At 58.5% G+C, this 56,166-nt stretch carries 59 protein-coding genes and 1 pseudogene (2 of these 60 running past the window's edge); 33 read left to right on the forward strand and 27 right to left on the reverse strand.

What is annotated here, in order from left to right:
• Both G6L01_RS15305 and G6L01_RS15310 read left to right on the forward strand, forming a co-directional pair.
• Positions 1–187 carry the 3' portion of a YggT family protein gene (locus G6L01_RS15305; RefSeq protein ID WP_015917418.1) on the forward strand. It extends 104 nt beyond the left edge of the window, so only the last 187 of its 291 coding nucleotides appear in the window; its start codon lies beyond the left edge, outside the window; it ends in the stop codon at positions 185–187.
• On the forward strand, positions 184–498 hold the full coding sequence (locus G6L01_RS15310; RefSeq protein WP_070164300.1) for a DUF167 domain-containing protein: 315 nt from the start codon (positions 184–186) through the stop codon (positions 496–498). Before G6L01_RS15305 ends, G6L01_RS15310 begins: the two co-directional genes overlap by 4 nt.
• Before the next feature lie 6 nt (positions 499–504).
• On the opposite strand, the gene ppa is transcribed toward G6L01_RS15310, so the two are convergent.
• The 5 genes from ppa to G6L01_RS15335 form a co-directional block, all read right to left on the reverse strand.
• On the reverse strand, positions 505–1,038 hold the full coding sequence (gene ppa, locus G6L01_RS15315) for an inorganic diphosphatase (RefSeq protein ID WP_070164299.1): 534 nt from the start codon (positions 1,036–1,038) through the stop codon (positions 505–507).
• A 135-nt stretch (positions 1,039–1,173) separates the two neighbouring features.
• Positions 1,174–1,680 (reverse strand): GNAT family N-acetyltransferase, encoded by a 507-nt coding sequence (locus G6L01_RS15320; protein WP_015917421.1) that lies wholly within the window; start codon positions 1,678–1,680, stop codon positions 1,174–1,176.
• A 247-nt stretch (positions 1,681–1,927) separates the two neighbouring features.
• Positions 1,928–3,757 carry a translational GTPase TypA gene (gene typA, locus G6L01_RS15325; RefSeq protein WP_070153226.1) on the reverse strand — a complete coding sequence of 610 codons (1,830 nt, stop codon included), beginning with the start codon at positions 3,755–3,757 and terminating at the stop codon, positions 1,928–1,930.
• 159 nt (positions 3,758–3,916) lie between these two features.
• The gene (locus tag G6L01_RS15330) at positions 3,917–5,497 is read right to left on the reverse strand and encodes an alkaline phosphatase D family protein (protein ID WP_070164298.1); all 1,581 of its coding nucleotides are present in this window, start codon (positions 5,495–5,497) and stop codon (positions 3,917–3,919) included.
• 128 nt (positions 5,498–5,625) lie between these two features.
• A complete protein-coding gene (locus tag G6L01_RS15335; protein ID WP_071206143.1) occupies positions 5,626–7,710 on the reverse strand; it encodes a M3 family metallopeptidase in 2,085 nt (694 codons plus the stop codon).
• 237 nt (positions 7,711–7,947) lie between these two features.
• Here G6L01_RS15335 and G6L01_RS15340 point away from each other — a divergent pair, with 237 nt between their 5' ends.
• Complete coding sequence (locus G6L01_RS15340) at positions 7,948–9,126, forward strand: multidrug effflux MFS transporter (RefSeq protein WP_070164415.1); 1,179 nt, start codon at positions 7,948–7,950, stop codon at positions 9,124–9,126.
• Between the two features lie 52 nt (positions 9,127–9,178).
• On the opposite strand, the gene G6L01_RS15345 is transcribed toward G6L01_RS15340, so the two are convergent.
• The gene (locus tag G6L01_RS15345; RefSeq protein WP_070164297.1) at positions 9,179–10,402 is read right to left on the reverse strand and encodes an argininosuccinate synthase; all 1,224 of its coding nucleotides are present in this window, start codon (positions 10,400–10,402) and stop codon (positions 9,179–9,181) included.
• Between G6L01_RS15345 and G6L01_RS15350 the strand changes: the two genes are divergently transcribed.
• From G6L01_RS15350 to G6L01_RS15365, 4 genes are all read left to right on the forward strand, one after another.
• A complete protein-coding gene (locus G6L01_RS15350; protein WP_156612796.1) occupies positions 10,401–10,568 on the forward strand; it encodes a hypothetical protein in 168 nt (55 codons plus the stop codon). The two genes, G6L01_RS15345 and G6L01_RS15350, sit on opposite strands and share 2 nt — an antisense overlap.
• 170 nt (positions 10,569–10,738) lie before the next feature.
• Complete coding sequence (locus G6L01_RS15355) at positions 10,739–11,593, forward strand: SDR family NAD(P)-dependent oxidoreductase (protein ID WP_070164296.1); 855 nt, start codon at positions 10,739–10,741, stop codon at positions 11,591–11,593.
• 142 nt (positions 11,594–11,735) lie between these two features.
• Positions 11,736–12,551 carry a hypothetical protein gene (locus tag G6L01_RS15360; protein WP_156584325.1) on the forward strand — a complete coding sequence of 272 codons (816 nt, stop codon included), beginning with the start codon at positions 11,736–11,738 and terminating at the stop codon, positions 12,549–12,551.
• 81 nt (positions 12,552–12,632) lie between these two features.
• A complete protein-coding gene (locus tag G6L01_RS15365; RefSeq protein ID WP_060718696.1) occupies positions 12,633–13,274 on the forward strand; it encodes a LysE family translocator in 642 nt (213 codons plus the stop codon).
• A 63-nt stretch (positions 13,275–13,337) separates the two neighbouring features.
• Here the strand turns inward: G6L01_RS15365 and G6L01_RS15370 are convergent, their stop codons facing one another.
• The 8 genes from G6L01_RS15370 to G6L01_RS15405 form a co-directional block, all read right to left on the reverse strand.
• Positions 13,338–13,466 (reverse strand): hypothetical protein, encoded by a 129-nt coding sequence (locus tag G6L01_RS15370; protein ID WP_267889528.1) that lies wholly within the window; start codon positions 13,464–13,466, stop codon positions 13,338–13,340.
• Positions 13,463–13,687: a hypothetical protein gene (locus tag G6L01_RS15375; protein WP_015917430.1), complete on the reverse strand. Its 225-nt coding sequence runs from the start codon at positions 13,685–13,687 to the stop codon at positions 13,463–13,465. The genes G6L01_RS15370 and G6L01_RS15375 overlap by 4 nt, the downstream gene beginning before the upstream one ends.
• Positions 13,688–13,701: 14 nt before the next feature.
• Entirely contained in the window at positions 13,702–14,880 is a 1,179-nt protein-coding gene (gene rlmN / locus G6L01_RS15380) for a dual-specificity RNA methyltransferase RlmN (RefSeq protein WP_409049890.1), read from the reverse strand.
• 314 nt (positions 14,881–15,194) lie between these two features.
• A complete protein-coding gene (locus tag G6L01_RS15385) occupies positions 15,195–15,704 on the reverse strand; it encodes an invasion associated locus B family protein (RefSeq protein WP_015917432.1) in 510 nt (169 codons plus the stop codon).
• 281 nt (positions 15,705–15,985) lie between these two features.
• A complete protein-coding gene (locus tag G6L01_RS15390) occupies positions 15,986–16,411 on the reverse strand; it encodes a YkvA family protein (protein WP_070164414.1) in 426 nt (141 codons plus the stop codon).
• A gap of 119 nt (positions 16,412–16,530) precedes the next feature.
• Positions 16,531–16,833: a 4a-hydroxytetrahydrobiopterin dehydratase gene (locus G6L01_RS15395; RefSeq protein WP_070164413.1), complete on the reverse strand. Its 303-nt coding sequence runs from the start codon at positions 16,831–16,833 to the stop codon at positions 16,531–16,533.
• Between the two features lie 136 nt (positions 16,834–16,969).
• Positions 16,970–17,557, reverse strand: a complete 588-nt coding sequence (thpR, locus tag G6L01_RS15400) for an RNA 2',3'-cyclic phosphodiesterase (protein ID WP_070164293.1) — start codon at positions 17,555–17,557, stop codon at positions 16,970–16,972.
• Positions 17,558–17,623: 66 nt separating this feature from the next.
• Positions 17,624–18,232 (reverse strand): arylesterase, encoded by a 609-nt coding sequence (locus tag G6L01_RS15405; protein ID WP_070164412.1) that lies wholly within the window; start codon positions 18,230–18,232, stop codon positions 17,624–17,626.
• Positions 18,233–18,486: 254 nt separating this feature from the next.
• Here G6L01_RS15405 and G6L01_RS15410 point away from each other — a divergent pair, with 254 nt between their 5' ends.
• The 4 genes from G6L01_RS15410 to G6L01_RS15425 all read left to right on the forward strand — a co-directional run bounded on the left by G6L01_RS15410 (position 18,487) and on the right by G6L01_RS15425 (position 23,393).
• On the forward strand, positions 18,487–19,203 hold the full coding sequence (locus G6L01_RS15410; RefSeq protein WP_070164292.1) for an ABC transporter ATP-binding protein: 717 nt from the start codon (positions 18,487–18,489) through the stop codon (positions 19,201–19,203).
• Positions 19,200–21,746, forward strand: a complete 2,547-nt coding sequence (locus tag G6L01_RS15415) for an ABC transporter permease (protein ID WP_070164291.1) — start codon at positions 19,200–19,202, stop codon at positions 21,744–21,746. The genes G6L01_RS15410 and G6L01_RS15415 overlap by 4 nt, the downstream gene beginning before the upstream one ends.
• 188 nt (positions 21,747–21,934) lie before the next feature.
• A complete protein-coding gene (locus tag G6L01_RS15420) occupies positions 21,935–22,705 on the forward strand; it encodes a Bax inhibitor-1/YccA family protein (protein WP_070164290.1) in 771 nt (256 codons plus the stop codon).
• 130 nt (positions 22,706–22,835) lie between these two features.
• Positions 22,836–23,393, forward strand: a complete 558-nt coding sequence (locus tag G6L01_RS15425; protein ID WP_070164289.1) for a GNAT family N-acetyltransferase — start codon at positions 22,836–22,838, stop codon at positions 23,391–23,393.
• A gap of 7 nt (positions 23,394–23,400) precedes the next feature.
• Here the strand turns inward: G6L01_RS15425 and G6L01_RS15430 are convergent, their stop codons facing one another.
• The 3 genes from G6L01_RS15430 to acnA all read right to left on the reverse strand — a co-directional run bounded on the left by G6L01_RS15430 (position 23,401) and on the right by acnA (position 28,038).
• Entirely contained in the window at positions 23,401–23,820 is a 420-nt protein-coding gene (locus tag G6L01_RS15430) for a DUF2794 domain-containing protein (RefSeq protein WP_070164288.1), read from the reverse strand.
• A gap of 329 nt (positions 23,821–24,149) precedes the next feature.
• The gene (locus tag G6L01_RS15435; protein ID WP_139190202.1) at positions 24,150–24,902 is read right to left on the reverse strand and encodes a DUF1223 domain-containing protein; all 753 of its coding nucleotides are present in this window, start codon (positions 24,900–24,902) and stop codon (positions 24,150–24,152) included.
• Positions 24,903–25,344: 442 nt separating this feature from the next.
• Complete coding sequence (gene acnA / locus G6L01_RS15440) at positions 25,345–28,038, reverse strand: aconitate hydratase AcnA (RefSeq protein WP_070164285.1); 2,694 nt, start codon at positions 28,036–28,038, stop codon at positions 25,345–25,347.
• Between the two features lie 251 nt (positions 28,039–28,289).
• On the opposite strand from acnA, the gene ccmA reads away from it, so the two are divergent.
• The 5 genes from ccmA to G6L01_RS15465 all read left to right on the forward strand — a co-directional run bounded on the left by ccmA (position 28,290) and on the right by G6L01_RS15465 (position 31,255).
• Positions 28,290–28,955, forward strand: coding sequence for a heme ABC exporter ATP-binding protein CcmA (ccmA, locus tag G6L01_RS15445; protein WP_174089277.1), 666 nt, complete (start codon positions 28,290–28,292; stop codon positions 28,953–28,955).
• Positions 28,952–29,611: a heme exporter protein CcmB gene (gene ccmB / locus G6L01_RS15450; RefSeq protein WP_060718704.1), complete on the forward strand. Its 660-nt coding sequence runs from the start codon at positions 28,952–28,954 to the stop codon at positions 29,609–29,611. The genes ccmA and ccmB overlap by 4 nt, the downstream gene beginning before the upstream one ends.
• Positions 29,612–29,679: 68 nt before the next feature.
• Positions 29,680–30,462 (forward strand): heme ABC transporter permease, encoded by a 783-nt coding sequence (locus G6L01_RS15455; RefSeq protein WP_070164410.1) that lies wholly within the window; start codon positions 29,680–29,682, stop codon positions 30,460–30,462.
• Positions 30,459–30,629 (forward strand): heme exporter protein CcmD, encoded by a 171-nt coding sequence (gene ccmD, locus G6L01_RS15460; protein ID WP_070164284.1) that lies wholly within the window; start codon positions 30,459–30,461, stop codon positions 30,627–30,629. Before G6L01_RS15455 ends, ccmD begins: the two co-directional genes overlap by 4 nt.
• Entirely contained in the window at positions 30,629–31,255 is a 627-nt protein-coding gene (locus tag G6L01_RS15465; RefSeq protein WP_070164283.1) for a DsbE family thiol:disulfide interchange protein, read from the forward strand. Before ccmD ends, G6L01_RS15465 begins: the two co-directional genes overlap by 1 nt.
• Here the strand turns inward: G6L01_RS15465 and G6L01_RS15470 are convergent.
• The 6 genes from G6L01_RS15470 to G6L01_RS15495 all read right to left on the reverse strand — a co-directional run bounded on the left by G6L01_RS15470 (position 31,230) and on the right by G6L01_RS15495 (position 37,176).
• Positions 31,230–31,820, reverse strand: coding sequence for a DUF2585 domain-containing protein (locus G6L01_RS15470; protein WP_139190188.1), 591 nt, complete (start codon positions 31,818–31,820; stop codon positions 31,230–31,232). The genes G6L01_RS15465 and G6L01_RS15470 overlap by 26 nt on opposite strands.
• Positions 31,817–32,467 (reverse strand): septation protein A, encoded by a 651-nt coding sequence (locus G6L01_RS15475; protein WP_070164282.1) that lies wholly within the window; start codon positions 32,465–32,467, stop codon positions 31,817–31,819. Before G6L01_RS15475 ends, G6L01_RS15470 begins: the two co-directional genes overlap by 4 nt.
• A 72-nt stretch (positions 32,468–32,539) precedes the next feature.
• The gene (ftsY, locus tag G6L01_RS15480) at positions 32,540–33,904 is read right to left on the reverse strand and encodes a signal recognition particle-docking protein FtsY (RefSeq protein ID WP_070164281.1); all 1,365 of its coding nucleotides are present in this window, start codon (positions 33,902–33,904) and stop codon (positions 32,540–32,542) included.
• 22 nt (positions 33,905–33,926) lie between these two features.
• Positions 33,927–35,201 (reverse strand): tRNA (N(6)-L-threonylcarbamoyladenosine(37)-C(2))-methylthiotransferase MtaB, encoded by a 1,275-nt coding sequence (gene mtaB, locus G6L01_RS15485; protein ID WP_071206112.1) that lies wholly within the window; start codon positions 35,199–35,201, stop codon positions 33,927–33,929.
• Complete coding sequence (gene dapF, locus G6L01_RS15490; protein ID WP_070164279.1) at positions 35,198–36,109, reverse strand: diaminopimelate epimerase; 912 nt, start codon at positions 36,107–36,109, stop codon at positions 35,198–35,200. The genes mtaB and dapF overlap by 4 nt, the downstream gene beginning before the upstream one ends.
• Positions 36,110–36,180: 71 nt before the next feature.
• Positions 36,181–37,176 (reverse strand): MBL fold metallo-hydrolase, encoded by a 996-nt coding sequence (locus G6L01_RS15495; protein WP_070164278.1) that lies wholly within the window; start codon positions 37,174–37,176, stop codon positions 36,181–36,183.
• A gap of 92 nt (positions 37,177–37,268) precedes the next feature.
• Here G6L01_RS15495 and G6L01_RS15500 point away from each other — a divergent pair, with 92 nt between their 5' ends.
• The 6 genes and pseudogenes from G6L01_RS15500 to trmD all read left to right on the forward strand — a co-directional run bounded on the left by G6L01_RS15500 (position 37,269) and on the right by trmD (position 41,922).
• Positions 37,269–37,862 (forward strand): hypothetical protein, encoded by a 594-nt coding sequence (locus G6L01_RS15500; protein ID WP_070164277.1) that lies wholly within the window; start codon positions 37,269–37,271, stop codon positions 37,860–37,862.
• Between the two features lie 255 nt (positions 37,863–38,117).
• Positions 38,118–39,708, forward strand: a pseudogene (gene ffh / locus G6L01_RS15505) (signal recognition particle protein).
• Positions 39,709–39,720: 12 nt separating this feature from the next.
• A complete protein-coding gene (locus tag G6L01_RS15510; RefSeq protein WP_156548045.1) occupies positions 39,721–40,053 on the forward strand; it encodes a chorismate mutase in 333 nt (110 codons plus the stop codon).
• A 64-nt stretch (positions 40,054–40,117) separates the two neighbouring features.
• Complete coding sequence (rpsP, locus tag G6L01_RS15515) at positions 40,118–40,489, forward strand: 30S ribosomal protein S16 (protein WP_015917458.1); 372 nt, start codon at positions 40,118–40,120, stop codon at positions 40,487–40,489.
• 124 nt (positions 40,490–40,613) lie between these two features.
• Entirely contained in the window at positions 40,614–41,186 is a 573-nt protein-coding gene (rimM, locus tag G6L01_RS15520) for a ribosome maturation factor RimM (RefSeq protein WP_070152795.1), read from the forward strand.
• A gap of 1 nt (position 41,187) precedes the next feature.
• A complete protein-coding gene (gene trmD / locus G6L01_RS15525) occupies positions 41,188–41,922 on the forward strand; it encodes a tRNA (guanosine(37)-N1)-methyltransferase TrmD (RefSeq protein WP_070166335.1) in 735 nt (244 codons plus the stop codon).
• Here trmD and G6L01_RS15530 read toward each other — a convergent pair.
• Positions 41,904–42,647 (reverse strand): sulfite exporter TauE/SafE family protein, encoded by a 744-nt coding sequence (locus G6L01_RS15530; RefSeq protein WP_070166334.1) that lies wholly within the window; start codon positions 42,645–42,647, stop codon positions 41,904–41,906. The genes trmD and G6L01_RS15530 overlap by 19 nt on opposite strands.
• A 273-nt stretch (positions 42,648–42,920) precedes the next feature.
• Here G6L01_RS15530 and rplS point away from each other — a divergent pair, with 273 nt between their 5' ends.
• From rplS to G6L01_RS15565, 7 genes are all read left to right on the forward strand, one after another.
• Positions 42,921–43,463, forward strand: a complete 543-nt coding sequence (gene rplS / locus G6L01_RS15535; RefSeq protein WP_070153199.1) for a 50S ribosomal protein L19 — start codon at positions 42,921–42,923, stop codon at positions 43,461–43,463.
• Between the two features lie 241 nt (positions 43,464–43,704).
• The gene (locus G6L01_RS15540) at positions 43,705–44,082 is read left to right on the forward strand and encodes a hypothetical protein (protein WP_234891963.1); all 378 of its coding nucleotides are present in this window, start codon (positions 43,705–43,707) and stop codon (positions 44,080–44,082) included.
• Positions 44,083–44,319: 237 nt separating this feature from the next.
• Positions 44,320–45,732, forward strand: coding sequence for a PepSY-associated TM helix domain-containing protein (locus G6L01_RS15545; RefSeq protein WP_070166350.1), 1,413 nt, complete (start codon positions 44,320–44,322; stop codon positions 45,730–45,732).
• Between the two features lie 65 nt (positions 45,733–45,797).
• The gene (copC, locus tag G6L01_RS15550) at positions 45,798–46,175 is read left to right on the forward strand and encodes a copper homeostasis periplasmic binding protein CopC (protein WP_081344148.1); all 378 of its coding nucleotides are present in this window, start codon (positions 45,798–45,800) and stop codon (positions 46,173–46,175) included.
• The gene (gene copD, locus G6L01_RS15555) at positions 46,172–47,053 is read left to right on the forward strand and encodes a copper homeostasis membrane protein CopD (RefSeq protein WP_070166332.1); all 882 of its coding nucleotides are present in this window, start codon (positions 46,172–46,174) and stop codon (positions 47,051–47,053) included. The genes copC and copD overlap by 4 nt, the downstream gene beginning before the upstream one ends.
• 85 nt (positions 47,054–47,138) lie before the next feature.
• Positions 47,139–47,936 (forward strand): transporter substrate-binding domain-containing protein, encoded by a 798-nt coding sequence (locus tag G6L01_RS15560; RefSeq protein WP_070166331.1) that lies wholly within the window; start codon positions 47,139–47,141, stop codon positions 47,934–47,936.
• 17 nt (positions 47,937–47,953) lie between these two features.
• Positions 47,954–48,778: an amino acid ABC transporter permease gene (locus tag G6L01_RS15565; protein ID WP_071207225.1), complete on the forward strand. Its 825-nt coding sequence runs from the start codon at positions 47,954–47,956 to the stop codon at positions 48,776–48,778.
• On the opposite strand, the gene G6L01_RS15570 is transcribed toward G6L01_RS15565, so the two are convergent.
• Complete coding sequence (locus G6L01_RS15570; RefSeq protein ID WP_070166330.1) at positions 48,775–49,794, reverse strand: glycosyltransferase family protein; 1,020 nt, start codon at positions 49,792–49,794, stop codon at positions 48,775–48,777. The two genes, G6L01_RS15565 and G6L01_RS15570, sit on opposite strands and share 4 nt — an antisense overlap.
• 240 nt (positions 49,795–50,034) lie before the next feature.
• On the opposite strand from G6L01_RS15570, the gene G6L01_RS15575 reads away from it, so the two are divergent.
• Positions 50,035–51,702 carry an O-linked N-acetylglucosamine transferase family protein gene (locus G6L01_RS15575; protein WP_070166329.1) on the forward strand — a complete coding sequence of 556 codons (1,668 nt, stop codon included), beginning with the start codon at positions 50,035–50,037 and terminating at the stop codon, positions 51,700–51,702.
• Positions 51,703–52,035: 333 nt separating this feature from the next.
• A complete protein-coding gene (leuC, locus tag G6L01_RS15580) occupies positions 52,036–53,445 on the forward strand; it encodes a 3-isopropylmalate dehydratase large subunit (protein ID WP_070166328.1) in 1,410 nt (469 codons plus the stop codon).
• Positions 53,446–53,521: 76 nt separating this feature from the next.
• On the opposite strand, the gene G6L01_RS15585 is transcribed toward leuC, so the two are convergent.
• Positions 53,522–54,352 carry an aldo/keto reductase gene (locus G6L01_RS15585; protein WP_070166327.1) on the reverse strand — a complete coding sequence of 277 codons (831 nt, stop codon included), beginning with the start codon at positions 54,350–54,352 and terminating at the stop codon, positions 53,522–53,524.
• A 191-nt stretch (positions 54,353–54,543) separates the two neighbouring features.
• Positions 54,544–55,104: a L,D-transpeptidase family protein gene (locus tag G6L01_RS15590; RefSeq protein ID WP_070166326.1), complete on the reverse strand. Its 561-nt coding sequence runs from the start codon at positions 55,102–55,104 to the stop codon at positions 54,544–54,546.
• A gap of 119 nt (positions 55,105–55,223) precedes the next feature.
• On the opposite strand from G6L01_RS15590, the gene G6L01_RS15595 reads away from it, so the two are divergent.
• Positions 55,224–55,907 (forward strand): response regulator transcription factor, encoded by a 684-nt coding sequence (locus G6L01_RS15595; RefSeq protein ID WP_015917473.1) that lies wholly within the window; start codon positions 55,224–55,226, stop codon positions 55,905–55,907.
• A gap of 37 nt (positions 55,908–55,944) precedes the next feature.
• On the forward strand, positions 55,945–56,166 hold the 5' portion of the coding sequence (locus tag G6L01_RS15600) for a cyclic nucleotide-binding domain-containing protein (protein ID WP_070166325.1). It continues 234 nt past the right edge of the window; 222 of the gene's 456 nt are visible here — the first part of the coding sequence; its start codon is at positions 55,945–55,947; its stop codon lies off the right edge, out of view.

Consider the following 56,166-nt stretch of genomic DNA (forward strand, 5'->3'; position numbering starts at 1 on the left):
TTCCAGCAACCGATTCGTCAACCAGATCGGCCTGTTTCTGTTCAACGTCACCGAACCGGCGCTGCGTCCCATCCGCCGCATCATGCCCAATCTTGGCGGCATCGACATTTCGCCGATCATCCTGCTGCTGATCATCTTCTTCATCCGCTCGCTGATGTGGAACACGATTGCCCCCATGCTGCTGTGAGCCATTGCTATCGGCGTTTCGATGATCACATCCGCCTTGCCGTCCGGCTGACGCCGAATGGCGGACGTGATGGGATTGATGGTGTCGACGTCAATGCGAATGGTGAAGCCCACTTGAAAGTGCGGGTCAGCGACGTGCCGGAAAAGGGCCGGGCCAACAAGGCATTGATCGTCCTTCTGGCCAAGCGGCTCGGCATCGCCAAATCCGCCGTCAGCCTGATCTCCGGCGATACCGCGAGACAAAAAATCCTCCGGATCGATGGCGACCCGGAGGATTTGATTGGTAGGCTGGAAGCGATCATTGCCGCGTGAGGCAAATCAGGCTTCTTTCTTGGCGCGCTCGATCGATTCGAGGATCAGCTTCTTGGCCACATTGACATCGCCCCAATCGCCGATCTTCACCCATTTGCCGGGTTCCAGATCCTTGTAATGCTCGAAGAAATGCTTGATCTGAGCGAGCGTGATTTCCGGCAGGTCAGTGTAATTCTGCACCTTGTCATAGCGACGGGTCAGCTTGGGAACCGGCACGGCCAGGATCTTTTCGTCCATGCCGCCATCGTCTTCCATCATCATCACGCCGATCGGGCGGACATTGATGACGCAGCCGGGCACCAACGGGCGGGTATTGCAGATCAGCACGTCCAGCGGGTCACCGTCCAGGCACAGCGTATGCGGCACGAAGCCGTAATTACCGGGATAATGCATCGGCGTATAGAGAAAGCGGTCAACGATCAGCGTACCGGCTTCCTTGTCCATCTCATACTTGATCGGCTGGCCACCGACCGGCACCTCAACGATGACGTTGATATCTTCCGGCGGATTCTTGCCGATCGCAATCGCATCAATACGCATGTCTAACCCCATGGGATGGTTGAAATCCCCGGTGTCGTAAAGGGTTTCTTAAACCAAAGCAACCATTTGCAACAGGCGGCCCCAATAAAGGACGCAATCAAGGTAAAGAGTTGCAGGGCCGCGTACCAGAACCAATCAGGCCCAAACGAACCCCAGCTTTTTCAGGCTGACGGCGTCGAAATCCTCCATGCCCTCCACGCTGTCCGTACCGCCATTCGAGCGGAAGAAATTGACGGCGCCGGCGCAGTCCTCCAGACACCAGACCACCAATCCCCGGCAACCCAGCGATTTAAGCAGGCGGCGGCATTCGGTAAACAGCGTGAAACCCAGACCAACGCCCTGGTATGCCGGCCGCATATAGATCTCGTAGATCTCGCCATCATAGGGAAGGCCCCTGGCCCGGTTGAGGCCGAGCGTCGCATAACCGGCAATCACCCCGCCGATATCGACCACCAGTACTGTCGCCGGACCATTGGTGGCCTTGCGCCACCATGTCTCGCCACGGCGTTCCATCATCCTGATCAAAGCCTGATGCGGGATAAGACCGCTATAGGTGGACTGCCAGGCTTCCCGATGCGCCTCGGAAAGCGCTCTCCCATCATCCGGCGCAGCCGGACGTACATCAATCGATAACGTCTTCATAACGTCACTCTCATCCGACTGGGGTAATGACAATCAGTGCGGGATCATTCCCGCTGGCAAGTCCGCCCCCTCCTCGTGCTTGCCCCATAACCACGCCCCAGATTAACGCTTTCTTAAACAATCAAGCAAGAGTGGTCGTTGTAAAATTCCGAGGATCAGAATCGTCTTAAAGGCCTATGCACAAAAAAACCCCGGCCAACAGGCCGGGGTTGATGATCTCTCAGAAACGAAAAAGCAGAAACGGCAATCAAGCCTGGGCGACGCGGGCCTTGCCGAAGCGCTTGCGATCGTTGGCGTCCAGGTAGAACTTGCGCAGACGGATGGACTTCGGCGTCACTTCCATCAGCTCGTCGTCCTGAATCCAGGAAAGCGCGCGGTCCAGCGTCATGCGGATCGGCGGAGTCAGCTTGACAGCTTCGTCCTTGCCAGCAGAGCGGATGTTGGTCAGCTGCTTGCCCTTGAGAACGTTGACTTCCAGATCGTTGTCGCGCGAGTGAATGCCGACGATCATGCCTGCATAAACCTTTTCGCCTGGCTCGATAATCATCGGGCCGCGATCTTCCAGGTTGAACATGGCATAGGCCACGGCTTCCCCGGACTGGTTGGACAACAGAACGCCATTGTTACGGCCAGAGATTTCGCCCTTGAACGGCTGATAGTTGTGGAACAGGCGGTTCATGATCGCCGTACCACGGGTATCCGTCAGCAATTCCGACTGGTAGCCGATCAGGCCACGGGTGGGCGCATAGAACACCAGACGAACGCGATTGCCGCCGGAAGGCCGCAGCTCAGTCATTTCTGCCTTGCGCTCAGACATTTTCTGCACGACGACGCCGGAATGCTCTTCATCGACGTCGATGACGACTTCTTCGATCGGCTCCATCAGGGTGCCGTTCTCGTCCTTGTGCATCACGACGCGCGGACGCGACACAGCCAGCTCGAAGCCTTCGCGGCGCATGGTTTCGATCAGAACAGCCAGCTGCAATTCGCCGCGGCCAGACACGAAGAACGAATCCTTGCCTTCCGATTCTTCAATCTTCAGGGCAACATTGCCTTCGGCTTCCTTGAACAGGCGGTCGCGGATGACGCGGCTCGTGACCTTGTCGCCTTCGGTGCCAGCCAGCGGGCTGTCATTGACCAGGAAGGACATGGTGACGGTTGGCGGATCGATCGGCTGGGCTTCCAGCGCTTCGGTGACGGACGGATCACAGAATGTATCGGCAACCGTGCCCTTGGACAGACCGGCAATCGCCACGATGTCACCGGCATGAGCTTCTTCAATGGCGGTGCGCTCGATGCCGCGGAACGCGAGGATCTTGGAAATACGGCCGGTTTCGATGACCTTGCCGTCCTGGCTCAGAACCTTGACGGACTGGTTCGGCTTGATCGAGCCGGAATGGATACGACCGGTGATGACGCGGCCAAGGAAGGGGTTGGCTTCCAGCAGCGTGCCGATCATGCGGAACGCGCCGTCTTCGTCGCCAACGCTCGGCTCAGGAACGTGCTGCAATACCAGGTCCAGCAACGGGGCCAGGCCCTGATCCTTCGGGCCTTCAGGCGCGATATTCATCCAGCCATCACGACCGGAACCGTAGAGGATCGGGAAATCGAGCTGCTCGTCGGTGGCGTCGAGGCTGGCGAACAGGTCGAACACTTCGTTGATGACTTCTTCATGGCGGCCATCGGGACGGTCGATCTTGTTGATCGCAACGATTGGGCGAAGACCAACCTTGAGTGCCTTGCCGACCACGAATTTGGTCTGCGGCATCGGGCCTTCCGAGGAGTCGACGAGAACGATAGCGCCGTCCACCATCGACAGGATACGCTCGACTTCGCCGCCGAAGTCGGCGTGGCCGGGGGTGTCGACGATGTTGACGCGAACGCCCTTCCACTCAACCGAGGTTGCCTTGGCGAGAATGGTGATGCCGCGCTCTTTTTCCAGATCGTTGCTGTCCATGACGCGCTCTGCAACGCGCTGGTTTTCGCGGAACGAACCGGACTGTTTCAGAAGTTCGTCAACAAGGGTGGTTTTCCCATGGTCAACGTGCGCGATGATCGCGATATTGCGAATCTTCATGATTAGGATCTCTGATGGCTCTGGCGCGAAGTCCATGCCGGTGCCGATGATGAAACCAAAGACCGCGCCTGTTACTTTGGGGCGCTCATACCCTGTTTTTTGCATTTGCGAAAGAGGCAAAGCGTCTTGATGACGCTCTGCCGCATTTTCACCGCAGAATCAGGCGCTGCGCACCGGATCAAGCACGACCTTATAGAGCTCGTTGTCATCCCGGTCCATCAGTCGCACGGAGAGCTGTTCGCTCTGGCCATCGACATCGACGATGCCGAAGAACTGAAGACCCGCAGACGGCGGCAGGTTCTGGCCCTGCTCGGCGGTCGGCGCCTTGACGAACTTCAACTCTGGCCCGAAGGTCATGTCGAGATCGCTCGGTCCGAAAGTCCCTGCATGCAAGGGACCGGAGACGAACTCCCAGAACGGGTCAAAATCCTGAAAAGCCGCCTTGTCGGGATTGTAATAATGGGCGGCGGTGTAATGCACATCCGCCGTCAGCCAGACTGTATTGCGGATGCCTGTCGTCTTCATATGCCGCAGCAGTTCGGCAATCTCCAGCTCGCGGCCACGCGGCTCGCCATTATGGCCTTGCGCCACGGCTTCCGTGCCTTTCTTGTTGAGAAAGTCGTCCCAGACGACCAAGCCCAACGGCATATCGGCGGCGATGATCTTCCAGGTCGCCTTGGAATTGGTCAGTTCCCGCTTCAGCCAGGCCACCTGCTCGGCCCCCAGGATGCGCGATTCCGGCGTCTGGACCGTTTCCATGCCATCGTGATTGGAACCTCGATAGCTGCGCATGTCGAGGAAAAACACATCGACCAGCGGACCATGAGAAATCTTGCGGTAAACCCGGCCCGGCTCGGCAGGCGTATAGCGGATTGGCGTCATTTCATGGAAGGCGCGGGCAGCACGCGCCGACAGCAGAGCGATAGATTTTTCAGTGTAGCGATTGTCGGCGGTCAAATCCTTGCCCGACGACCAGTTGTTCAGCACTTCATGGTCGTCCCACTGGTAATGGGTTGGACAGATTGCCGACAGTTCCAGCACGTTCTTGTCCATCATATTGTATTTCCACTGGCCGCGATATTCGTCCAGGGTCTCGGCCACCTTGCGCTTTTCATCGGTGACGATGACATTCTTCCACTTGGCACCGTTCTTCAGATCAACCTCTTCCTTGAGGGGACCGTCCGCATAAATGGTATCGCCGGAATGCAGGAAGAAATCAGGCTGATGCTTGGCCATGGTGGCATAGGTCTTCATGCCGGTTTCATCGATGCCCCAGCCCTGGCCCACCGTGTCACCCGACCAGACAAAGCGGACATCGCGCCTGGAGGCGGGTGCAGTGCGGAACCGACCGGTGATTGGCTCGGAAACACTGTTGATATGAGACAGATCAGCTGCCGTGAACCGATAGAAAATCTCCTGGTCGGCAGGCATGTCGGCCAAAAGCCGCTTCACGGCATAGTCACTGTCCGGCAGCGCATTGAGGGCGGGCAAACGCACAGGATTGGCAAAGCTTTCGGTGGTCGAATATTCCATCATGATCCGCGAAGGGCGGTCTACCCGTGTCCAGATCATCCCGGAATTCAGATCGACATCTCCGGATTGGACGCCGTGGGTGAAAACGGGCCGATCCGCCGCCCGGGCATAAAACGGCAGCGCCAGACCGGACCCGGCAGCAAGCCCGGCAGCACTGGTGCCGAGAAGAAACGAACGGCGGCTCAGCGCCTTGAAGGATGTGGACATCAAACCTCTCCTTGAAAAACGACGCCGGTTCAACAGAACCGACGTCGGAGCCAAACAGAGAGACATGTCAGGCGCTTAACCGCAGCGTGACAGTTTCATTAAATTTCCTGTCGCAGCAGCCGAACAGCTTATGCCGCAAGCCCACGCTTCTTCAACATCGCTTCCGGGCTCGGCAACCGGCCACGGAAAGCCTTGTAGGTTTCTTCCGGGTCCACCGCCCCGCCGATAGCGTAGATATTGTCCTTCAAACGTGCAGCCATATCAGCATTGAAGGCATTGCCGGTTTCCTCGAAAGCCTCGAAAGCATCGGCATCCAGCACTTCCGACCACATGTAGGAATAATAGCCAGCCGAATAGCCATCGCCGGAAAACACATGCTGGAAATGCGGCGTGGCATGGCGCATGACGATGGAAGCCGGCATGCCAATGTTTTGGAGAATCTCGGCCTGCACCGCCATCGGATCGCCCACCTGATCTTCCCGCGTGTGAAACGCCATATCGACCAGCGCCGATGAGGTGAATTCGACCGTATCGAACCCGGCATTGAAGGTCTGGGCTGCCAGAACCTTGTCGAGCAAGGCCTGCGGCATGGCCTCGCCGGTCTGGTAGTGCACGGCATAGGTTTTCAGGATATCCGGCACCGTCAACCAATGTTCATAGAGCTGCGAGGGCAGTTCCACAAAGTCACGCGACACCGCCGTGCCTGATACCGACGGGTAAGTGACGTCAGACAGCATCCCATGCAGGGCATGGCCGAATTCATGAAACAGCGTGCGGGCATCGTCCAGGGACAGCAGCGCTGGCTTGCCTTCGGCAGGCTTGGCGAAATTGCAGACATTGTAGATGATGGGCAATTCGCCGTGCATGCCGTTCTTCAAGGCCAGTTTGTGCTGCGACTGGAAAGAACTCATCCAGGCGCCGGAGCGCTTCGAGGACCGGGCGAAATAATCGCCAAGGAACAGCGCCTTCAGCGTGCCATCCGCCTGGCGGATTTCAAACACCCGCACATCGGGGTGATAGCCCTTCACATCGTTCAGCGGCACGGCCGTGATGCCGAACAGCTTTTGCGCCACGGCAAAGCAGGCTTCGATGATTTTTTCCAGTTGCAGATAGGGCTTCAGTTCAGCTTCCGAAAAATTGAACCGTTCAGAGCGCAGCTTCTCGGCATAAAAACGCCAATCCCAGGGCGCAACCTCATGATTCTTGCCATCCTTGGCAATCAGGTCCGCCAATTCCTGCTCTTCGATGGCCGCCTGGGCGACAGCGCGTTCCCAAACCTGCATCAGCAAGCCGTTGACCGCTTCCGGGGTCTTGGCCATGGTATTGTCGAGCTTCAGGGCGGCAAAATTCTTGTAGCCCAACAGCTTGGCCTTTTCCGCCCGAAGCGCCAGGGTTTCGGTCACAATGGCGCGGTTGTCACGCTCACCGCCATTTTCACCCCGCGCCACCCAGGCCTTGAAGGCGACCTCCCGCAGATCCCGCCGCTCGGAAAAGGTCAGGAACGGCACGATAACCGAGCGCGACAGCGTCACGGCATAGGCTTCGCCCTTGCCACGGGCTTGCGCGGCAGAGGCCATCGCGTCCTTCAGAAAATCGGGAATGCCCGCCAACTCGTCATCGCTGGTCAGCGGCAATGCCCAATCGGTCTCATCGCCCAGCACGTTCTGGCCGAAATTGGCGCCAAGGCTGGCCAGCCGCTCATTGATCGCTGCCAACCGCTCCTGTTCGGGTTTGGCGAGCTTGGCTCCAGCCTTGACGAAGCCTTTCCAGTGCCGTTCCAGCACCCGGGTCTGCTCCAGCGTCAGGCCCAGGCTGTCGCGCTTTTCCCACAAGGCATCGACGCGGGCAAACAGCGCGGCATTCATGCTGATCTTTGAATAGTGGCGCGACATTTTCGGCGCGATCTCGCGCTCCAGCGCCTGGATGACCTGGTTGGTATCGGCACCGGCCTTGTTCCAGAACAATGCCGAGACCCGCGACAGGCCGTCTCCGGCTATCTCCAGCGCAACGATAGTGTTGTCGAATGTCGGCTCCGACGGATAGTTGGCGATGGTGTCGATGTCTGCGTCGTGCTCGGCCAGCGCCATGTCAAAAGCCGGGGCGAAATCCTCATCGCCGATGGCGGTGAAATTCGGCAGGCCATGCGGCCCATTCCAGTCGGTGACGGTGGCAAAGGCGCCGTTGGGGCCAAGATTACGGTCTGGAGATGTCATCACGAAGCAATCCTTCTCATCAATGACAAAGATATAGGCGATCACTCCCGTCATTGTCACCCCTGCGTCCCCCCTCTGTTGCGCGGGAGGGGGCATCAGTGGGATCTCCGATAGCAATGACCGGCGACCGCCCGAAGGATTTTCCATTTCAATTGCCCGCCCGCTGGCTTACCAGTGATCCATGCACGTTGAATATGCCTCCGCCCCATGACGAAATCCGCCACGCCGCCGTCCCGGATGAGCGAGAACCGCACCTCCCTGCTTGGCGCACTGCTGACCATGATCGGTCCGCTGTCCATGGCGATTTACACCCCCGCCATGCCGCAATTGGTCCATGCCTTTTCCACCACGGATGCGGCGATCAAGCTTAGCCTGTCACTGTATTTCGCGGGTTTTGCCTGCGCACAATTGCTGTCCGGCCCGTGTTCCGATGCGTTTGGACGGCGCAATGCAACGCTGGGCTTTCTTGGCATATACCTCTTAGGCAGTCTCGCCGCCGCCTTTGCGCCAACGGTGGAATTGCTGCTGGCCGGGCGCATCATTCAGGGCATCGGCGCATCCGTCGGGGTCACGGTGTCGCGCGCCATGGTCCGCGACCAGTTCGTCGGGGAGCAGGCCTCTCGGATCATCAATATGATCGGCATTATGCTGGCCATCGGACCGGCCATGGGGCCGACCGTCGGTGGGCTGGCGCTTGTCGCCTTCGGTTGGCAATCGGTGTTTCTGCTGATGGTCGGATTCGGCGTGGTCAGCATTATCACGGTCGCCATTCTGATGGCGGAAACCGCGGTGCCGGACCGGCAGATGATCCGTCCGGCCCGGCTAATCGCCTCTTACGCGACCTTGATGGCCGACCGGCGGGTCTTATGCTCGGCCCTGGTTCTGGGCGGCTGTGTCGGCGCGCTTTATGCGCAATCCACCATGCTACCTTTCGTTTTGATCAACAAGGTCGGGCTGTCGCCAGCGCAATTCGGCCTTGGCATGCTGATGCAGACCGGCTCCTATTTCGCCGGTTCGGTGGCGCTGCGGCTGGTATCGAAGCATTTGCGAGCCGGTCAGGCGCTACGCTTCGGGCTGGCGCTGGCTGGATGCGGTGGATTGCTGATCTTTTTGTCCACCCATCTGTTGACGCCAACCTATCTCTCCATCATGGCACCGGTCGCCGTCTGCGCCTTCGGCATGGCCTTCGTCATTCCCGACATCTCCACCGCAGGCCTGTTGCCGCATCCTAAGCTGGCGGGCTCGGCGGCCGCCCTGATGGGCTTCGTGCAGATGAGCTGCGGTTTTCTGGGCGGGCTTGCCGCCTCCTGGCTTGGCGATCCGCTGACCGCCTTCGGCACCATCATTCCCCTGATGGAATTGATGGCGATCATAGCCTATCTCGGCTTCCTTCGCGCCTTGAAACAGATCCAGTAAAAAACCGCCGCCAGTGTCCCGGCGGCGGTTTCAACTCTTTCAAATCCTATGATTACTTGCCGAGATTGCGCTTGGCCAGCGTGCGCAGACGAAGTGCATTGAGCTTGATGAAGCCTGCCGCATCCTTCTGGTCATAGGCGCCCTGATCGTCTTCAAAAGTGACGAGCTGGTCGGAATAAAGCGACTTTGGCGATTCGCGGCCGATGACCATGACATTGCCCTTGTAGAGCTTCAGCGTCACTTCGCCTTCGACATGTTCCTGGCTCTTATCGATCATCGCCTGCAACATTTCACGCTCCGGCGAGAACCAGAAACCGTAATAGATCAGCTCGGCATAGCGCGGCATCAGCTCATCCTTGAGATGAGCAGCGCCACGATCCAGCGTGATCGATTCGATGGCGCGGTGGGCGGTCAACAGGATGGTACCGCCGGGGGTCTCGTAAACGCCACGGCTCTTCATGCCGACGAAGCGGTTTTCAACCAGATCCAGACGGCCAATGCCGTTGTCACGGCCATAGGTGTTGAGTTCCGCCAACAGCGTCGCCGGGCTCATCCGCACGCCGTTGATCGACACGGCATCGCCCTTTTCAAAGCCGACCTTGATGACGGTCGCCTTATCGGGAGCGGCTTCCGGCGAAATCGTGCGCATATGCACATATTCCGGTGCTTCCTGGGAAGGATCTTCCAGAACCTTGCCCTCGGAAGAGGAATGCAACAGGTTGGCATCGACGGAGAACGGCGCTTCGCCCTTCTTGTCCTTGGCGACCGGGATCTGGTTCTGCTCGGCAAAGGCCAGCAAATCGGTGCGGCTCTTGAAAGCCCAGTCACGCCAGGGCGCGATGATCTTGATATCAGGGTTCAACGCATAGGCCGAAAGCTCGAAGCGAACCTGGTCATTGCCCTTGCCGGTCGCGCCGTGAGCGATAGCATCGGCACCGGTCTTCTTGGCAATCTCGATCAGGTGCTTGGAAATCAGCGGCCGGGCAATCGAGGTGCCGAGCAGGTAGACGCCTTCATAGACGGCATTGGCGCGGAACATCGGGAAGACGAAATCGCGGACGAATTCCTCGCGGACATCCTCGATGAAGATTTCCTTGATGCCCAGCATTTCCGCCTTCTTGCGGGCCGGTTCCAGCTCTTCGCCCTGACCGAGATCGGCGGTAAAGGTCACGACTTCAGCGCCGAGTTCGGTCTGGAGCCATTTCAGGATGATCGAGGTATCGAGACCGCCGGAATAGGCGAGAACGACCTTTTTGACGTCTTTCGGAAGTACCATGAGTGCGAAGTCCGTGTGTCTGGGCGAGGCCACTGAACCGGGCCTCCTCGGGTTGGAGGCACTTTTAGCCGGATTGGCGCGTCATGCAAGGGTGAAGCCCTCCGACAATGGCACAAGGCGAGCCCGGACAGGCAAAGCCGGTCTGAAAACACCGACCCGGATTTGACTTGAAATTTGACTTGGACGCTGCAAGTCCCATATGCCGATGGTCAGCATTGCGACAATTCCACGGGTAATATCAAGTATTTCAGCCAGGAATTGCATAGAAACGGTAGAATTGGAGCGGTTCGTTATCCTCAATCAAGAACCGCTTTCAAACGATCAAAGGAGCAAGACATGACCGACATTCAATCGGTAATTGCCAAGGGCAAGGTCGCGGTCGTCACCGGGGCAGCCTCAGGCATCGGCCTTGCCGCCGCCAAGGCTTTCGCCAGCCAGGGCATGTGCGTCGTGCTCGCCGATCTCGGCGGAGACGCGCTTGCCAATGCACGCAGCGAAGTCGCCACTTTCTCTGAAAATCCGGAGAGCGATATCGTCCCCATCGAGACAGATGTCAGCAAGCTGGATGAGCTGGAAGCACTGGAGCGCGCCGTGCTTCAACGCTTCGGGCGTGTCCACCTGTTGATGAACAACGCCGGCATCCAGCCAGGCAGCAGCCTGTTCGGACCGATGGTCAACTGGGACAACGTGTTTGCCGTCAATCTGATGGGCGTTATCCATGGCACGAGGGTGTTCGGGCCTGATATGATCGCCCACAAAGACCCGGCCATCATCATCAATACCGGCTCCAAGCAGGGCATCACCACACCGCCCGGCGACCCCGCCTATAATGTTGCCAAAGCCGGCGTCAAAGCTTTCACCGAGGCTTTGCAACATGAACTGCGCAACACGCCGGACTGCAATGTCAGTGCCCATCTGCTGATTCCCGGCTTCGTCTTCACCGGTCTGACAGCCGGTGAACGGACGACAAAGCCCGACGCGGCCTGGACCCCGGAGCAGACGGTGGATTTCATGCTGGACAGCCTCAAACGCGGCGATTTCTACATTCTCTGCCCTGATAACGATGTCAACCGGGCGACAGATGAGAAGCGTATTGCCTGGGCGGCTGGCGACATCATCGAAAACCGTCCGCCGCTGTCGCGCTGGCACCCTGACTACGCAGAGGCCTTCAAGGCGCATTTGCAAGGCTGAGTGGCCTTTTTGTCTTAAACGTCAGGCCGTGACAGGTGGCTCCCGACATCTGTTACGGTCCTGCTAAATTTACGAGAATTCTATTTAAATTTTCGCGCTATGAGTGTATCGATATCTTCATTATTGTTATGGAGATGTTTCAATGACTGTTTTTTACGCCTGGGTTAATCCCGCATTTTTTGAAGGCAATCCTCTCGATCACACCTGGGTCACGACCTATAACAACAGGGTTGCCACCTATGCGACAATCGATGCGGTGACACAGGCCGGGCAAACCTATTGGTATTGCTGGGGTGATTTTCACGCCACCGGCTCCACGGATGATTATCCAACCGGCCTGCTTGCCCAGCAGGACGGCAACACCGCCGTCGCCAGCTGCCTTGTCGAACCCAATGTCGAGGGATCGCTTTCCAATTCACCGCCGAACGGAACCATTCTGGTCTATGGTGTGAATGGCGTGTGCCATCAGATTGCCAACCAAGTGCTATATGCGACGAAAACGGCAACCACAGCACCTTTGACCGTCAAGGGCGCAGCCGGATATGCCTTGAGTACCTTTCTCTATGGTACCTATGGCACCCGCAAGGCAGCATGGGCAAAGAATATCACCACCTGCACAGCGGGAGAGACCAGCGGAGCGATCCGGGAAGAGGATGCGATGAGCGACCTGCCAGACGATTTTCTCGACCATGCCCGCCAGACACTGGGCGACCAGCCCGAAAAGCTGCAAAAACTGCTGGACTTGCGAGAGGCTGTTGCATCCTACATGGCAATGGACCTGCCAGGCACGGCAGCGCCTTCCATAGACCTTATCAACGCGCGTAACCAGCACATGCTGGATCAGGCCGCGGACCTTCTCGGGGCAGCCGATTTTGAAAAGGTCTTCGGCATTCATCCCCAAAAACGGGTGAAACTGGTCCATCCGTCACAGTTGGAAACCACCAGAGAGCAAAAATAAGCCTCGCATCGGCTTGCTGAAAAGGGATCGCGGATCGTAACATGGCCCGCGAACCTTCTTCATATGCCATGCGAGATAGTCATGACCTTCATACCGGGCCTGCCGACCCTACTAGCCTTTACCGCCGCCTGCCTGTTGCTGGCGGCCACACCCGGGCCGGACATGACACTCTCCATCAGCCGTGCATTGCGCGATGGCAAGGCGGCGGGTCTTGCCGTGCTGATCGGCACCAATCTCGGGATTGCGGTCCACACGATGCTGGTGGCTTTCGGGGTCTCCGCCCTGATCGTCGCTTCGCCGACCGCCTTTCTGATCCTGAAAAGCGGTGGGGCTGCCTATCTGGCCTGGCTCGCCTTCCAGGCAATTCGCCACGGTTCGAAATTTGTCGCCACGCCTGAAGCGGGCGCAAAGGGCAGCGTGAAGGCGGCGTTTCTCAACGGGATCTGGGTCAATCTGCTCAACCCGAAGGTCATCATTTTCTTCATGACCTTCCTGCCGCAATTCGTCACCGCCCATGACCCTGATGTCACGGGCAAGCTGCTGTTCCTCGGCTTTTGGTTCATGCTGGTGTCACTCCCCATCACGGTCGCCATCGTGCTGGCCGCCGATAAGCTGGCTGGCTGGCTGCAACAAAATCCGAAAGTGCTGAGGGGAATGGATTACACCTTTGCAGGTGTGTTTTCAGTCTTTGCCGCCAAGATCCTGATGACCCAAGCGCGATAACCCAGGCACGATGACAGAGGCGGTGCTTACAGGGCCGCGATGAAACAAGCCCGATACCGCAGATCAATGAACGTGTTTGCGCGATTTCTCAGCGTCAATGCGGTCCTTGCGGGTGATGAAGAGCATGAAAAAGCCAATCATCAATCCGCCGACAGGCATGATCAACATTGTCAGAAATTGCTCTGTGCTCATGGCTTCAGACCTTTCAATATCTTCCGCGCTAACAAATGTAATGCCACAGACGCTAAAATGCAAATGGAACACACAAGAGCAAGATTTCCGTTCGGACCATGGCCACTATTGACCGTGGAAATCACCGGCGCGAAACCTCCAACGGCAAAAATCGCGATAGCAACGCCATTGATATAGGTTGCCGTCAGCTTGGTTCGTTCATTGCGAACGGCAATTTCCATCAATCGTCCTCGCTCTAATCATCCTCACCATGACCGACGATCATCATCGCCTCATAAGCCAGACGCTCGGTCTTGCGCATCCGTTCCGATTCCGACTTCAACTGCCCGCAAGCGGCCAGAATATCGCGGCCGCGCGGCGTGCGGATCGGTGAGGCATAGCCTGCCGAATTGATGAAATCGGCAAATTTCATGATCTGGTCCCAGTCGGAACACTGGTAATTGGTGCCCGGCCAAGGATTGAAGGGAATGAGATTAATCTTGGACGGAATGCCCTTCAACAGCTGGATCAGGCCCTTGGCATCCTCGAGACTGTCGTTCACATCCTTCAGCATCACATATTCGAAGGTAATGCGCCGGGCGTTGGACAGGCCCGGATAATTGCGACAGGCCTCGATCAGGTCCTTCAGCGGATATTTCTTGTTGATCGGCACCAGCAGGTCGCGCAATTCGTCACGCACCGCATGCAGCGATATCGCCAGCATCACGCCGATTTCATCGCCGGTGCGGTAGATTTCCGGCACCACGCCGGAGGTGGAAAGCGTAATGCGGCGCTTGGAAAGCGAAAGGCCATCGCCGTCGGAGGCGATCAGCAGCGCCTTCTTCACTTCCTCGAAATTATAGAGCGGCTCGCCCATGCCCATCATCACCATATTGGTGATCTTGCGGCCCTCATTGGGCACCATCGCGCCGACAGGCGCATCACGGTCGGGAAAATCACCCAGCCGGTCGCGGGCCAGCAACAGCTGCGACAGCACTTCTTCCGCCGTCAGATTGCGCACCAGCTTTTGCGTGCCGGTGTGACAGAAGGTGCAGGTCAGCGTGCAGCCCACCTGGCTGGAGACGCAGAGCGTTCCCCGGCCTTCTTCCGGAATATAGACGCATTCCACTTCGACCGGACGCCCGGCGCCGCGCGGCGGATAGCGCAGCAACCACTTGCGGGTGCCATCATTGGACACCTGTTCCTCGACGATTTCAGGCCGGGCAATGGTGAAATGCGCCTTGAGCTTCTCGCGCATGTCCTTGGCGACATTGGTCATCTGGTCGAAATCGGAGACGCCGCGCACATAGATCCAGTTCCACAGCTGGGCAACGCGCATCCGCACCTGCTTGTCGGCTACGCCGATCTCGCGCAGCATGTCGCCCATTTCCTCGCGGGTCTGGCCGATCAGGGTCGGCTTGGTAGCGCCAGCCATAGCAGCGGGCCGCGCCTGGGGCGTCCGCTCGATAATAATTTCCGTGGCAGCCATCACTTAACCTCATCAAAACCGAGTGATCGACAGCCTCGCAGCCATAGAATGACGCGGGCCTTCGCACTCTATTTTTCAACTTTGCTGTGTGCAAGAAATCGATAACGCCCCATCATCAGCAGACAACGGCATCAGCAGACAACGGCGCGGCGGCCTTCAAGACCGCATTCGCCGGGCCCTTATCATCAAAATGCCGCGACGTCATCCCAAAACGCAAAAAGGCCGGGAAACCCGGCCTTCGTCGCATCACGAAGCAAATGTTATTTGCACTTTTCAATGCGTTTCAAGGCATCGGAAATACCCTGGAGCGAATAGGCGTAATTGGTTGGCGTGCCACGACCCGAAACAGCCTGGACGCTCATGGTCTTGCCGACCTTCATCGCTGCCACCAAAGCCGGCTCTTCGGCGGCGTTTTCCACCCAGGCGGCGCTATCCTTGGTAAACATCGTAAAGCTCTTGGCGTCGATTTTCACCGTCACCTTGGAACCGGTCTTCAGCGTATAGCCCATCATCGCCTGCGGCTCGTAGGAAATGTTCTGGCCGGGACGCTGCGAGACGATGAAGAAAATATCGCCGTGATTGACGGAAGGCGGTTCCTTCGTGGTCGGCACCGACAGCACATAGCAGACCGTGCTGTTGCCGGACTTGTAGGAATAAGCACCCCAAGCCTTGAACTGCTCGATCCGCGTCGGGCTTGGCGATTGCGCCGCAGCCACATCTGCGAATGCCAGCATGATTGCGACTGCGGTTGCGATTCTTTTTACAAACATTTTCTTCCTGCCGCTTTTTCGTCGGACGCCAAGACAAACAGTCTCGTGTCCAGCCTCGAAACCTCATTCAATTTGACTTAATTTTGGTTACCAAACCGTCAACGAGGCACGAAATGCACAGCTTATAGCCGACAAATCCATGCTTCCAGTCAGTCCTTTTCCGAAAATGGTACAGATTGAAGGCACCGGCAGATCAACCGGCCCTCTGGTAGAACACAAGGAATCAGGCAGGAATTGGACTATGGCACAAGAGACTGGCGCCAGAGTTGAAAATGTCACATTCAGACCCTTTCAGCCCGCCCTTGTGGTGCGCTTTTTTCTTCGCCTTGCACCGGATCGCCATCATCGGCCAAGACGGCATCGGCTGCATCATAGTGACGTTCCTTGATATGGCCGTTGATCATCGCCAGCGCAGTCGTCAGGACGGCAATGTCGTCGGTAAAGCCGACAAAGGCCAGCATGTCTGGAATGGCATCAAAGGGCAGGACGAAATAGCCAAGCGCCGCCAACAATATACCACGCACCCGAAGCGGGGTCTGCCGATCCGTCGCGCAGTAGAAAGCGGCAATCACATCCCGGCTAAACGGGATGTGGCGAATGGCCTTCTTCATCTTCGGCCAGAAGGTGCGGGAGAGCTTTTGCTCCTGCTTTTGCTGTTCGGCTTCATCGCCCGGCAGAAGAATTTCACCGATCTTCACATCGTCCAGTTTTGCCTCGACCATGACCGTCCTCTTTCTCACTCTCCAACCTATGCATCATCCGGAAAATCGGTTGCCAATTTTCTGAAGCGCAATGAACTCCGATATGGGAATGGTGAGTGCTGCTGTCAAACCCGACGTCTGGCGACCTGATCCATGGCGGCTGCCAGCTTCAGATCATGCCCGGTCAATCCGCCGACATCATGGGTTGTTAACTTTACGTCGACACGCCGGTAGACATTGAACCATTCTGGATGATGCCCCATCTTTTCAGCGATGATGGCGCATTCCGTCATGAAGCCGAAAGCCTGGGCAAAATCATCGAAGGAAAATTCCTTGGTGATAGCACCCCGATCCTCAGAAAGGGTCCACCCATCCACGTCCCGCAAAGCCCCCGGGATCGCATCCGGCGCAAGTCGTTCATATCGCATGATCACTCCCAATCTGGCTGTCAAGCCATCCACCGACCTGCTATCCACCGGCATAGCAGACAGCACTCAGGTAGCGGCTGGAAGACAAGCCATCCGAGCGCAAAAAGTTCCTTCGAAATCTGTGCCAGACCCGGCTTTATCCGTTCAGCGAATGCTCGGCATGGTCTGAAAAACTCATCTCCGACCGCTCTTCATAGAGGGGGAAGATTTCTTCCTTCAGATAAGGGCCACCCCCCACCGATTCCTTGGAGGACATCAGCACGAATCTTGGAACGAAAAAGGGCGCGGTCTGGAAGTTACCGCGCCCTGACAGATAATGTACAACGTCATCCAGTCTTGATGACTTCAGCCGCGCCAGCGTCACATGCGGCGTGAACTTTCGGGGGTCGGGCGGCAGCCCCACTCTCTGGCAGATCCGCTCGATTTCGCCCTGGAGCGCCGTCATTTGCGGATGTGGCGTGACACCTGCCCAGATGGAATGCGGTTTCTTCGACCCGAAGGAACCGATGCCGTTCAGACTGAGCTGGAATTCCGGCCGGTCGATTCGATCCAGCCTATCGACGATCTCATCGGCGGTTCGCCCATCGATATCGCCTATGAAGCGCAATGTGATGTGATAATTTTCCACATCGATCCATCGGGCTCCCGGAAGCCCGCCGCGCAGCAAAGACAGGCTCAAGGCCACGTTGCGCGGAATTTCGAGGGCAGTGAACAATCTCGGCATGGAGAGCTCCCCGAATCTTTTGCAGATGCTAACAACGAATCATGCTTGCAAAGGGTAAGCAAGTCGTTAATTCACCTTATCCTCCAAACCTTTTGCGAAACTCTGGACGGCGGGCAGCATATGCTCGACCATCACCCCTACGCCTTTGGCATTGGGATGCATGCCATCGCCCAGTTTCAACGTGGCATCGGTCACGACGCCATCGAGGATAAAAGGATAGAGCGGAATTTTATATTTCTCAGCCAGCCGCTGATAGATCGGATTGAACCTTTTGGCGTAATCGGCACCCATATTGGGCGGCGCGATCATACCCACCAAGAACACCCCGATCTTGCGGGCCTGCAATTTTTCAATGATCGCAGATAAGTTCTTTTCGCTCTCTTCCGGCGCGATACCGCGCAGCGCATCGTTGGCGCCAAGCTCCAGGATAACGCCCTGCGTACCGTCAGGCACCGACCAGTCAACCCGCGCCAGCCCGCCTTCCGTGGTATCGCCGGATACGCCGGCATTGCCGATGCTGACATTCATGCCCTTGTCATGCAGGGCTTTTTCCAGCTGGCTCGGCAGGGCCTCATCGCCCTGAAGCTGATAGCCAGCCATCAGGCTGTCACCGAGCCCAATCAATTGCACTTGCGCTTCCGCCACCGGTGTATCCCCCGTCACATCTTCCGGCATGGACTGGTCAGTTGAAGGTTGGTCAGGCATGGACTGTTCCGCTGGCTGGCCTTGCGGAGCCTGTTCCTGCGCCAGACTGGTTACGGCAAAAGAGCCAGTTGTCAGCAGACCAACCAGCCCTATGACGGCGAATTGAAGGGGGACAGGTTTAAAACCCATGATGGCTTTCCTAAATTCGCGTAGACGATCATGATGCCCGACCGGACATCGCCAAGGCGTTAAAGACCTTGAACCTCATATAGGACGAAAACCGCGTGAGACAAACCATCATTCAGCTCAGAAAAGCCGATCTCACCCTTGGCAATGCCGCAGCCTCGGTCCATGTCCTCAAGGGTATGGACCTGGATATTTCAGAAGGCGAATCAATCGGCATTGTCGGCCCCTCCGGTTCGGGAAAATCGACGCTGCTGATGGTGCTGGCCGGGCTGGAACGGCTGGATAGCGGTGAAATCCACATCAACGGCACCGCCTTGCATGGCTTGAGCGAAGATGCGCTCGCCGATTTTCGCGGTCGCAATATCGGCATCGTCTTTCAGTCTTTCCACCTGATCGCCAATATGACGGCGCTGGAAAATGTCGCCGTGCCGCTGGAACTGGCCAATGTCAAAAATCCTTTCGACATTGCCACCCGCGAGTTGCGCGCCGTCGGCCTTGGTGAGCGGCTCAGCCATTATCCCGGCCAATTGTCTGGCGGAGAGCAGCAACGGGTCGCCATTGCCCGCGCCCTTGCCCCCTCGCCCGCCGTGGTGATTGCCGATGAGCCGACCGGCAATCTGGATGGCGCGACCGGACGCCAGATTGCCGATCTGCTGTTTGCCAAACAGGCCGAGCGCAAGACCACGCTGGTTCTGGTTACCCACGACACGGCCTTGGCCGGTCGCTGCTCAAGACAGGTCCGCGTCCGCTCAGGCCAGATCGAGCCGGGCGATGAAGCGGGCAAGACGCTTGCCGACGAGACCGTTTCGGCATGAGCGGATTTTTGCAACGTCTCAGAACCGCCTTGCGTCTCAGCGCCCGCGAAATGCGCGGCGGTTTTGGCGGATTTTATATTTTCCTGGCCTGCATCGCGCTTGGCACGGCGGCGATTGCCGCTGTCAATTCCGTCTCCACTTCAATTACCCGGTCCATCGCCAGCCAGGGGCAGTCGCTCTTGGGCGGCGACATCCGGTTCGAGTTGAACAACCGGGAAGCCAATGCGGCGGAGAGTGCCTTCCTCCAAGGGCTCGGCACCGTCTCGGCCTCCACCGGCCTGCGCTCCATGGCCCGGTTGCCGGATGGCTCCGATCAATCTCTGGCCGAGATCAAGGCGGTCGATAGCGTCTATCCGCTCTATGGCACATTCGTCGCCACGCCGGACCAGCCGTTGGCTGACCTATTGACAAAAACCGGCGACGCTTATGGTGCGGTCGCAGCCCCTTTGCTGCTCGACCGCCTGGGGATAAAGATCGGCGATAGCCTGCTGGTCGGCTCCCTCCGGTTGGTCATCACCGGCACCATCACCACCGAGCCCGATGCCATTTCGGAAGGCTTCGGCTTTGCGCCGCGTGTCATTACCAGCGGCGAAGCGCTCGCCGCCTCCGGCCTGATCCAGACCGGCAGCCTGGTCGAACATGTCTACAAAGTCAGGCTGAAACCCGGCAGCCCCTCGCTGCCTGTCATTCAGGATCAGGCAAAGCAACAATTTCCCGATGCGGGCTGGTCAATCCGTACCAGCGACCGGGCAGCACCCAACCTGACCGAAAATATCACCCGGTTTTCGCAATTCCTGACACTTGTCGGGCTGACGGCGTTGATTGTCGGCGGTGTCGGCGTCGCCAATGCGGTGCGCGCCTTTCTCGACAGCAAGCGTAGCGTCATCGCCACGCTGAAATGCCTTGGCGCACCGGCTAGCGTCGTCGTCATGGTCTATCTGTTCCAGATCCTGATGGTCGCCAGCATCGGTATTGCGCTGGGGCTTGCCATCGGTGCCATCGCGCCATGGATCGCCAGCTATTATCTGGCGCAATTCCTGCCGATCCAGGCGGATTTCGCCATTTACCCACGCTCCCTGCTGCTGGCGCTGCTGTTTGGCGGGCTGACCACCCTGGCCTTCGCGGTCATGCCGCTCGGCCACGCGCGGCAAGTGCCGGCCACGGCGCTGTTTCGCGAACAGGGTTTCGAGACCCGCCGCCTGCCCTCCTGGCCATATGTACTGGTGGCGGGGCTGGCCATCCTCGCCCTTGCCGCATTGGCGATCCTGACCGCCTATGATCGACGGCTGGCGATATTCTTCCTGATTGCCATGGCCGCCAGCTTCGTTGTGCTGCGGCTGGTCGCTTATGGCGTTTCAGCGCTTGCCCGGAAAAGTCCTCGGCTTCCTTCCCCTGCGCTGCGTCTGGCGGTCGGCAATATCCATCGGCCTGGCGCGCTGACGCCCTCGGTCATTCTGTCGCTTGGCCTTGGCCTTGCACTTTTGGTGACGCTGTCGATGATCGACGGCAATCTGCGGCGCAATCTCACTGGAACGCTGTCTGAAAAAGCCCCGAATTTCTTTTTCGTCGATATCCAGCGCGACCAGCTCGATGATTTCCGTCAGATCATCGCCCGTGAGGCGCCGCAGGGGCAGGTCGTTGAAGTGCCGATGTTGCGTGGACGAATCACCGCCTTCAATGGCCAGGACGTGGCCAAGATGAACGTGCCGCCGCAGGGCCGTTGGGTCCTGCGCGGCGACCGGGGCATTACCTATGCCACCGACCTGCCGAAAAATGCCACGGTGACCGAGGGCCAATGGTGGACACCAGATTACAAGGGAGAACCGCTGGTGTCGTTCTCAGCCCAGGAAGCAGGCGAACTGGGCCTGAAACTGGGCGATACGGTAACCGTCAATGTGCTTGGCCGCACCATCACCGCGAAAATCGCCAATTTCCGTAAGGTGGATTGGCAATCCCTGTCGATCAATTTCGTCATGGTATTTTCGCCCAATACCTTTGCTGGCGCACCCCATGCCTGGATCGCCACCCTGACCGAACCATCCGCCACTCCGCAGCAGGAGGCAAGCATCCTGCGTGCCGTCACCAAGGCCTATCCCACCATTACCAGCGTGCGGGTCAAGGATGCGCTGGATATGGTGAATTCGCTGGTCGGCCAGTTGGCCGTTGCCATCCGGGCCGCAGCCGCCATCGCCCTCATTTCCTCCGTTCTGGTGCTGTCGGGTGCGCTTGCAGCAGGCAATCGGGGCCGTACCCATGATGCGGTGGTGCTGAAGACGCTGGGAGCAACACGGCCAATGCTGATCCGCGCCTTTACCTACGAATATCTGCTGCTTGGCCTTGCCACGGCGATTTTCGCGCTGCTGGCCGGAAGCGTTGCCGGTTGGTATGTGGTCAGCCAGATCATGAAACTGCCAGCCAGCTTCCTGCCCGGGGTCGCCGTTTCCACCGTCGCGCTGGCGCTGGTGACGACAATCGGCATCGGCCTTGCCGGAACATGGCGGGTGCTGGGGCAGAAAGCCGCGCCGGTTCTGCGGGAACTCTGACAGGGATATGGCTTTAGCCGTTAACCGAACTGGATGACCATGGGCTACATTACCGAGGTTTAACGCAAAAGCCCTTGTTCTATAGCGTTATTGCTCCCATATTGACGCTACGCATGCTGGAGCCCCGCAGCGGCGCTTGGGACACTGTCCCGCACCGTGAACAATCCGGGGCTTAATGAGAGGAAACCATGTCTGATTTTCGCAATTATCAGGCGCGTACTGGGGTAGGTTCGGCCGAGATGATCGACCAGGGCCTGCGCAGCTACATGCTGAAGGTCTATAACCTGATGGGTCTTGGACTGGCGATTACCGGCGTTGCGGCTTACGTGATCGCCATGCTTGCCACCACGACCGACCCATCGCAGGCCGTCGGACAGTTCGGCAACGGCATTTTGCTCACCAGCCTTGGAGCTGCCATTTACGGTAGCCCGCTGAAGTGGGTGATCATGCTGGCTCCTATCGGTCTGGTATTTTTCCTGAGCTTCAAGATCCAGTCGATGAGCGTATCGGCGGCCCGCACCACCTTCCTGGTCTATGCCGGTCTGGTCGGCCTGTCGCTGTCGTCTATCCTGCTGATCTATACCGGCCAGAGCGTGGTGCAGACCTTCTTCGTCACGGCTGCATCATTCGGTGCCTTGTCGCTGTATGGCTACACCACCAAGCGTAGCCTGAGCGCGATGGGTTCGTTCCTGATCATGGGCCTGTTCGGTCTGATCATCGCATCGCTGGTCAACATCTTCCTGCAGTCTTCGGCACTCGCCTTTGCTGTTTCGGCCATCGGCGTCGTCATCTTCGCAGGCCTGACCGCCTACGACACGCAGAAGATCAAGGAAATGTATTTCGAGCAGGACGGCGCCGATACGGCTGGCCGCAAGGCTATCCTGGGTGCGCTGACCCTTTACCTCGACTTCATCAACCTGTTCCTGTTCATGCTGCGCTTCATGGGCGACCGTCGCTAACCCGGCGGAGACCAGCAACAGGATCACATCAGGGCGGCCTTCGGGTCGCCCTTTTTCATGCGCCGTCTTGCCGTAAGCGTCTGGCTATGCAAGACGGAAATCTACACTGTTTCTCAGCGTAGAAAGTCCCATGCCCGTGCAAATTCGCGCCGCCACCTCAGCCGACATCCCCCGCATCACCAAGATTTACAGGCATGCCATTCTGACCGGAAAGGCAAGCTATGAAATCACGCCACCCGACGAGGCTGAGATGGCGCACCGGATGGAAACGATTACCTCTCAATCCTATCCCTATATCGTCGCGGAGGATGGTGATGGCAGTCTGCTCGGCTATGCCTATGCCTCGGCCTTTCGCACTCGACCCGCCTATCGCTTTCTGGTGGAGGATTCGATTTATCTGGCAGAGGCAGCCCAGGGCAAAGGGATCGGCAAGGCACTGCTGGCCGATCTTGTGGCGCAATGCACATCACTGGGTTTCCGGCAGATGATCGCCGTGATCGGAGGCGCTAATCCCGCCTCGATCGGCGTCCACCGCAGTCTGGGATTTTACCATGCCGGAGGTATCGATGGCTCCGGCTTCAAACACGGAACCTGGCTCGACACCGTTTTCATGCAACGCGCGCTTGGCGAGGGCAAGCAAACCCTGCCCGACGAAAAAACCTATCCCGGCAGCCTGTTTAAAGGGTGAGGACGCTCTACTCGACCAGTTTCAAAACTTTGTCGAACACTTTCAGCACCTGACGCAGGTCATGCCCACGTTTCAAAATCATTCCGTGGGTATTGACCACCGAAAAAGCCCCCTGCTTTGCCGCAAGCTTCGGATTTTTCTCGATTCGATACAGGGGCATTTCACCAGAGCGCTTGAAAACGGAAAACACCGCCTTGTCTTTCAGATGGTCGAGCGCGTAATCGCGCCACTCGCCTTCCCCGACCATTCGGCCATAGACCCATAAGATCGCATCCAATTCCGTACGATGAAAAGTGACCGGCAGCGGATCGAGATTCTGCTTGTAATCCCTAAGATCCACCACGGGAGAAGGTCTGTTGCCAGGGCGCTGGCCAGTTTCAGGAGTGACGGGCGGGACTTCACGAGGTAAATCCGGCTGATCGGTCATTGGGGCTCCTTCGTGCTTTTCATGACAAGCCGGTGACAGTTTGCCTGACAGGCATCAAATTGCAAGAGCGTAACTGCGTAAGCCGTTTGCGCCAAAAAGCTCAACCTGCTCCATTTCGGAAGGTTTTTTTCCTTCGCCGTATTTCGGTCAAAACAGCGCCCCAATTGCAGACGAGATTGCACCGTCTTCAGTTGACGCGTCAGCGTCAAGGGTCCGGTCTGGCGCATTGACCCCTTACCCCCAGCCCCCCAATGTTCCCGGCCGGACCCGCTGAAGCCACAGGAGTGCATGTGACACATGTGATCCTATGCGTGCGGATTGTCTGCCGATCATGGATTGAGCTGCTTAGTACTCTCATTTCCTGCGGATTGAGCCATTACCATCGCTGCGCCGACGATACGGCCGGGCTCTCCATTTTGCGTCGAAGACTGAAGCAAGACTGCAAATCCATCACAATCATTGCTGCGCAGAACCTTGGATGGCAGGGTCAGTTTCAAACTATCGCCATGCCACATGCCAACAGATTGGATGTCGCTAACGCTGTTCCAATAGGTCATGCGCTGACCCTTGTTTTCACCCTTTAGAACCTCGACATCTTTTCGACGCTTGAAATAGACGACGACCACATCGGCGCGGCCTTGCCCACTCCCGATCGACACCGACAGTGCGTCGCCTTGGATGGCTGCATCGACCTTGACCGACAGGCCATTGCCACTGGCCCGCAGCCCATCCAGTTTTCCCGAAAGCGTCGTCGCATCGGTGCCCTTCATCTGCATCGTGCCATTGACCACAGCCTGGGGCGTATAGACACCGCTCCTACCAAAGCTTCGTGCATAAGCATATTGGCGGGCGGTATTGCCAGGGGACCCGAGCGTATCGGTCCAACCGCGGTAGTTCCAGTAATCGACATGGTAGGCCAATGCGATCACGTCAGGCTGTTTGGCGAGCGCTTCAAAAGCACGGTCGGCGGGTGGGCAGGACACGCAGCCCTGCGACGTAAAAAGCTCGACAACCCCCTTTGGCAAACGCGCGTCCTCAGCCTTGACGGTTGAGGCCCCTGCCAGGCACATCATCAGGCCCATAAGGAGGCCTTTTCCAGGGATTGCCGTAACCTTCATCGAAACCACCGATCCTGCCCCATTTTTCAACCCTCCCCTTTATTCAACTCTTAAAGCCCGGCCACAATAGCACGGCATCGTGCCGATGATCGCAGTCCAAGCGTCTCGAGCCGCTAACCCGATGCTGCTCGGTTCCGCCGCCCCTTTGCAGCAAGTCCTTGCAGCCAGCCCGGCTTACGCTGTCCATACTGCATGAACATGTCAAAGCAGTTTAAACCGGTCACATGAACCTGGTCTTAAGCATCGCCACACCGCTGATCTGTCTGCTCATGGATTGAGAGGATAAACAGGACCTACTTCAACACCAAGTCACGTTGGGGTGAGAGCAACCTTGAAGCGAAGAGAAAACAAAAAAGCCGCCGGCATTTGCGCCGGCGGCTGCTATTTTCAATAGGAATCGACCGGATTAAGCGGCCAGATCGCGCAGAACGGTCTGCAAGATGCCACCGTTGTTCACATAGGTCACTTCGTCCAGCGTATCGATGCGGCAGATCAGCGGCAGATCCTTCACTGTGCCATCGGCATAGGTGATCTTGGCGATCTTCTTCTCGCGTGGCTTGATCTCGCCTTCGAGGCCTTCGATCGTAACAGACTCGTCGCCCTTCAGGTTGAGGCTGGCCCAGGTGGTGCCGTCCTCGAAGCAGAAAGGTACGATACCCATGCCGACCAGGTTGGAGCGGTGGATACGCTCGAACGACTGGGCGATCACGGCGCGAACGCCGAGCAGGTTGGTGCCCTTGGCAGCCCAGTCACGCGATGAACCGTTGCCGTATTCGACGCCTGCAAAGATCACCAGCGGAACGCCCTCGGCCTTGTACTGCATGGCCGCATCGTAAATCGACATCTCTTCCTTGGACGGATAATGGATGGTGTAGCCACCTTCCTTGCCGTTCGGACCGAGCATGTGGTTGCGAATACGGATGTTGGCGAAGGTGCCGCGCATCATCACTTCGTGATTGCCGCGACGGGTGCCGTACTGGTTGAAGTCCGCCACGCCAACGCCATGGTCCAGCAGATAGGCGCCAGCCGGCGACGCCGCCTTGATGGAGCCAGCCGGCGAGATATGGTCGGTGGTGATCTTGTCGCCAAACAGACCAAGGACGCGCGCATTGGTGATGTTCTTGAGACCAGAGCCGCTCTTGCCCATACCCACGAAGTAAGGCGGGTTCTGCACATAGGTCGAGTTGTCGTCCCAGGCATAGGTCTGGCCAGCAGGGATCTGCACGGCCTGCCAGTTTTCATCACCCTTGAACACGTCCGCATACTTGCTTTCATACAGCTCGCGCGTGACGTATTTCAGGATGAATTCCTGGATTTCCTTGGAGGTTGGCCAGATATCCCGAAGGAACACTGGATTGCCGTCCTGATCTTCGCCCAGAGGCTCGGTGGTCAGGTCCTTCTGAACCGAACCGGCCAGCGCGTAAGCAACAACCAGCGGCGGAGATGCCAGATAGTTGGCCTGAACGTCCGGCGAGATACGGCCTTCAAAGTTACGATTGCCCGACAATACGCCAGCGGTGATCAGGCCCTTGTCATTGATGGTCTTGGAGATCGGCGCTGGCAGCGGGCCAGAGTTACCGATGCAGGTGGTGCAGCCGAAACCAACGAGGTTGAAGCCGAGCGCATCCAGAGAAACCTGCAAGCCGGACTTGGACAGGTATTCACCAACAACCTGGCTTCCAGGTGCCAGCGAGGTCTTGACCCAAGGCTTGGACTTCAGACCCTTGGCAACAGCATTGCGGGCCAGAAGGCCAGCCGCAATCAACACGCTCGGGTTGGAGGTATTGGTGCAGGAGGTGATAGCGGCAATCGCCACATCGCCATGACCGAGGTCGAAGTCAGTGCCTTCAACAGCATAGCGGTTGGAAAGCTGGCCGGGCTTCTTGTAATCGCCTTCCAGAGCCGTTGCGAAGTTTGGTGCAATGGTTTCCAGCGCCAAACGGCCTTCCGGACGCTTCGGACCAGCCATCGACGGCACAACGTCGCCAAGGTCGAGTTCCAACGTGTCGGTGAACACCAGTTCGGAACCGTCGCCATCACGCCACATGCCCTGAGCCTTGGAATAGGCTTCGACCAGTGCAATCCGGTCCTTGGTGCGGCCAGACATGGTGAGGTAGTTGATGGTTTCGCCATCAACCGGGAAGAAGCCGCAGGTCGCGCCGTATTCCGGACCCATATTGCCGATGGTGGCACGGTCGGCCAGCGACATCGAATCCAGGCCGGGGCCAAAGAATTCAACGAACTTGGAGACAACGCCCTTCTTGCGCAGCATCTGCACAACGGTCAGCACGAGGTCGGTGGCGGTGACGCCTTCCTTGACCTTGCCAGTCAGCTTGAAGCCGATGACTTCGGGCAGAAGCATGGAAACCGGCTGGCCGAGCATGGCTGCTTCGGCTTCGATACCACCAACGCCCCAGCCCAGAACGCCCAGACCGTTGATCATGGTCGTGTGGCTGTCGGTGCCAACGCAGGTGTCGGGATAAGCGGTGGTTTCGCCGTCTTCGTCCTTGGTCCAGACGGTCTGGCCGAGATATTCGAGATTGACCTGGTGACAGATGCCGGTACCAGGAGGAACAACGCGGAAGTTTTTGAACGCCTGCTGGCCCCACTTCAGGAAGCGGTAACGCTCGCCGTTGCGCTCATATTCCAGCTCAACGTTGCGGGCAAAAGCGGTTGGCGTGCCGAATTCATCGACGATGACCGAGTGGTCGATGACGAGGTCAACGGGAACCAGCGGGTTGATCTTTTCCGGATCGCCGCCCAGCGACACCATGGCATCGCGCATGGCAGCCAGATCGACCACGGCGGGAACACCGGTGAAGTCCTGCATCAGCACGCGGGCCGGACGATAGGCGATTTCATTTTCAGCCGTGCCCTTGTCAACGAGCCAGGCGGCGACGTTTTCAATGTCGGCCTTGGTGACGGAGCGGCCGTCTTCGTTGCGCAGCAGGTTTTCCAGCAGCACCTTCATGGAATAGGGCAGCTTGGAAACGCCGGTCAGGCCATTGGCCTCGGCCTTGGGGATACTGTAATAGACATAATCCTTGCCATCGACGGAAAGCGTCGACCGGCAATTGAAACTGTCAAGCGATTTGGACACGGATAGAACCCCGCTGATACTGATAGCCAACACATACGTGCGGACGCCTATGCACTAAATGCACATCAGGATGCGGGTGCGACCATTTCCGCTGTCCGCCCGTGAAAATCGCTTTACGCAACATTCAAGTTCGGCGCTAGGATGATGGACACGCCGGTCGCTGGCGTGGTTGCAGGTCTTATAGAGAATTTCCAAGAACTGTTCCAGAGTGTAGAAGGCCAAATGGCACAATTTTTTAAAGGCGATAAGCTTTGCTAAACAAAGGGGAAATCACCCGGCTAAATGCCCTGGAACTGGCGGCAAAACGCGGCGAGGACCTGCTGTTTCGCAACGTCTCCTTCACGCTTCAAAGCGGCGAAGCGCTGGTCCTGACCGGTCGCAACGGATCGGGAAAATCCACCCTGTTGCGGGTCATCGCTGGCTTCATCCGGCCAGAGCGCGGCTCTGTCCTGTTCGAATCACCCGGCACCGAGCCACGACCACCCCGCGAGGTCAGCCATTACCTCGGCCATCGCAACGGCATGAAGGCGGAACTGACGGTGGCCGAAAATCTGGAATTCTGGAAAGCATTTCTCGGACAGGCCCAAGGCGGTTCAGGCATCTCCATTGAAGAGGCTGCCGATCAGGTTGGATTGGGTGGCATCACCCACCTGCCCTATGGCTACTTGTCCGCCGGTCAGCAGCGGCGTTTTGCCATGGCCCGGTTGCTGGTCTCCTACCGCCCGATCTGGATTCTTGATGAGCCGACGGCGGCATTGGATGTCAAAGCCGATGAGATGTTTTCAAGCCTGATTCGCGCCCATCTGGCTCAAGGCGGCATGGTGCTGGCCGCCACCCACCAGCCCCTGGGGCTGGACAATCCGAATCTGTTGGAAATGAAGGGCTTCGACTACGCCGATCTGGAGGATGTGGCGTGATCGCTCTTTTCCTGCGTGACTTGAAACTGTCGGTCAGGGCGGGCGGCGGCGCGCTGATCGGCGTGCTGTTCTTCCTGACCGTGGTTGCCGTCATTCCCTTTGGCGTCGGACCGGATATGAACCTGCTGGCCCGCATCGGTCCTGCTATTGTCTGGATCGGCGCGCTGCTGTCGGCGCTGCTCGGCCTCGACCGGCTGTTTCAGGCCGACCGGGATGACGGCTCGCTGGATCTGCTCCTGATGCAGGAAACGCCGCTGGTGCTGACCGTCTTCGTCAAATGCCTCGCCCACTGGACGGCGACCAGTCTACCGCTGGTGATCGCGTCACCGCTGCTGGGCCTGTTCATGAATATGAGCGAAATGGCCATCGGGGCGGTGATGCTGACGCTACTGGTTGGCTCTCCCGCCCTCACCTTCATTGGCGCTGCCGGAGCGGCGGTTGCCGTGGCCCTGCCGCGCGGCGGGCTGTTGGTATCGATCCTGGTGCTGCCGCTGGCCATTCCGGTGCTGATTTTCGGTGTCAGCGCTTCCTATGCTGCCGTGGAAGATCCGGCCCCTTTCCTGCCGCCCTTTCTGTTTCTATCCGCACTGACGTTATTCTTCGCAGTCATCGGGCCATCGGCAGCCGCGTTGGCGCTTAGAAACACAGCGGATTGATCGTTCTTGACCATCTTCAATTGATTGCGATCAATTGCAGCAACACCATCCTCAGGGTAGAAAGCAGCATGACCGACAACAGCCTTGCTTCGACCAAGCTTACTGCCCGATTAAACGCGCTGGCCAACCCCACCCGGTTTCTGGCGCTGGTGGCGCGTGTTCTGCCGTGGATGACGGCAATAACCATTATTCTGCTGGCCGTCGGCCTGACGCTCGCCTTCACCACCGAGGGCGATTACCAGCAGGGCGACACGGTGCGGATCATGTATATCCACGTGCCCGCCGCCTGGTTGGCGATGATGTGCTATTCGGTGATGGCGATCTCCGCCATCGGCACGCTGGTCTGGCGTCATCCGCTGGCCGATGTCAGCCATCGGGCCGCGGCCCCGCTGGGAGCGGCGTTTACTTTCATCGCGCTGGTCACCGGCTCGCTCTGGGGCCGGCCCATGTGGGGGACATGGTGGGCCTGGGGCGATGCCCGCCTGACCTCGGTGTTCATTCTGTTCCTAATGTATCTGGGCCTGATCGCCCTCAACCGGGCCATGGACGACCCGTCGAAATCGGCGCGGATCAGTTCGGTGCTGATCCTGGTCGGCTTCGTCAATATTCCGATCATCAAATTTTCGGTGGAATGGTGGAATACGCTGCACCAGCCTGCCAGCATCATGAAACTCGGCGGCCCAAGCGTCGATCCGGAGTTTCTGCGGCCCTTGCTGGTCATGGCCGTGGCCTTCACGCTGCTGTTTTTCACCCTGCATCTGATGGCGATGCGCAACGAAATCTGGCGGCGGCGGATCATGGCCCAGCGACGGCTTGCCGCCCGGGTCGCCTCGCAGGAGAGCCCATCATGAAATATGCCTTCTATATCGGCACCGCCTACGGGCTGACCGCTGCCGCCATCCTGTTCATGGTTGTCTGGATCTGGCTGGAGGGCCGCGCGCGCCAGAAAGAGTTGAAGGCGCTGGAAGCGGCAGGTATTCGCCGCCGCTCTGACACATCAACAGAAAAGGCGCTCTGATGGCTGAGGACAGGCTGGAAACCGCTGAAAAGCGCGGGTTCTCCCGTTACCTGCTGGCGGCCATTCCGCTTGCGGTTTTTGCGCTGATCGCGGGAACAGCGGGCAAGATGCTCTATGATCAGGATTTCAACGGCAAGAATGTCAGCGACATTCCCTCCGCACTGATCGGCACCAAAGCTCCCACCCTCAACCTGCCGCCGCTGGAGGGCTCCAACCTTCCGGCGCTGACCTCTTCCGCCATCACGGGCAAGCTGACGCTGGTTAATGTGTTTGCCTCCTGGTGTGTCCCCTGCCGGGACGAGCATCCATTGCTGAAACAGTTGAGCAATGACCCCCGCATCCAGATCGTCGCCATCAACTACAAGGACAAGAGCGACAACGCGCTGAGGTTTTTGGGCGAGCTTGGCAATCCCTATAAGGCCATCGGCATCGACCCGAACGGCAAGGCGGCGATTGACTGGGGCGTCTACGGCATTCCCGAAAGCTACCTCGTCGCACCGGATGGCACGATTGTTTACAAGCGGGTCGGGCCTTTTGATGCGCAGTCGATAGAAAAGGGTCTTTACCCGGCTATCGACAGGGCGCTTGCTGTCAAAGCCATTACAGAGCCGCCTGCCAGGCCTTAATCGCATCCACCGGCCAGACCAGCATGATGACATTGAGCGTCAGATTGTCCCTGATCAGATACCCCGTCAGCAACTCGAAAAACACGGCAACGACAATCGTCAGCCACACCGGCACACGGGCTGCAAACAGGAAGCCGAGCGCCATGAACACGGTATCCATCGCCGAATTCAGGATACTGTCACCTTCATAGCCAACCGCCATGGTGGCGGCGCGGTAACGGTTGATGATGATGGGCGAATTTTCCAATAATTCCCAACCGGCCTCGATCAGGGTGGCCAGTGTCAGTCGCTGACCGAACGACCCGCGCCGCAGCACCAGCCAGCCGAGACCGTAGAACAGAAAGCCGTGGATGATATGCGAGGGCGTGTACCAGTCGGCCAGATGTTGGGAATTGCCCGGCGTATTCACCCCCGCCTCAAACAATTTCACGTACCCGCAGGAGCAGATCCAGATCCGGCCCATGAAATGCTCGGCCAAGATCTGCACGGCCAGAATGATGACGGGAACCACCAGCCAGAACGAGGCGGCGTGATGGGTTTTCGGCGCTCCCGCCACAGCCGTCACTTGCCGCCCTCTTCCGCCTTGTTTTCAAGGGAATGGCGCATGATCAGCGGCATCTGCGCCAGCGTGAACAGAATGGTGATCGGCATCGTGCCCCAGACCTTGAAATTCACCCAGACATCATTGGTGAAATTGCGCCAGACCACCTCGTTCAGCACCGCGAGGAACAGGAAGAAAATACCCCAGCGCAGTGTCAGTTTGCGCCAGCCCTCATCATCGAGCTGAAAGGCGGCATTGAAGACATAGCCGAGCAAGGATTTACCAAACAGCAATCCGCCAAGCAGCACCACGCCGAACAGCGCGTTGACGATGGTCGGCTTCATCTTGATGAACGTGTCGTCCTGAAGCCAAATCGATAGCGATCCAAACACCAGCACCACCACGCCGGATACGAAAGGCATGATTGGTAGGTGCTTGAAGACGATCTTGGACACAACAAGCGCCAGCACGGTGGCGACCATGAACAGCGCTGTGGCGATCAACAGCGGCCCGCCGATGGCGGTCAGGGCCGGAAAATGTGCCGCCAGCCATTCACCGCGCAGATTGCCGAAGAAGAACACCAGCAGAGGTCCAAGCTCCAAGGCCAGCTTCAGCAAGGGGTGATGCTGTTCTGCCGCACTCGGTTGCTGGCCTGCGTTTCCTGCTGTCATGGTATCCTGCTTTGCTCTTCGGGCTTAGTTTTGCGGTTAATACGAAATTGCGTCGAATTTAAAGATCGTGCTTTAGCTTGAGGGGCCAAAACCGGCAACGGCGCGGGCAAAATCCTCGGCCTCGAAGGGCTCGAGATCATCCACGCCTTCGCCAACGCCAATGAAATAGACCGGCAATTTATGCTTGGCGGCGATAGCGACCAGAATACCGCCGCGCGCCGTGCCATCCAGCTTGGTCATGATCAGCCCGTTGACACCGGCGACATTGCGGAAAATCTCCACCTGGTTCATGGCGTTCTGGCCGGTGGTCGCATCCAGCGTCTGCAACACGGTATGCGGCGCATCCGGGTCGAGCTTGGTGAGAACCCGGACGATCTTTTCCAACTCGTCCATCAGCTCGGTCTTGTTCTGCAAGCGGCCCGCCGTATCGATAATCAGCACGTCGGATTTCTCAGCCTTGGCCTTTTCGAAAGCATCATAGGCCAGCCCCGCTGCATCGGCGCCCAGCTTGGTGCCGATAAAGGTCGAGCCGGTGCGGTCTGCCCAGATTTTCAGCTGCTCGATGGCTGCAGCGCGGAACGTATCGCCCGCCGCCAGCATGACTTTCAAGCCGGAGCCGGACAGTTTGGCGGCCAGCTTGCCGATCGTCGTGGTCTTGCCCGTACCGTTGACACCGACGACGAGGATGACATGCGGTTTGTGATTGAGATCCAGTGCCAGCGGCTTGGCCACCGGCTTCAACACTTTGACGATTTCAGCCGCCATGATCCGCGTCACGTCCTCACCAGTCACATCCTTGCCATAGCGTTCGGACGACAGGGTGGCTGTGACCCGCATGGCGGTCTCGACGCCGAGATCGGCCTGAATCAGCAGATCTTCCAGTTCTTCCAGCGTCTCCTCGTCCAGCTTGCGCTTGGTGAAAAGTGCTGAGATCTGGCCGGTGAGCTGCGAAGAGGTGCGAAACAACCCGGCTTTGAGGCGTTGGAACCAACTCTGCTTCACCTCAGGCGTTTCCGGCTCAGGCTCAGGCTCGACCACGGTCGAAAAGCCCCTGGGCAGCGCGATCTCGGTGCCGGGCGCAGCACCTTCCGCCTCATCGAGCAGTTCATCGAAAGACGGCGTCGCGTCAGAAGGCGGCTCTTCAGCAGCCTCTTCGGCTTCCAGCAGCGAGAGCGGCAGGAGGCTCAGATCATCCGCCGTCACATCATCTTCATCAGCCTGATCTTCGACCAGATCATCGGAAGGCCCGCCTGCCGTATCGACTTCCTCGGCCAGAACAGGATCTTCGGCCAGCGGCAATTGCTCCACACGGTCATGCGGCTCGCTTTCGGCGGCAATGGCGGCTTTTTCCTCAGTGGAAAGCCCGGCATCTACACCTGCTTCGCTTGGCTTGTCCCTGCCAAAGGTGAAGACTTTTTTGATGAATCCAAGCGCCATGATGTTCTTTGCTTTTCGACGTTCAGGCCGCAGCGGCGGCTGACTGTTCAATAATCAGGTGGCGTCCATTGTGACCGCCGATCACCGCATCCACAAGGGCACCCGGCAGATGGCCCGGAGCGGCCACGAGGGTGAAGTCCTGCGTATGCGCCATTTCGTTGCGCTCCACCAGCAGCTTTTGCTGTGAGCCGACCATGTGTTCAAGATGGGCATGATGCAGCTGTTCGGCAACCGCGCGAAGGCTGGCGGCACGCGCTTTCACCAGGGTGCGGTCCAGTTGCGGCATCCGGGCGGCCGGTGTGCCGGGCCGCGGGCTATATGGAAACACATGCAGATGGGCGATGCCGATCTCTTGCGCCAACAAGGCAGAATTTGCCGCCATCTCCTCGGTTTCGGTCGGAAAACCGGCAATCATGTCGGCACCGAAGCTGAAATCGGGCCGCAGGGCGCGGACCTGTGTCGCAAACCCCAAGGCATCCGCCCGTGAATGGCGACGCTTCATCCGCTTCAGGATCATGTCGTCACCATGCTGCAACGACAGGTGCAGATGTGGCATGAAACGCGACTCTTCGGCGATCAGGTCGATCAGATGGCGGTCAACCTCAATACTATCGATGGAGGACAGCCGCAGACGCAGAATGTCAGGCACCTGTTTCAACAGCGTCTTTGCCAGCAGGCCCAGGCTGGGCTGGCCGGGCAGATCGGCGCCGTAGCTGGTGGCGTCCACGCCGGTCAGCACCACTTCGCGGTAGCCGTTTTCCACCAGCTTGCGAGCCTGTTCCACCACCGCCCCCATTGGCACGGAGCGTGAATTGCCGCGTCCATAGGGGATGATGCAGAAGGTGCAGCGATGGTCGCAGCCGTTCTGTACCTGAAGGAAACCACGCACATGGCCATCGATATGACTGACCATCTGCGGCGCGGTCTCTGTCACACTCATGATGTCGTTGACGCGCAGCTTTTCTGCCGCAGCCACGCCGAAGTCGGGCAAAGCCCGGTAATGGTCAGCCTTCAGCTTTTCCTCATTGCCCAGCACCAGATCCACTTCCGGCATGGCGGCAAAGCCTGCGGCATCGGTCTGTGCGGCACAGCCGGTGACGATAATCCGCGCTTGCGGGTTTTCACGCCGGGCGCGGCGAATGGCCTGGCGGGCCTGACGCACCGCCTCGCCCGTCACCGCACAGGTATTGACCAGAATAGCCTGGTCAAGGCCCGCCTTTTCGGCCTCCGCCTTCATCACTTCCGATTCGTAGGTATTGAGGCGGCAGCCGAAGGTGATGACGTCGATGCCGCTCACGAGACCGAGGCCTCGTGGCCTGCCTGGTGTTCACGCTGCCAGGTGCCGGTCTGCGGATCGAGCTGTCCTGCCCATTCCCATTCTGCCGCACCCGTCATGATCACATGCCCGTCACGCTCGCGCCATTCGATGTCGAGGGCTTGGCGGTTGGGGCTGGAGGCGACGGTGATCGTCACCTTGCGCTCGGTGCGCCCGGTGCGCGCAGCGGAAACCCCGGCGGCGCAGGCGGCGGAACCGCAAGCCAGCGTCAGCCCAGCGCCCCGCTCCCAGGTGCGGGTGGTCATGTTGGTTTTCGAGGTCACCTGCGCCAGGGTAATATTGGCCTTTTCGGGAAACAGCGGATGGTTTTCCAGCAGCGGCCCGAACCGTTCCAGATCATAGGACATCGGATCGCGGTCCACCCAGAACACCGCATGCGGATTGCCCATCGACATCACGGCAGGCGAATGCAGCACCGGGGCATCAATCGGCCCGATCTGCAATTCGATCCGGCTGGTATCGTGAAATTCTTCCGACAGCGGGATGCGGTTCCAGTCGAACACCGGAACACCCATATCGACAGACACCGAGCCGTCTTCATGCTCGGTAGCATTCAGAATACCGGCCAGCGTTTGGAAGGTGAAAGCCTTCAGGCCGGTTTCCGCCGACAGCGCCTGCACAACACAGCGTGTGCCGTTACCGCAGGCCTGCGCCAGCGTGCCATCGCAATTGATAATGTCGATATAGGCAAAAGTACCCGCCAGCTTAGGATCATGGATCGCCATGATCTGATCGAAGTGGGTTTCAGCGTCGCCCGCCAGCGCAATGGCCGCCTGCGGCGTGACCCGGTCGGTGCGGCCACGCATGTCAACGACCAGGATCTTGTTGCCAAGCCCGTTCATTTTCGCGAATTCGACCCGATTGCCCATAGCCTTCCTGTCCTGCGGTTGTTGAGCGCTATATGGCGCAATTTCACTGGAATTACCAGTGGCAGCAGGGCTCAACCAGCAGGCACATCAAAGACCTGGCCAGCTCGCAAAGGCCGGAACCGTTCGGGCGCAATGCCCGCCGCTTTCAACGCGGCGGCCAGATGGTCAGCCGGCTCCGTCATCGGCTCGTCTGTCAGCTGGAACGTTCCAAAATGATGGCCGACAGCAAAAGAGGCATTGCAGAGCGTAAACCCCTCCACCGCCTCCTGCGGGTTTTGATGCTGGCCGCGCATGAACCAGCGCGGCTCATAGGCGCCGATCGGCAGGTTAGCCAGCCGGAATCCTCCATATTTCCGAGCCGCTGCCCGGTAATTGATGCCATCGTGAAAGCCGGTATCGCCGATATGGTAGATTTTGCCGGCAGGTGTTTCGAGCACAAAGGCCGCCCATAGCGCCATGCGCCGATCTCTTGCGCCCCGCGCCGACCAATGATGGCAGGGTTCTGCTGTGACACGGGTATCGGCGCTGACCGCCAGATGCTGCCCCCAATCCAGCACGCTGACATGGGCCAGAGGCACGGCACGGCGAATGGTGACATCATTGCCCAATGGCGTGACGAAATGCGGCGCGAATGCGTGATGCAGGCGCGCCAGCGTCTTTCCGTCGAGATGGTCGTAATGATTATGGGTGATCAGCACCACATCGATGGGCGGCAGGTCATTCAGCCGGACGCCAGGAGCAATCGCTCGTTTCGGTCCGGCAAATGCCACTGGACTGGCCCGGTCGGACCACACAGGATCGGTCAGAATATTAAGCCCGCCAACCTGGATCAGCATCGAGGCATGGCCGATCATTGTCACCCGCAGGTCTTTTCCCTCGACACGTGGCAGAGGCCGAGCCTGACCTTCCGGCAACGCGACAGCTTTGGGCCAGATGGCGCGCTGACCTTTGAGCTTCCAGCGCATAACGGCGGTAAAGCCGAAGGGTACGATACCGCCAGGATTGAAAAAACGGGTTCCATCGAAATGGTCGGAAACGGGACCGCGATAATAGGGATTTTTTGTCATGACATCTTCAATTGTTAAATCGATGACTTCCCAGAAAGTCACGATCACCTAGATATGGATTACAACCGTTTTTTGGCAAATAGGACATATGGATGTATTTGATAAAAATAGCGGTACTGATTACGTCCTGGGCTTTTGTTTTTGCCCTGCCGACATGGGCGCAAAATATCCCTGCCCCTATTCACGGCGTGACCTTTGAAGAATGGGCGGCAGCCAACGCCCGTATCGCCAACAATATGGACAAAAGCGAGATTGAGAAAATACTGGGCGTGACCGATGCCCAATTTCAGGAAATCGATGCCGGTTTTACCAAGGCATGGAAAGAATCGCCCGACCCGCAACGCGAATTCTCCCGTCTCTATGGCGAGGCCTTTGCCAATCCCAATAGCGGTCGCTTTGCCAAAGCCCCGATGCAGGTGGCACAGAAAGGCAAGCTTGCGACCTTTGAAGACTATGCGAGAGTTCAAGGTCATCTGCAAGCGGCTGTCAAGTTCGGCATCGACCCACAGAAGGTTCTCGAGGAACACGATCTTACCGTCTACGAATTCTCGCAGGAGGCCGGACAATGGGTTCAGAAACTCGCAAACCAGGCAAATGCAGGCGGAGATGGCCAGTCGATCATGCAATGGCATGACAGGCTGGCCTTCTATGAGGCCGAGTACAGCGAGCGTTATGCAAAACAGTAAGGCACCAAGGCCTTCCCCCGCACTGCTCAAGGCAAAGCATTCTTGACTCCTGCGGCATTTTGCTGTTTACCCCTCCCAAATCTGCGACGAGACATGACTCTGAGCCGCCGACCGGGACCCGTAAAGGTATAAAGAGTTCCCGGAGGTCAACACCCGACAGCGCGATGCGCCCTCGGGTGATTTTTGGCTTTGCGTCTTGTTTTCGGCACAAGAAAACCCGAGGTTTGGGGCAACCCAACCCATGAGGATGATGCGATGTTTGAGAACCTGCAGGACCGCCTTGGCTCCATCTTGAATGGACTGACCGGCCGTGGCGCGTTGTCGGAAGCTGATGTTTCCGCCGCCCTGCGGGAGGTTCGCCGCGCCCTGCTGGAAGCCGACGTCGCCCTGGAAGTGGTGCGCAGCTTCACCGACAAGGTGCGGGAAAAGGCGGTTGGCGCCGCCGTTTTGAAAGCCATCAAGCCCGGCCAGATGGTCGTCAAGATCGTCCATGACGAATTGGTCGACATGCTGGGCGCCGAGGGCGTGTCCATCGACCTGCACGCACCGGCCCCTGTCGTGATCATGATGGTCGGCCTTCAGGGCTCGGGTAAAACCACGACGACTGGCAAAATCGCCAAGCGGTTGACCGACCGCGACCGCAAGAAGGTCCTGATGGCCTCGCTGGACACCCGCCGTCCCGCCGCCCAGGAGCAATTGCGGCAATTGGGCGTGCAGACCGGCGTCGATACGCTGCCGATCATTGCCGGCCAGTCACCGACCGATATTGCCAGCCGCGCCGTGCAGGCCGCCAAGCTCGGCGGCCATGACGTGGTCATTCTCGACACCGCAGGCCGCACACACATCGATGAGCCCTTGATGGTCGAAATGGCCGACATCAAGAAAAATGCCAGGCCGCACGAAATTTTGCTGGTCGCCGATGCACTGACTGGTCAGGACGCCGTCAATCTCGCCCGCAATTTCGATGAGCGAGTCGGCATTACCGGCCTGGTGCTGACCCGTATGGACGGCGATGGCCGTGGGGGTGCTGCCCTGTCCATGCGTGCCGTCACCGGCAAGCCGATCAAGCTGATCGGCGTCGGCGAAAAGATGACGGAGCTGGATGAATTCCATCCGCGCCGGATCGCCGACCGTATTCTCGGCATGGGCGATATCGTTTCGCTGGTCGAAAAGGCCGCCGAAAATATCGACGCCGAAAAGGCAGCCGCCATGGCCGCCAAGATGGCCAAGGGCAAGTTCGACCTCGACGACCTCGCCGATCAGCTGCGCCAGATGCAGAAAATGGGCGGCATGGGCGGCATTATGGGCCTGATGCCCGGCATGGCCGGAATGAAGGACAAGATGGCCGCGTCAGGCATGGACGACAAGATGTTCGGCCGCCAGATCGCCATCATCTCCTCGATGACCAAGGCCGAACGCACCAATCCCGATATCCTCAAGCATTCCCGCAAGAAGCGCATTGCCAAGGGCTCAGGCACCGATGCGTCCGAGATCAACAAGCTTTTGAAAATGCACCGCCAGATGGCCGACATGATGAAAATGATGGGCGGCAAGAAGGGCGGCGGCATGATGAAGCAGCTGATGGGCGGCCTGGCCGGAAAGATGGGCATGGGTGGAATGGGCGGGATGGGCGGGATGGGCGGTATGCCGGATCTTCAGCTCCATGGACCCCAAGCAGCTGGAAGCGCTGGCGCGCCAGGCTGAAGCCGCCGGTATCAAGCCACCACCGGGCCTTGGTGGCATGGCAGGTGGAATGGGTGGCGGACTTCCCGGCCTGGGTGGTGGAAAATTGCCCGGTCTTGGTGGAGGCTTTCCCGGCCTTCCCGGTCTCCCAAAGAAGAAGTGAGGATAGCTGCCGATGTCCCTTCCCGTGTTTGATACCGCCATCAGACAGCAACTTGCCGGTTACCGCCAGTCGATTGACAATATCGACGCAGCACTGGTGCATATGCTGGCCGAACGCTTCCGCTGCACACAGGCAGTGGGCGTGCTGAAAGCCAAATACGACCTTCCGGCCGCCGATCCGGCGCGGGAGGAATATCAAATCGAACGTTTGCGGCAGCTTGCCAAGGACGCCCAACTCGACCCGGATTTTGCCGAGACTTTCCTGAATTTCATCATCAAGGAAGTTATCCGGCATCATGAAGCCATTGCGGCTGAACATAGCAGTCAAACGGAACAGACCGCCTGACGGCGGCCTCAACAACATACCGGACGCAACAGACCGCGCCGGTTAAAAACCAAGGAGTATACCCATGTCCCTCAAGATTCGTCTCGCCCGCGGCGGCTCCAAGAAGCGTCCTTACTACCAGATCGTTATCGCCGATGCGCGCAGCCCACGCGATGGCCGTTTCCTGGAAAAGGTTGGTTCCTGGAACCCAATGCTCGGCAAGGACAATGAAAAGCGCGTTGAACTGAACGCTGACCGTATCAAGGAATGGATTGCCAAGGGCGCACAGCCGACCGACCGCGTTCTGAAGTTCCTTGCAGAAGCTGGCCTGGCTGAACGCGCTGCACGCAGCAACCCTGAAAAGGCAAAGCCCGGCAAGCGCGCTGTTGAGCGTCTGGCTGAAAAGAAGCAGAAGGCTGATGCCCTGGCTGCTGCTACTGCCGAAGCCGCTGAATAATCGGTTTGAAATGATTTGACCGACGGGCGGCATGGTTTCATGTCGCCCGTTTGTCGTTTATCCTTCGTCCGCTTCTACCCAATTTCAAACAGCCCCCGACTGTCGCCAAGGACCTTCATCCGCCATGACCAAGCTTGAAAATCCCGTGCTGATGGCCGTTATCGGTGCCGCCCAGGGCCTCCGTGGCGAAGTGCGGGTGAAGTCCTTCACCGCCGACCCGATGGCGCTGGGCGACTACGGCAAACTGCATGCCGCAGATGGCCGGGTCTTCGAGGTGCTGGATATTCGTGAGGCCAAAACCGTTGTCGTGGTGCGTTTTCGTGGCATCAATGACCGCAACGCCGCCGAAGCCCTGAACGGGCTGGAATTGTTTATCGAGCGCAGCGCCCTGCCCGATGAAGAACTTGATGATGATGAATTCTACTATGCCGACCTCGAAGGTCTGGCGGTGGTGGATGCCGAAGGCAATAGCTACGGCACCGTGACGGCGGTATTCGATTTCGGCGCAGGCGATCTGCTGGAAGTGAAAGGACCGGGCAAACGCCCCGTTCTTGTGCCATTTTCCGAGGCCGCCGTGCTGCAAATCGATCTGGAGGAAGGCAAGCTGTTGATCGATCCGGAGGCAGCAGGCCTGAAGGACGACGGGAGCGAAGAACCGTTCAGCGCCGATGGCAAGCCGAAGAGCGGCGGCCGCTGATATGACATTTCAGGCAACGGTGCTGACGCTCTACCCGGAAATGTTTCCGGGGCATCTCGGCGTGTCGCTGGCAGGCCGGGCGCTGGAACGCGGCCAATGGGCGATCGACGCAGTGCAGATCCGCGATTTTGCCAGTGACAAGCACCGCAGCGTTGATGACACGCCCGCCGGTGGCGGTGCAGGCATGGTGCTGAAACCGGATGTGCTGGCCAGAGCCATCGACAGCCTGGGAGACGACACCCTTGGCAGTGAGAGGCGCCCCCGCCTGCTGATGAGCCCACGCGGCAGGCCGCTCACCCAGAAACGGGTCCGCGAAATCGCCGGTGGTAGCGGCGTGGTGATCGTCTGCGGACGGTTTGAGGGTATCGACCAGCGGGTCATCGACGCCCGCAATCTGGAGGAAGTCTCCATAGGCGATTATATTCTCTCAGGCGGAGAGCCTGCGGCCCTGACGCTTCTGGATGCCGTGGTGCGCATCATCCCCGGCGTGATGGGCAATGACCTGTCCGGCCTGCATGAAAGCTTCGAGGGCGGATTGCTGGAACATCCGCATTATACCCGCCCGCAAGTCTTCGAGGGCCGGGAGATCCCGGCAGTGCTGACCTCGGGCAATCACCGTGCCATCGAGGCCTGGCGCCAGGAGCAATCTGAGACACTGACCCGCGAGCGGCGGCCCGATTTGCTCTCCCAGGCCTCCACCAATCTCCCCCAGGGCAATCAGCCTTTAAAAAAGTAGTAGATCGCCAACGACAGGCCAGCGGCGATCACCAGCCAGCGCAGCAATGTCTGCGGCGCGCGTTTGGCCATATGCACACCGGCATAGCCACCCAATGCCGCCGCTGGCAGCATGATGCCCGCATGCAGCCACGACACTGCGCCAGCCGTTGCAAACACCAGGATGGCAATGGCAGCAATAACGATGGCCAGCAGGTTTTTCAGCGCGTTCAGGTGGTGATAATCGCCGCCGCTGGCAAATTGCAGCGAGGCCAGCATCATGATGCCCATGCCCGCTCCGAAAAATCCGCCATAGACGGAGGTGACGCCTTGTAGCAGCAATCCGAGCAGGTTGGCGGGATGCTGCTTATCGGCCTTGCGCCTTAGCCGGGGGCCAAGCGCAAATACCAGCGTTGCCATCAGCAACAGCCAGGGCACCAGGCGGCTGAAAGTGGGATTGGAAAGGGAGATCAGGATCAACGCACCGACCAGCGAACCCACGGCTGAGATTATCGACAGCAGCGCAGCACTTTTCCAATGGGCGGCAATTTCACGCCGATAGGCGAGCGTCGAGGTGATATAGCCGGGAAACTGGATGATGGAGGAGGTCGCATTGGCCGTGACCGAGGGCAGGCCTGCCAGGGTTAGCACCCCGAAGGTCAGAAAGGTCCCGCCGCCAGCAATGGCATTGACCACCGCCGAGAAAAACCCGGCGGCAAACATCAGACTGATGATTTCGATTGACATGAATGACTCTCCCCTCGCCGTTATTGCAACAGCCCGACGCCTGCGCAAGTCAATCATCCGAGCAAAATTCTTGGGGCCAAGGGATGACAAGCCGGGCCGATTGGTATAAGGGCAGGCGCGGAAACGGGTGTTATCCCGTGAACGAGACTGAAAAGACCGAAAACAAAGAACTGCGAAACCGCTCCCGCCGCAAGGCGTCATCCCGAGGCTATGACCCAGGGATGAGGGATGAGCGCTCTGGCTGTTTCAGAAGAACTTGAAAAGGTTAAACCGATGAACATCATTCAGCAGCTGGAAGCCGAACAGGCCGCCAAGATCGAAGCCAAGCGCACCCTGCCGGAATTTTCTCCTGGCGATACGCTGCGCGTCAACGTCCGCGTGACGGAAGGCAATCGTACCCGCGTACAGGCCTATGAAGGCGTTTGCATTGCCCGCTCCGGCGGCAGCATCAACGAAAGCTTCACCGTTCGCAAGATTTCCTACGGCGAAGGCGTCGAGCGCGTTTTCCCGGTCTATTCGCCGCTGGTTGAAAGCGTCGAAGTGGTTCGCCGCGGTAAGGTCCGTCGCGCCAAGCTCTACTACCTGCGCGACCGTCGCGGCAAATCCGCTCGTATCGTTGAAAACACCGGCACCCGCGCCCGCAAGCTGAACGATTCCGAGCGCGCAGCACTTGCCGAGGAAAAGGCCCGCCTGGAAGCTGAAAAGGTTGCAGCAGCACAGGCTCTCGCCGCTGAAAAGGCCGCAGCAGAAGCCGCCGAAAAGGCTGCCGCCGCTGAAGCCGAAGCTGCAAAGGCTGCCGAAGGTTCGGCTGAATAAGTCTGTCATAGTCTTTCTGAAAAAGGCGGTCTTCGGACCGCCTTTTTTATTTGTTACCTGCACTTCAGCACAGACACAGAGCTCAGAGACAACCCTGCGGCCACGCGACGCAGGGTTGTTTCCAGATATTGATCTTGAAACGTTGCGACCTCCCCCTTACAGCTGATCAGGCAGTGGCGGTTCGGCAAGAACCGGCACGATCAAGGGAAAGCGGATGCGCGCAGGGCAGATGACATGGCGAATGGCGGTGCACGTCTGGTGCATGATCGCTGTTGTCGCCATTGGCTTTGCCCATAAAACCCCTCAGGCCTTGGCAGCGCCGCAAATCCCGACGGAATTTGCCGCCTATACCCTGCCGGATGGTTCGCTACCGGTCCTGTGCATCTCCAGTTCAACCGCTTTTGTACCTGAAGATCACGGCAAAACGCACGGGCATCTATCCCAAAGCGGCTGCGAAGCTTGCCGTATCGGCGCCTCCATCCTCTTGCCCATGCCTGCGGATACGATTGGCGTGGCGGCTAGAGCCAGTCTTGAAACGGCAAGTCCGCCTGTTCAAGCACCTGACATCGTGAGGCTCTTTCCCCCCAATAGCGCGCCCCGCGCCCCACCCCTTGGCTGATATCTGATCCGGCCATGCCGCTCTTGCGCGCTGCCTCTCTTGCAGCGGAGCGAGGAACGCCTGGCCATCGCCGGTAGCAGGATTTGGTCGAACAGGGTTCTTCCTTCGGCTAACGCTCTGCTCCATCAGATTTCACGCCCATGGCCTGTGCCGTCGTGCCGGATCTCATGCCTTTGCATGTCCGCCCGTCGCATGTTCAGCAATCCAGCCATCGGGCACCCTTCCAAGGTTTCAACCATGTCCACCATTACCTCTCTGCCGGTCGAAGAGCCGGTAGCAGCCTCAACCAGAGGATTTTATTTTGCCGCCTGGCGCTGGCATTTCTATGCCGGGCTCTACGTCGCCCCTTTCCTGATCGTGCTGGCTGTCACCGGACTGATCATGATGTGGAGCGCCACCCTGGTCGGGCGCGACGGCGAAAAGGCTTTCACCGTCACCCCCACATCTGCCCAGACGCTTGTGTCGCAACAGGCGGACGCTGCACTGTCCGCCGTTCCAGGCGGGGTTATCGCTCAATATATCGCGCCAGCCACACCAGAAAGTGTCGCGGCTTTCCGGGTCAACCGGGGCCAAGAGTCGATGATGGTCGCCGTCAATCCCTATGACGCGCAGGTGCTGGGCCAGTGGAGCCGCCGCAGCGGGCTCTACGACCTGGCCGACAACATTCACAGCGACCTGCTGATCGGCACGCTCGGCGACCGGCTGATTGAAATCGCCGCCGGATTCGGCGTGGTGCTGGTCATCACCGGGCTTTACATGTGGTGGCCCCGCCAGGGCGAGAGCTATTTGCGACTGCTCATTCCGAGCTTTGCCGAAAAGGGTCGCCAGCTCTGGAAATCTCTGCACCGCACCATCGGCTTTTACGCCTCGATCCTGCTTCTGGTCTTTCTGGTTTCAGGCTTGAGCTGGGCGGGCGTCTGGGGCGAAAAATTCACCCAGGCCTGGAGCACCTTCCCGATTGGCAAATGGAGCGATGCCCCGCTGTCCGACGCCACCCATGCCGCCATGAACCATGGCAGTATCAAGGATGTACCCTGGACATTGGAACAGGCACCGATGCCGATGTCCGGATCTCATGCCGGTCACGCCGGACTGCCGGATGGAGAGGTCGTCACGCTGGACAATGTTATTGCCTATGCCCGGGCCATCGGTTTCGATAATCGCTTTCAGTTGAATTTTCCCAAGGATGAAAGCGGTGTCTGGAGTATTTCCCGCGACACGATGAGCAATGACAGCACCGATCCCCGCTCCGACCGGACCGTCCATATCGATCGCTACAGTGGCAAGGTCCTGGCCGATATCAAATATGAAAACTACGGTCTCGCCGGCAAGACGATGGCGCTCGGCGTTTCCTTTCACATGGGCACAATCGGTCTGTGGAACCTGATCCTCGTCACCGTCTACTGCCTCGCGGTGATCTTTCTCAGCGTCAGCGGCATCGCCATGTGGTGGATACGCCGACCGAAAGGCGCATCACGGCTGATGGCGCCCGCCTATCCCACCGACATGCGTCTTTGGAAAACTGGGGCCATCGTCATGCTGCTCACCTCCCTGCTGTTTCCCCTGACCGGCGCGGCGCTGCTGGCTGTACTCCTGATCGATATGGTGCTGATCCGCCGGATCAGGCCGTTGAAAAGGGCATTGAGCTAAACCGATACTCAAAGGGCGGCGCATCGAAAGCCGCCAGCAATCCCTCTCAGCCAAAACCAAAGGACATGATCATGACTGTCACATCCAAAACACTGGCCACATTTGCACTCTTCGGCGCCCTGGCCCTGACTGGCCAAGCCTTCGCCCATGCTCATCTGGCCAGCGTCGCCCCGGCGGACAAGGCGACCATTGCCAGCGCTCCGAAAACCATCGACCTCAGCTTCACTGAAGGGCTTGAGCCGAAATTTTCCGGTGTCGATATCACCGGGCCGCAACAGCAGAAAATCAAGACCGGTGAAGCCGTGGTCAGCAAGGACGGCAAGGGTCTGAGTGTTCCGCTCAGTGAGCCGCTTGCTCCTGGCGCCTATAGTGTCGAATGGCATGTTCTGTCGGTCGATGGTCATAAGTCCAACGGTACGACCAGCTTCACCATCAAGCCGTGACACCCGAACAGGCCAACATCCTCTGCCGCCTGGTGTTCGACGCCTGCGCGCTCTTCCTCTGGGGCGCGCATGGCTTTCTGTTGCTTGCCGTCGCCAAGGATCTTGCCAAGCATATCGAGCACCGTCTGGCCAGATTTTACCATCTCGCGCTCGCGCTCATGGTGATTGCCGGCATCGGCAAGATCGCCGCCCAGGCAGCCTTGCTCGGTGATGGCTGGCAAACGGTGACGCTGGCTCTGGTCGCCGACCTGCTCCAGGCCACGCAAAGCGGAGCGGCGCTCGGGCTACAGGCAGGGCTCACTGGCGCGCTCCTGCTGGTCTATTGCCTCTTTCGCCGTCATCGCGGCATCGCCGTAACGCTGTTTGGCGCCTTGGTCTTGATCAGCCTCAGCCTCAGTGGTCATGCAATTGCCGAGACGGGTGCGACCGGCCTTCTGCATCGCGCCAATCACAGCCTGCATCTTCTGGCTGCCAGCCTCTGGCTCGGAGCCTTGCCACCGGTCGTGCTATTGCTACAGGCCATGCAGGATGAACGCGCACGGCCGCCGGCACTGGCGGCACTGATGCGATTTTCCACCATAGGCCATATCGCCGTCGCCCTGACCCTGATCAGTGGCGCACTCAACGCCTGGCTGATCATCGGGGCCCATGCTGTCGATATCAGCATGCCCTATCAGAAATTGCTGCTCGTCAAGATCGGTACCGTTGCCGCCATGGTGATGATCGCCATCATCAACCGCTACGTCTTCGTACCGCGCATGCATCACAGCCCGGCAGGCGCGATCCGCGCTATCCGTATCGGAACGCTGGCGGAATGTGGGCTGGGTCTTGCCGCTGTCGCACTGGTCTCCGCCTTCGGCACGATGCAGCCGGGATGAAGGGCTGTTCGGGCCTCAAGTCCCTTGAAATGGAGGGATCATGTGTGACAGTGTTCGCTCGCCACATGGTCCAGGAGTTATTTTCATGTCTTTGCGCCGCACCGTTCTCGCCGGTCTTTCGGCTCTTTTGCTTGCCCCCTTTGCCGCCTTTGCTGCGGATCTGCCGGATCTCGGCGGCAAGACGGTGATCGTCGTGACCGAAAACGCCTATCCGCCGATACAATTTGTCGATCCGAAGAGCGGCAAAGCCATCGGCTGGGAATATGACGCCATGAACGAGATCGCCAAGCGGTTGAATTTCAAGGTTGAATATCAGAACACCTCCTGGGACGCGATGATCCAGGCGGTGTCCGACGGACAATACAACATTGGCATGACCGGCATCACCATCAAGGAAGACCGCAAGGAGAAGGTCGATTTCTCCGATCCCTATATGCGCTCGCAGCAATTGATGCTGGTGCGCGGCGATGAGGCCCGTTTTACCGATGCCAAGAGCTTCAAGGCCCTCGACAAAGGCTTGATCGGCGCGCAGCCCGGCACAAGCCCGTTCTACACCGCTGTCTACGAAGTGCTTGATGGTAACGAACAGAACCCGCGTATCAAACTGTTTGAAACCTTCGGCGCAACCGTGCAGGCCTTGAAAACCGGCGATGTTGATCTGGTTCTGACCGACAGCACTGCGGGCAAGGGCTATGTCGATGCCTCCAACGGAGCCCTGAAAATCATCGGCGAACCGCTGGGGACAGAGGATTTCGGCTTCATTTTTCCAAAGGGTTCGGATCTGGTCAAGCCGGTCAATGCCGCCATCGCGGCCCTGAAGGCCGATGGCACGTTCGACGCCCTGAACAAGAAATGGTTCCTCGATTACAAGCTGGGTGATTGACGGCCAGGCAGTTTTCCATGGCCTTCCAGACCCTTCCGAACGGTAGCAAGCAGGATTTTGCCTGGTGGCTGGTGGCGCTTGGCCTTCTGGCGCTGGCGCTGGCCATCACCATCGCCGTCAACGATCTCTATACCCAGGTGTTCGAAACCGTCTCCCGCGGTATCGGCGTCACCGTTTTCGTCACGCTGACCGGTTTTGCGCTCGCCTCCATGCTTGGCCTCTTGATCGCGCTGGCGGGCATGGCCGATAGCATCGTGCTGCGCCAGGCCGCCCGGTTTTATATCGAGATCGTCAGGGGCATTCCGGTCCTGGTCCTGCTGTTTTACGTGGCCTTCGTCGGCGCACCCGGCTTCGTTGCCCTCTATAATACCCTCACCGCCCCGCTTGTTTCCTCCGGCTGGCTTGAACCGCTTCAGGTGCGCGATGTCTCGCTGATGTGGCGGGCGATTTTTGCGCTTTGCATCGGCTATTCGGCCTTTATCGCCGAAATCTTCAGGGCCGGTATCGAATCCATCGACAAGGGGCAGATCGAGGCGGCCAAATCGCTGGGGCTGAACCGGGCGCAACGGTTTCGCCTGGTGATTCTACCCCAGGCCATCCGAGTTATTTTCCCGCCGCTCTCCAATGATTTCGTTGCCATGGTCAAGGATTCGTCACTGGTCTCGGTGCTGGGCGTCGCCGATATCAGCCAGGCGGGAAAGATCTATGCCTCCGGGTCCTTCCGGTTTTTCGAGACCTATTCCATCGTCGCCTATATTTATCTGATCCTCACCATCGGCCTGTCACTCATTCTGCGGCGGGTGGAAAAGCGCATGCGGTCCCGCGATGGCCAGAGAACCTAAACGTCGCCAATCACCGCCCGATACCGGCAATACTCCTCGGCAAGACCAGGTCTAAGGCTATCGGCCACCGGCAGGATCGTCGCAAAGAGCGTTTCCGGATCGGCGGCAGTGCCAAGTGCTGCCACCGCATCCTTGACCTCTTGCGGATAAAGATCCGGCTGGCGGGCCACCCGATTGCAGAATACCCGTAAATTGAACCAGATATTGGCATGGACCGCATCATCACGGTCGGCAGCGTCCAAAGGCAGGTCGCCCCAGCCAAACAGGCTATACATATCCAGAAACAACAGAAATTCATGATAATAGCGCGATGTTTCCGGCAGACCGACTTGCAACAGCAGCGTGTCAAACGAGGCGTTCAAAGTCGCAGCAGAGTTCCATTGCCCGACATCATAGCAATAGATCAAAGCCGGATCATACAACACCTTGCCACAACACAGAAACGTAGCAACGAAACTCCAGTCGCAATAGGCGCCCCGCGTCGGATGATGAGCATTGAAAAGCTTCAGGACCCCTCTAAATAGCTGGCTGCGAAAAATGCTGTAATAAAGCGCATTATTGCCACCAGTCTTATAGACATATTGCTGTATCCGACCTGATGGCGTCTCCGCATTCAGATTGGTCGTGACCACGTCGGCCACACCTGCATCGTCGCGCCACATCATCGTTTGCGGTCGCACACCGATCACATCCTGCGGCAAGGAGGAGAGATCCACCACCGGCAAGCCGTCGAGCACATAGATCGCGTCATCATCGGCAAATGGCATGAGGAACGGTGTTTCCACATGGTTGAGCGCGTTGACCAGATTGGCTATGGCATCTTCTGCGGTGGAATGCAGGTAACGGACGCGCGCGCCCAGGCCTTGCAGCCATTCCGCCTTGGCCGGATCGCCGGAATTGTCGGACACGATCAGCACGGCATCCAGCTTTTCCGCATAGATCAACGCACTTTCCAGGGAAAATCGGCTCTTCTCCAGCGATCGGCGGCTTGGAACAACAATTGAAAGCTGGGACATGCAGAGTTTTCCGAAAACAGGGCAACAGAATTTTTAAAGGAGAGGATGCCTCAGCATCTTCGAGACTTGGTATTCCTATAGAAAGGCAGTGTTTCCCCAGGCTGGATGACGTGCCCCTGCACCATACAGAAAACTGGCAGACCCTTTGTGGTCCGATGCTGCAAGCCTGAACGAAAGACAAGCCCTGCGCCAGACCAACGGTATATCGCCGGGCGATCAACAGGAGTGACAGCAGACGCGATGTCCGACAATCTTGCCGCAGCATTGGCGCTTTACGCCTCCGGAAACCTGGCGGATGCCTATGCCGCTTTGAAAAGCGCCTTGGCCAAAGACCCGGCTCCGGGGCCGAAAGCCTTGCTGGTCATGGCGCAGTGCTGTGCCAAGCTCGACCATTTCACCGAAGCCGCAGGATTTTACCGGCAGGCAGCAACAATCTTGCCTGATCAAGCTCTCACCCTGACCACACTCGCGGACAAAATGGAACGATCCGGGATTGAGAAGGCGAGTGCACTGGAAATCCAGCGCCTCGAAACGTCCAGGCGGGCTATTCGCTCCGGTCCCTTTGATGTCCAATCCTGGCGAACCTATCGGACCGCTTTGCGGCAGACGCTCAATATCGACGAAATGCGCATGAGCGACCAGGCGGTCCGGGACCGGCTGAACCGGCAGGAGGAGACCTATTATTCACTCGACAGCCAGACCGCTCATCTGAGTTGGTGTGATGACGAGACTTTGAACAGCCGCTGGAACAATGGCTTGCCAGCTCCGGGACCAGCTTCACGCGACTGGAGAAAACCAGCTGGCGAGACACTCAAACTCGCCTATCTGCTCGCCGACGGGCCAAGCGATGATCCACTTCGCAGACTCACCCTGTCGCTTGCCGCCCGACACGACCGAGCCGCTTTCGACATTCTGCTGATTTGCCAAGAGCCGCCGGGACCCGAAGAATTGGATGCAGAGATGACGGCGCTCAGCCTCAAGGATCTCTGTGAGGATGCGGCTTTGGCTGCCCTGCGCGCGGCTGATATCGATATCCTGATCGATCCGCTTGGCCATGGCGACGGCGGCCGTCCTGATCTGCTGCGGCACCGAATCGCACCACTGCATCTGGCAATGGCCGGTCATCCGGGGCCAAGAACCGGGCTTATCTGCGATTATACGCTCGCAAACACCGCAGTTCTGCCGAAGGACGACCTCCGCCTCCATGGCCGGGCGATCTGCCATCTGCCGGAGATTTTTCTCGTCAGTTCTCCCGTGCAACAGCCGCCTTCGCTGTCGCGCAAGCAGTTCGACCTGCCTGAAGACGGAGTAGTCTTCGCCGCTTTTCATCCCACCGAACAGATATCTCCAAGAACCGCCGATCTCTGGGTCGATATTCTGCGGCAGGCGGAAAATAGCCTGCTATGGATCTCCTGCGGCAATTACGCCTGTAAAAATTTTAGCGCCTGGATGAACCGTCAGGGCATTGCCCAAAACAAATTGGTTTTTCGCAACCCCGCTGAACCCCTGGAACGTGTTGGCTGGATGACATTGGCCGACATCGCCCTCGATTGTTTCCCCTACAATGACGGATTTTCAACACTCGATGCCTTGCAGGCTGGTCTACCCGTGCCAACTTTTTCGGGTGGAAATTTCGCCAGCCGCGTTACGGCGAGCCTATTGCAGGCGTGTGGGCTAGAAAAGCTGATTGCCCGAGACGCCGATGCCTATGTCACTCTGTGCATCGATCTCGCCCGCGACAAGAGCGCCCGTGAGGCCTTGAAACAGACTATTCGTGCACAAGGCCCAAGATCGCCGTTGTTTGATGTCACCGGATTTATTCGTCACCTGGAAACCGCCTATCACACCATGGCAGCGCGGGCCGCAACAGGCCTTGAGCCGCAGGATTTTTCAGTTCCAGTCCTTTAAACCTTGCTGGCGTCCTTGATGAAACCCAAGGCGAAGCCTTCAATCTTTGAATTGCCGTTTGGCTTGAAAACTGGTATCAGATCGGCATGGGATCTAAATTTGGATGTCTCGCGCCTGACATATTCGTGCTGCAAGACCATAAGCGTCTGCCGGCACGCTTTTTTGCGCGTATCGGTGCGGCGCTAGGGACTCAGCTGGCATAAGTCGCTCCTCGCGGTTTGGCCAGCGGCCTTTCACTGCGATAGTCTTGCAAACACTCCCCGATCTTGCAAACAAACTTTGACGCGGTCATATGACCCAATCCCTTTTCAACCCTTCGACGGATGAACAGCCATGAGCGCACCTCGTACCCTCTACGACAAGATTTTCGATGACCATCTGGTGGATCGCCAGGATGACGGCACCTGTCTTCTCTATATCGACCGCCACCTCGTGCACGAAGTGACGAGCCCGCAGGCTTTTGAAGGTCTGCGCATGGCTGGCCGCAAGGTGCATGCACCAACCCGCACACTGGCCGTCGTTGACCATAACGTACCGACCACGCCGGATCGGGCCGAGGGCATCAAGAACGAGGAAAGCCGCATCCAGGTCGAGGCGCTCGCCAAGAACGCCGCTGACTTCGGCGTCGAATATTATTCCGAAAAGGACAAGCGCCAGGGCATCGTGCATATCGTCGGCCCTGAACAGGGCTTTACCCTGCCCGGCATGACCATCGTCTGCGGCGATAGCCATACCTCGACCCACGGTGCCTTCGGTGCTTTGGCGCATGGTATCGGCACGTCGGAAGTGGAACATGTTCTGGCCACCCAGACCTTGATCCAGAAGAAAGCCAAGAACATGCTGGTGCGTGTCGATGGCAAGCTGCCTGCTGGCGTCACCGCCAAGGACATCATTCTCGCCATCATCGGTGAAATCGGCACGGCTGGCGGCACCGGCCACGTCATCGAATTTGCTGGTGAAGCCATCCAGGCCCTTTCGATGGAAGGCCGCATGACCGTCTGCAACATGACGATCGAAGGCGGCGCCCGCGCTGGCTTGATTGCGCCTGATGAAAAGACCTTCGAATATATCAAGGGCAAGCCCCGCGCGCCGAAGGGTGAAGAGCTGGACATGGCGCTTCAATACTGGAAGACGCTGCATACCGATGAAGGCGCACATTTCGACCGCACCGTCGTGCTGGATGCCGCCAACCTGCCGCCCATCGTCTCCTGGGGCTCTTCCCCGGAAGATGTGATTTCGGTTCAGGGCGTCGTGCCGAACCCGGACGATATCGCTGACGAAAACAAGCGGACGTCGAAGTGGCGCGCGCTCGACTATATGGGCCTGAAGCCCGGCACCAAGATCACCGATATCGCCATCGACCGGGTGTTCATCGGCTCCTGCACCAATGGCCGCATCGAAGACCTGCGTGCCGCAGCCGCCGTGCTGAAGGACCGCAAAGTGGCCTCGACCGTTTCTGCCATGGTTGTTCCAGGGTCTGGCCTCGTCAAGGAACAGGCAGAAGCCGAAGGTCTCGACAAGATCTTCCTCGATGCCGGTTGCGAATGGCGTGAGCCGGGCTGTTCCATGTGCCTGGCCATGAACGACGACCGCCTGAAGCCGGAAGAACGCTGCGCCTCGACCTCGAACCGCAATTTCGAAGGCCGCCAGGGCTATAAGGGCCGCACCCACCTCGTTTCCCCCGCCATGGCCGCTGCTGCCGCCATTGCCGGCCATTTCGTCGATATCCGCGAGTGGAAGTGAGATAGTCTCGAACTCTTCATCAGAAAGGCGGCTCTTGAGCCGCCTTTCTTGTTTTCACTCAATGATTCACGTGAAATCAGAAGCTCGCCGTCATTGGATCGGGTCCAATGCGGGTGGATGAGCTGTCGAGCGCAGCGATCTCAGTCATATCCTCAGGATCGAGGCTGAAATCGAACACCTTGAAATTCTCCTCGATGCGCGACGGCGTGACGGATTTCGGGATCACCACCAGCCCGCTTTCGATATGCCAACGGATGATGATCTGGGCCGCCGTGCGGCCATGCTTGGCGGCGATCTTGCCGATCACCGGATTATCCAACAGCTTGCCCTGACCAAGTGGGCTCCAGGACTGGGTGATGATACCGTGGGCCTGGTGGAAGTCGCGGGCTTGCTTCTGCTGGAAATCCGGATGCAGTTCGATCTGGTTGATGACAGGCACCACGCCGGTTTCATCGATGATCGTCTTCAGATGCTCCGGATAGAAATTCGACACGCCGATGGAGCGGGCCCGGCCCTCTTCCTTCAAACGAGTAAAGGCCTTCCAGGTCTCGACAAACAGGCCACGATGCGGCGATGGCCAGTGGATCAGGTAGAGATCGACATAGTCAGTGCCGAGCCGTTTCAGGCTGGCATCGAAGGCCTTGAGCGTGTTGTCGAAGCCCTGCTCATTGTTCCACAGCTTGGTGGTCAGGAAAATATCGCCGCGGTCGATGCCGGACGAGCGGATGCCTTCACCGACACCCTCCTCGTTTTCGTAGACGGCAGCCGTATCAATATGGCGATAACCCGCCGACAGCGCCGAACGTACCGCAGGTGCCGCTTCGCTATTGGGTGTTTGCCAGACGCCGAGACCCACCTGTGGGATGCTGTTGCCGTCGGAAAAGGAAATGTAGGATTGATCTGCCACGTAAAAGTCTCCCATTCGAGATCGGGGTTTAAGATCGGGCAAGGACCGTGACGGCCCGGGAAAAAGACAGAGGCGCAGCCGAGACTGCGGCCCGTTTGGGAATGCACATCAATGATGCCGGTTCCATAGATAGGCAAGCGTTGCCGCTTTCACACCCCGACAGACATCTGTTTGGATCGGAAAGGGATTTTTCACAGAACCGTGACGACGGTCGCTGGCGAAACAACGCCAAGCAGGCGACGCATGTCGGCGGGGCTGATCGCCACGCAGCCTTCCGTCGGGGCATAGTCCGGGCGGGCAATATGGAAAAAGATTGCAGACCCGCTGCCTTGTTTGCGGCAGGTGATGTTCCAATCCATCACCAGACAAACATCGTAAAGCCGGTCCTGTCGCTGCAACCGCTCATGACTGGGAGTGAAAGGCGCCTTGACCGGACGGTTATAGGCCGGATGGCCCGGCGCATCGCACCACAGCATATCGGCACGAATCGACCTCAAGGGCAGGCGCGAGCATATGGCCCCACGAAGCTCCGCCCGAAAGTAGCCGCAAAGCAACCGCATCGATGCCCGTGGGGTTGCCCCATCGCCCTCGCGCTTGAAGGCCGTGATGCCCGACCGTCCGATGGCGGCGGGAAACCGCAGCGGTCCAGCCTGAACGATGGCCTGGCTCTTGCAACCGGGCTTGCGGCGCACCACAATACTGCGAAGACCTTGGCGCGGTTGAGCCCCGGCTCTGGAAACTGGGTTTGGCATATCGCTCACGGAGTTTTGCTTTGTCGAACACTTTTCTTGTAGAGTGAGTTGGCTAGATAAGACAATGATTTCAAGAACAGTGCAATCTGGCCTGTTCGCTGCTTGGGAGTATATCAGGTATGGCTGCTCGGACGATCCTTCTGGTCGATGACGACGATGACCTGCGCGAAACGCTGGTGGAACAACTTTCCCTCTACGAGGAGTTTTCGATCCAGCAGGAATCCAACGCCACCAAGGGCGTGCAGGCTGCCCGCAACGGCCAGGTAGACCTGATGATCATGGATGTCGGCCTGCCCGACATGGATGGCCGCGAAGCCGTGAAACTGCTGCGCAAGGGCGGCTTCAAAGCCCCCGTCATCATGCTGACCGGCCACGACACCGATTCCGACACCATTCTGGGGCTTGAAGCCGGTGCCAACGACTACGTTACCAAACCATTCCGCTTTGCGGTTCTGCTGGCGCGCATCCGTGCGCAGTTGCGCCAGCACGAGCAGAGCGAGGATGCGACTTTTACCGTCGGCCCCTATCTGTTCAAGCCAAGCCAGAAGCTGCTGACCACCGAAGACGGCAAGAAAATCCGGCTGACGGAAAAGGAAGCGGCCATCATCCGCTATCTCTACCGCGCCGGACAAAAAGTCGTCACCCGCGACGTGCTACTGGAAGAAGTCTGGGGATACAACTCCGGCGTCACCACCCATACGCTGGAAACCCATGTCTATCGCCTGCGCCAGAAGATAGAACGGGACCCGTCCAACGCCGAAATTCTGGTGACCGAAAACGGCGGTTACAAGATTATTCCCTAAACGGACATTGAACGGACCCTGAACCGGAGCATTCTCGATGGCGCTGAGCGATGACATGCAACTGCTCTCATCCCTGGCGCTGTTTCAGGGCTTGGAGCCGGACCAATTACGGCTGATTGCCTTTGGTGCCGAACACAGGCCCATCGGCCAGGGCCAGCCGCTGTTTCGGGAACACTCCCCGGCTGAATGCGCCTATGTGGTGGTGCGCGGCCGGTTCGAGCTTTCCAACACCGGCCGCGATGGCAAGCCGCAAGTCGCC

The organism is Agrobacterium vitis, from assembly GCF_013337045.2.
Lineage (GTDB): Bacteria > Pseudomonadota > Alphaproteobacteria > Rhizobiales > Rhizobiaceae > Allorhizobium > Allorhizobium vitis_B.

What these genes read in the sequence shown, in the direction of transcription:
- thpR (WP_070164293.1), bottom strand. Translation starts at nt 17,557, where the DNA reads ATGCCGAGATTGTTCACTGCCCTCGAAATTCCGCGCAACGTGGCCTTG.
- G6L01_RS15465 (WP_070164283.1), top strand. Translation starts at nt 30,629, where the DNA reads ATGGCTGAGGACAGGCTGGAAACCGCTGAAAAGCGCGGGTTCTCCCGT.
- G6L01_RS15320 (WP_015917421.1), bottom strand. Translation starts at nt 1,680, where the DNA reads ATGAAGACGTTATCGATTGATGTACGTCCGGCTGCGCCGGATGATGGG.
- G6L01_RS15560 (WP_070166331.1), top strand. Translation starts at nt 47,139, where the DNA reads ATGTCTTTGCGCCGCACCGTTCTCGCCGGTCTTTCGGCTCTTTTGCTT.
- G6L01_RS15590 (WP_070166326.1), bottom strand. Translation starts at nt 55,104, where the DNA reads ATGCCAAACCCAGTTTCCAGAGCCGGGGCTCAACCGCGCCAAGGTCTT.
- copC (WP_081344148.1), top strand. Translation starts at nt 45,798, where the DNA reads ATGATCATGACTGTCACATCCAAAACACTGGCCACATTTGCACTCTTC.
- trmD (WP_070166335.1), top strand. Translation starts at nt 41,188, where the DNA reads ATGACATTTCAGGCAACGGTGCTGACGCTCTACCCGGAAATGTTTCCG.
- rlmN (WP_409049890.1), bottom strand. Translation starts at nt 14,880, where the DNA reads ATGGCTGGCGCTACCAAGCCGACCCTGATCGGCCAGACCCGCGAGGAA.
- G6L01_RS15340 (WP_070164415.1), top strand. Translation starts at nt 7,948, where the DNA reads ATGAGCGAGAACCGCACCTCCCTGCTTGGCGCACTGCTGACCATGATC.
- G6L01_RS15510 (WP_156548045.1), top strand. Translation starts at nt 39,721, where the DNA reads ATGTCCCTTCCCGTGTTTGATACCGCCATCAGACAGCAACTTGCCGGT.
- G6L01_RS15415 (WP_070164291.1), top strand. Translation starts at nt 19,200, where the DNA reads ATGAGCGGATTTTTGCAACGTCTCAGAACCGCCTTGCGTCTCAGCGCC.
- G6L01_RS15355 (WP_070164296.1), top strand. Translation starts at nt 10,739, where the DNA reads ATGACCGACATTCAATCGGTAATTGCCAAGGGCAAGGTCGCGGTCGTC.
- G6L01_RS15365 (WP_060718696.1), top strand. Translation starts at nt 12,633, where the DNA reads ATGACCTTCATACCGGGCCTGCCGACCCTACTAGCCTTTACCGCCGCC.
- G6L01_RS15575 (WP_070166329.1), top strand. Translation starts at nt 50,035, where the DNA reads ATGTCCGACAATCTTGCCGCAGCATTGGCGCTTTACGCCTCCGGAAAC.
- G6L01_RS15350 (WP_156612796.1), top strand. Translation starts at nt 10,401, where the DNA reads ATGAGTGCGAAGTCCGTGTGTCTGGGCGAGGCCACTGAACCGGGCCTC.
- G6L01_RS15565 (WP_071207225.1), top strand. Translation starts at nt 47,954, where the DNA reads ATGGCCTTCCAGACCCTTCCGAACGGTAGCAAGCAGGATTTTGCCTGG.
- G6L01_RS15540 (WP_234891963.1), top strand. Translation starts at nt 43,705, where the DNA reads ATGGCGGTGCACGTCTGGTGCATGATCGCTGTTGTCGCCATTGGCTTT.
- G6L01_RS15385 (WP_015917432.1), bottom strand. Translation starts at nt 15,704, where the DNA reads ATGTTTGTAAAAAGAATCGCAACCGCAGTCGCAATCATGCTGGCATTC.
- typA (WP_070153226.1), bottom strand. Translation starts at nt 3,757, where the DNA reads ATGAAGATTCGCAATATCGCGATCATCGCGCACGTTGACCATGGGAAA.
- G6L01_RS15420 (WP_070164290.1), top strand. Translation starts at nt 21,935, where the DNA reads ATGTCTGATTTTCGCAATTATCAGGCGCGTACTGGGGTAGGTTCGGCC.
- G6L01_RS15425 (WP_070164289.1), top strand. Translation starts at nt 22,836, where the DNA reads ATGCCCGTGCAAATTCGCGCCGCCACCTCAGCCGACATCCCCCGCATC.
- G6L01_RS15370 (WP_267889528.1), bottom strand. Translation starts at nt 13,466, where the DNA reads ATGAGCACAGAGCAATTTCTGACAATGTTGATCATGCCTGTCGGCGGA.
- G6L01_RS15545 (WP_070166350.1), top strand. Translation starts at nt 44,320, where the DNA reads ATGTCCACCATTACCTCTCTGCCGGTCGAAGAGCCGGTAGCAGCCTCA.
- ftsY (WP_070164281.1), bottom strand. Translation starts at nt 33,904, where the DNA reads ATGGCGCTTGGATTCATCAAAAAAGTCTTCACCTTTGGCAGGGACAAG.
- G6L01_RS15435 (WP_139190202.1), bottom strand. Translation starts at nt 24,902, where the DNA reads ATGGGCCTGATGATGTGCCTGGCAGGGGCCTCAACCGTCAAGGCTGAG.
- ppa (WP_070164299.1), bottom strand. Translation starts at nt 1,038, where the DNA reads ATGCGTATTGATGCGATTGCGATCGGCAAGAATCCGCCGGAAGATATC.
- G6L01_RS15570 (WP_070166330.1), bottom strand. Translation starts at nt 49,794, where the DNA reads ATGTCCCAGCTTTCAATTGTTGTTCCAAGCCGCCGATCGCTGGAGAAG.
- G6L01_RS15330 (WP_070164298.1), bottom strand. Translation starts at nt 5,497, where the DNA reads ATGTCCACATCCTTCAAGGCGCTGAGCCGCCGTTCGTTTCTTCTCGGC.
- G6L01_RS15375 (WP_015917430.1), bottom strand. Translation starts at nt 13,687, where the DNA reads ATGGAAATTGCCGTTCGCAATGAACGAACCAAGCTGACGGCAACCTAT.
- dapF (WP_070164279.1), bottom strand. Translation starts at nt 36,109, where the DNA reads ATGGGCAATCGGGTCGAATTCGCGAAAATGAACGGGCTTGGCAACAAG.
- ccmD (WP_070164284.1), top strand. Translation starts at nt 30,459, where the DNA reads ATGAAATATGCCTTCTATATCGGCACCGCCTACGGGCTGACCGCTGCC.
- G6L01_RS15495 (WP_070164278.1), bottom strand. Translation starts at nt 37,176, where the DNA reads ATGACAAAAAATCCCTATTATCGCGGTCCCGTTTCCGACCATTTCGAT.
- G6L01_RS15345 (WP_070164297.1), bottom strand. Translation starts at nt 10,402, where the DNA reads ATGGTACTTCCGAAAGACGTCAAAAAGGTCGTTCTCGCCTATTCCGGC.
- G6L01_RS15475 (WP_070164282.1), bottom strand. Translation starts at nt 32,467, where the DNA reads ATGACAGCAGGAAACGCAGGCCAGCAACCGAGTGCGGCAGAACAGCAT.
- G6L01_RS15595 (WP_015917473.1), top strand. Translation starts at nt 55,224, where the DNA reads ATGGCTGCTCGGACGATCCTTCTGGTCGATGACGACGATGACCTGCGC.
- leuC (WP_070166328.1), top strand. Translation starts at nt 52,036, where the DNA reads ATGAGCGCACCTCGTACCCTCTACGACAAGATTTTCGATGACCATCTG.
- G6L01_RS15455 (WP_070164410.1), top strand. Translation starts at nt 29,680, where the DNA reads ATGACCGACAACAGCCTTGCTTCGACCAAGCTTACTGCCCGATTAAAC.
- G6L01_RS15405 (WP_070164412.1), bottom strand. Translation starts at nt 18,232, where the DNA reads ATGCCGGAAGATGTGACGGGGGATACACCGGTGGCGGAAGCGCAAGTG.
- rpsP (WP_015917458.1), top strand. Translation starts at nt 40,118, where the DNA reads ATGTCCCTCAAGATTCGTCTCGCCCGCGGCGGCTCCAAGAAGCGTCCT.
- rimM (WP_070152795.1), top strand. Translation starts at nt 40,614, where the DNA reads ATGACCAAGCTTGAAAATCCCGTGCTGATGGCCGTTATCGGTGCCGCC.
- G6L01_RS15430 (WP_070164288.1), bottom strand. Translation starts at nt 23,820, where the DNA reads ATGACCGATCAGCCGGATTTACCTCGTGAAGTCCCGCCCGTCACTCCT.
- G6L01_RS15500 (WP_070164277.1), top strand. Translation starts at nt 37,269, where the DNA reads ATGTATTTGATAAAAATAGCGGTACTGATTACGTCCTGGGCTTTTGTT.
- G6L01_RS15335 (WP_071206143.1), bottom strand. Translation starts at nt 7,710, where the DNA reads ATGACATCTCCAGACCGTAATCTTGGCCCCAACGGCGCCTTTGCCACC.
- G6L01_RS15395 (WP_070164413.1), bottom strand. Translation starts at nt 16,833, where the DNA reads ATGCGATATGAACGACTTGCGCCGGATGCGATCCCGGGGGCTTTGCGG.
- rplS (WP_070153199.1), top strand. Translation starts at nt 42,921, where the DNA reads ATGAACATCATTCAGCAGCTGGAAGCCGAACAGGCCGCCAAGATCGAA.
- G6L01_RS15360 (WP_156584325.1), top strand. Translation starts at nt 11,736, where the DNA reads ATGACTGTTTTTTACGCCTGGGTTAATCCCGCATTTTTTGAAGGCAAT.
- G6L01_RS15530 (WP_070166334.1), bottom strand. Translation starts at nt 42,647, where the DNA reads ATGTCAATCGAAATCATCAGTCTGATGTTTGCCGCCGGGTTTTTCTCG.